Origin of the sequence: Streptomyces sp. TRM68367, from assembly GCF_014495685.1 — a bacterium.
Taxonomy (GTDB): Bacteria; Actinomycetota; Actinomycetes; order Streptomycetales; family Streptomycetaceae; genus Streptomyces.
The window spans coordinates 1-47,134 of record NZ_JACTVI010000065.1 but is presented as its reverse complement, the minus strand read 5'-3'; the positions used below and the strand labels follow the sequence as shown (position 1 = coordinate 47,134).

Genomic DNA, 47,134 nt, shown 5'->3' with positions numbered 1-47,134 from the left:
CCTCGAACGCGGTATCCGCCGAGACGACGGCCTCGCCCACGCCTACCGCAACTGGCTCCAAGCCGCTTGACAGGCAATAGGAGCATCAACGGGCCTCCCCCGCACGGGGGAGACGACCGCCACCGGCGGGGGAGGCCCCGGCCCCGTCCGAGCGGCCAGGCTGCTGCCATGACCAGCATCGACGTCCAGGACCTCACCAAGGAGTACGGCACCCGCCGGGCCGTGGACCGGCTGACCTTCCGCGTCCTGCCCGGCCGCGTCACCGGCTTCCTCGGCCCCAACGGCGCCGGAAAGTCCACCACCATGCGGCTGGTGCTCGGCCTCGACCGGCCGGCCTCCGGCTCCGCCACGATCGGCGGCCGGCCGTACCCGGCGCTGCGCGAACCCCTGCGGCACGTCGGCGCCCTGCTGGACGCGCAGGCCGCGCACGGCTCCCGCACCGGCCGCGACCATCTGCGCGCCCTTGCCGCGAGCAACCGCATCCCGCCGCGCCGGATCGACGAGGTGCTGGAGGAGACGGGGCTCGCACCGGCCGCACGACGCCGGGTGAAGACGTACTCCCTGGGCATGCGGCAGCGGCTGGGCATCGCCGCCCTGCTCGGCGACCCCAGGGTGGTCCTGCTCGACGAACCCGCCAACGGCCTCGACCCCGAAGGCATCGTCTGGATCCGCGCGCTGCTGCGCCGCCTCGCGGAGGAAGGGCGCACCGTGCTGGTCTCCAGCCACCTCATGAACGAGACCGCCTCTTTCGCCGACCACCTCGTCGTCCTCGGCCGAGGCCGCCTGCTCGCCGACACCCCGATGCGGGAGTTCATCCACGCGCGCGTGCAGCCCCGCGTACGGATCCGCACCATGGACCCCACCGCCCTCAAGTCCGCTCTCGCCCGGCACGGGTACGACGCCGTGGAACACCCAGACGGACACTGGACGGTGCCCGACGCACGCGTGGACGACATCGGGCGCCTCACCTCCGCCGCAGGGGTGCCCGTCCTCGAACTTGACGCGGAGGAAGCCACGTTGGAGCAGGCCTACCTCGATCTGACGGCCGCCGAGACCGAGTTCACCGCCCAGCCCCAGGAGGCCTGACCCATGGAATTCGCACCCGTCCTCCGCGCCGAGTGGATCAAGATCCGTACGTTGCGGTCGCTCCTCGGCGCCCTGGGCGCGATCCTGCTCGCCACCCTCGCGTTCTCCGCGCTCGGCAGCCTCGACGCCGGCGGCCCGGACGCCGACCCGCTGTTCTCGGCCTTCTTCGGCGTCGCCTTCGGGCAGATCGCCGCGATCGCGTTCGGCACGACGGCGGTCGCGTCCGAGTTCCAGGGCGGCGCCCTGCGCGCCACGCTCGCCGCGGTACCGCGGCGCGGTCGGTGGTTCGCGGCCAAGATGCTGGCGATCGCCGGGCCCGTCCTGGCCGTGGGGCTCGTCACGGGAGGCGCGAGCCTCGCCGTCGGCCGGGCCGTCCTCGGGGCCGGGGCGGACGGGCTGTCCTGGGCCGAGGGAGTGCGTGGAGTCATCGGTTGTGCCATCTACCTGACCTTGATGGCCCTGCTCGCGGCCGGTCTGGCCGCAGTGCTGCGCAGCGGCGTCGCCACGCTGAGCGTGCTGATCCCGTTCCTGCTCATCGTCTCCTTCGTGATCGGCGACATGTCGGGCACGGTTGCCGATCTCCTGCCCGACAAGGCGGGACAGGTGGTGTTCCGCGAGACGTGGGACGGCGTCCTCGGCCCGTGGACCGGCCTCGCAGTGACCGCGCTGTGGACGGCGGCCGCGCTGCTGGCCGGAACGTGGCGGGTGCGCAGCCGGGATGCCTGACGCGCCGCCAGTTGTCAGTGGCGGCGGGTTTACTGGATCTCATGAGCATCGCGCACTACGTCGCCCGCATCGAGGAGCTGTGCTTCCGCCCCTTTCCGGCGGAGCACGGCCCCTCAGACGTGGGCCACTCGGGACCGGGCCACCACGTCGCCGCGTTAGGGACCAGTCACGGCATGCCGGGAGGTGATCCGGCGGAGCGGGCCGTGACGGTGGAGCAGTACGAGAAGGACCGGGACGCTCTCTTCGAGATCCTCGCCCGGCGCTGGGGGCTCACGGCGCCCTACAACCTGCAGACCCTGCTGCTGCGTACCGAACGGGAGGAGATACCCGAGCCCTGGGCGTCCCTCAGCGCACGCGCACGCGTGGCCTGGGTATGGGAGGTGGAGGGCACCGGCCGCTGGGTCGCGGTGGCCGTCGCCGACCAGGACGAGACGGACGAGGTCCAACTCCTGGCCGTCGTCACGGAAACGGGCCCGCCGTGACCGACGGCTTCGTGGGCCATGGACGCAGCCTCGTGACCGCAGGACACGCACCCGCCCCGACCGGCTAGGCCTGCGCAGCAGCCTCCCGCAGCCGTGCGAACTCCTCCGCCATCGACGCCGCCGTCCAGTGCGCGTTCAGCCCGCTCGGGTTCGGCAGCACCCACACGCGCGCGTCCCCGATCACCCGCTCCTGCGGACCCACCTGAGCCTTGCGGTCGCCGAACGCCGCCCGGTACGCCGTCACCCCCACCACCGCCAGCCACCGCGGCCGCAACCGCGCCACCTTCAGCGCGAGCAGCCGCCCGCCCTCCCGGTACTCTTCGACGCTCAGCTCGTCCGCCCGCGTGGTCGGCCGGGCCACGACATTGGTGATGCCGAGCCGGTACGACAGCAACCGCTGCTGCTCCGACGGCTTCATCAGGCGCGGCGTGAACCCGGACAGATGCACAGTTATCTGCACTACGTCTTCTCGTTGGTCTCGGTGCTGGTACCTGAGATCAACGAGGAGACTGCAAGTGGATCTGCGTCATGAACTGATGGAAGGGCGGGCGGACGTTCCCCGCGTTGGGACGGTGGTTCCGGCGAGGAGGGTGCATCCTCCGTACATCGTCCTCAACGGGTACGACGACGAGATCGAGCCGGCCACCGCGTACCTGCGGGACCTGGCCCTGAATGACAGCAGCCCGCTGACAGTCCGCAGCTACGGGTACGGGCTGCTGCGTTGGTTCCGCCTGTTGTGGCTGCTCGGGGTCGGTTGGGAGAGGGCGACCGAGGCCGAGACTGCGGTGCTGGCCGGGTGGCTGCGGACGGCGCCGAACCCCCAACGACGGCGCAAGTCGGCCGATGGCCCGGCCCCGGGCTCGGTGAACTTGCGCACCGGGAAGCCGGTTTTGCGAGCTGGCTATGCGCCACGGACGATCAACCACGCGCTGTCGGTGGTCAGCGGGTTCTACGAGTTCCACGCCCACCAGGGCAACGGGCCGGTCACCAACCCGGTGCCAGTCTCTCCGCAGCGACGCCGGGCGTTGGCCCATCGCAGCCCTTTGGAGCCGAGGCCGGTGCTGGGCCGGGCCCGGCTGCGCCAGAAGGTGGCAGACCGGCCGCCGCGGTCGATCCCCGATCACCTGTGGGACGAATTGTTCGAGCGCATGGGATGCGAACGCGACCGCGCACTGCTGGAGTTCTACGTCTCCAGCGGCGCCCGTGCTGAGGAATTGCTCGGCGTCGGCATCGGTGACCTGGACTGGGCTGGTCAGCGCGTCTACGTGATCTCGAAGGGGTCGCGGGAGCGTCAGCCCGTTCCGGTCTCGCCGCAGGCGTTCGTGCGGTTGGCCCGCTACCTCGAGGAGATCGGCACTCCGCCAGCGGACGAGCCCATGTGGCGGACTCGCCGAGGGGCAGACCGGCCCCTGTCCTACTGGGCGATGCGGCGCATCATCCAGCACGCCAACGAGGCGTTGGGCACCAACTGGACGCTTCACGACCTGCGGCACACTGCTGCGAGCCGCATGGCCAACGGCGGCAAGCTAACGCTGCCCGAGGTGCAAGCCATCCTGAGGCACGCCAACATCCAGACCACCAGCCGCTACCTGACCATGCGCGTCGAGGAGCTCTTCGACAAGCTCACCGAGCACTACAACACTCCGCGCGTCGAACGGAGCTTCCCCACCGGCTACGACGCCGACGACATCGCGGCGGTGTTCGGTGCCTAGGTCCCAGCTCAGCCGCACAACGGGCGCCAGTCGGCGGCACGGGCCGGTTGCTGAAGGTCTCGACTTCGCCAGCCGATTCGTCGGCGGGGCTATTACGCCCGAACCGGCCGTCGCTGCGGTTCCGCCCCGTCCGCACGGGGACCTCGCCACGGCCTCCGTCGCTCACATCGGTCGGCTCGCCGCCACGGTCTGGATGGACGCGTGCCGGGTGACCCGAAACCAGCGAGCGCAGGCCGCCCAATGTGTCCTGGAGTACCTGCTCGACTTCCCCGGTCAGACATGGCAGGAACGATGGGATGCCAGCCCTGTCGGACAAGGGCTGGTCGCCGCGAACACGCTCGGAACCCGTCGTTCCACCGGCTTGGCCATCACCCCGGGGGTCCGGGCGCTCTACTGCCTGCGCGTCATTCAGCCGACTCTCCTCACTTTCCGGCGCAATGTGTTGCACAACTTCGCGCCGATGTTTGTCGCCGCCCAAGGCGATCCGCTCCTCAATAAGTACGCCGCGCAGGTTGAAGCGCAGCCGATGCGGCACATCCACCGTCGAGAGGCAATGTCGGAGCTGTGCACCCTCCTCGCGGTTCAGGGAGTCTCGCTGAGCGATGTGACGCCGTCGGCGGTGCTGCACTTCACCCAAGAGAACCGCCGGGCCCGCAGTGTCCTGCAGCCGGGGAACAAGGTGGCCAACCGGCTCGTGGGCCAGGGGATGTGGAATGTCCTACATGCCATGGGGCACTTCACACCCGCGACGCCGTCCACGCTGAGGGCTGCCCTGATGCGTGGCCAGCGCACCGTCGAGGAAATGGTCGACCAATACCCCATCCGCAACAGATCAGTGCGGGGACTGCTGATCGACTATTTCGCACGACGCCGGGTCGACACGGACTACTCGACCCTGAAAAACCTGGTGTTGCTGGTAGCTCACCATTTCTGGGAGAAGATCGAGCGCGTCAACCCCGACCAGACCGACTTGCGGATCTCGCACGAGCACTATGCGGCCTGGCGGCAGATGATCACTATGAAGGACAACGGCAAGCCTCGCGCCGGGCAGGACAGCATCATCATCGCGGTCCGCAGCTTCTACTACGACCTGCACACCTGGGCCGCTGAAGAACCGGAACGCTGGGCAGCGTGGGTCGCCCCCTGCCCAGTCCCGCCCAGCGAGCTCCACGGCCTTGGCACCCGTCGGCGACGGATCAACGAACGCTCAGCCGACCGCACCCGCCAGCGTCAGCCGCTGCTGCCTGTGCTGGTCGAGCATGTGGAAACGCGATACGACCGTGCCCGCTTGCTCCTGGAACGGGCCAACAAGGCAGCGGACGGTGAACTCTTCACTCACGAGGGGACCGAGTACCGGCGAGTCACCACGGAGGCCGACCGCAAGCTCCTCCGCCACGGCGACGCGGTTCCGACACGCGTCATCGAGGAGGCAACCGGCCAGATCATCCACATCGGGACCGAGGAGGAAGCAGCCTTCTGGGAGTGGGCCATGGTGGAGACCCTGCGGCACTCCGGAGTGCGGGTGGAGGAACTCGTCGAGCTCACCCATCTGAGCGTTCGGCAATACCAGCGGGCAAACGGCGAGGTCATCGCATTGCTGGTGATTGCCCCGTCGAAGACGGACCGTGAGCGTGTGATCCCGATGTCCGCCGAACTCTTCCATGTCATCGCGTCGATCATTCGCCGGCATGGCCGGACCGGCCGCCCGATCCCTCTCGTCAGCAGGTACGACTCACAGGACAAACAGTGGAGTGCGCCCATGCCGTTCCTGTTCCAACGGCAGAACGGCACAACGCCCGCCGTTTTCAGCATCCATGCCGTCCAGGAGATGATCAGTCGGCGCGGGCAAGCGCTAGCTGAGGTCCACCCCGGTTTCCGCGGACTGAAGTTCACCCCGCACGACTTCCGCCGAATCTTCGCCACTGAGCTCGTCAACAGTGGCCTGCCGATTCACATCGGAGCGGCCCTGTTGGGCCACCTCAATATCCAGACCACCCGTGGTTATGTCGCAGTATTCGACGAGGACGTCGTCCGCCACTACCAGGAGCATCTCCACCGACGACGCCAGGTCAGGCCCGAGGGCGAGTATCGCGACGCAACGGCTCAGGAATGGTCCGAGTTCCAGGAGCACTTCGACCGCCGCAAGGTCGAACTCGGCTCCTGCGGACGCCCTTACGGCACCCCTTGCCAGCACGAACACGCCTGCATCCGCTGCCCGATGCTTCACATCAACCCGAAGATGCTTCCCCGCCTCGCGGAACTGGAAGCCGACCTCCTCGCCCGCCGTGCACGTGCAGAAGCCGAGGGCTGGGTCGGTGAGATCGAGGGCCTCGATCTCACCCTCAGCTTCCTGCGCTCAAAGCAGCAGGAGACCCAGCGGCGAGCGCAGCGTCCAACTGTCGAACTGGGTATCCCTCGTCCCAGGCCGGGGATGCCTGATGATCAAACGTGAGCGATCAGAGTGCGCTCGTCGGGGCAGCGCCGTGCGTCGGCAGCGTGCCAGCGGTCAGGAAGAACGTGACGGCATACATGAATCGCCCTGTGCGGACGGCATCGTCGAACTGGACCACGAAGCGGTCTGCATCCTCAGGATCAAGATAGCCCCGGCTCGCGGCGGTATGCGCCCACGTGCGCAAGCCCATGACGTTGTCCACCGCCGACGGGTCGCGCACCACCAGAGTCCTGGCCTCGACTGTGATGTCGCCAAGACCGCGAGCCGAGAGCAGTCCGGCGTGCTGGTGGGCCAGCGATCCGTTGCGCAACGCCCTATCAGCCCGAAAGCGCAGGACCCGGCGGGCAAGGTCCTGGTCATCGATGTCGAGTACCTGGGTGTCGTAGTCCGGATCGGCCAACGCGACTCGGCCCCCAGGGCGGATCACCCGGAGCAACTCATCCAACGCCCGGAACGGGTCGGCGACGTGCTGCACGACACGGTCGGCCCAGGCACCGTCGAATCGACGCGCTCCGAACGGCAGCCGGTGCGCGTCTGCAACGGCGGCATGCGACAGCCCTCGTGCCCGCGCCTGTCCGATCATGGTCACGGAGCTGTCGATCGCGACGACCTCCGCCCCATAGCAAGAGCGGAGTGCCACAGCAGCGTCCCCGGCGCCGGCTCCGACTTCGAGGAACACTTCGCCGGGTTTGGCGCCCAGGAGCTCTTGCAACCTCTGTTTGTAGGCGGCATAGAACGGCTCAGCGCCCAATCGGTCCAGGACCCTGACCCACTCAGCGGGCTGGGACTGACTGTCCACCGACGTGAAGCCATGAGCAGCAGACTGATCATTCATGCGAGCACGCTACGCGCCCCGATCAAGCCCTTGAACCTCTCCGACCAGGCTCGTGTCACCCGTGGGGGTGAAGTGCAGAGAAGCAGCACCGGCCAGAAGCGGTTGCCGGGGCGGGCGAAGTGGTGGCCCGTCGCGGCCGTCATCAGACCAGGGTTGATGCCGCAGAACAGCACGCGCAGACCGTCCGCGACGACGTCCGGTACCAGACGGTCGCGGGCGGCCTCCAGCTCCTCGGGGGTGAAGCGCGTCAGAGGATCGCTCCGGGGGTGTAGCCCGCTGCCTCCGGGTGCTGCTTCACGATCTCCTCGATCCGGGCCACGACGGCGGCGGCCTGGTCGCCCGCGGCACCGGTGAAGGACAGCTTGTCCGCCATCAGCGCCTCCAGCTGCGGCCGGTCGAGCGGGAGGCGCTCGTCGGCGGTCAGCTTGTCGAGGAGGTCGTTGCGCTCGGCGCCCTGCTCGCGCATCGCCAGCGCCGTCGCCACCGCGTTCTCCTTGATCGCCTCGTGCGCGACCTCCCGGCCGACGCCCGCGCGCACCGCGCCCATCAGCACCTTGGTCGTGGCGAGGAACGGCAGATAGCGGTCCAGCTCCCGGGCCACGACCGCCGGGAACGCGCCGAACTCGTCGAGCACCGTCAGGAACGTCTCCAGCAGCCCGTCCAGCGCGAAGAACGCGTCCGGCAGCGCCACCCGGCGCACCACCGAGCAGGACACGTCGCCCTCGTTCCACTGGTCGCCCGCCAGCTCGCCGGTCATCGAAGCGTAGCCGCGCAGGATGACCATCAGGCCGCCCACGCGCTCGCAGGACCGCGTGTTCATCTTGTGCGGCATCGCGGAGGAGCCGACCTGGCCCGGCTTGAAGCCCTCGGTGACCAGCTCGTGCCCTGCCATCAGCCGGATCGTCTTCGCCAGCGAGGACGGCGCGGCGGCCAACTGCACCAGCGCGGTCACGACCTCGTAGTCCAGCGAGCGCGGATAGACCTGGCCGACCGAGGTGAACGCCTGCGCGAAGCCCAGGTGTGCGGCGATCCGCCGCTCCAGCTCCGCCAGTTTCGAGGCGTCGCCCCCGAGCAGGTCGAGCATGTCCTGCGCCGTACCGACCGGGCCCTTGATGCCGCGCAGCGGGTAGCGGCCGAGCAGCTCCTCGACCCGGCCGTACGCCACGAGCAGTTCGTCTGCGGCGGTCGCGAACCGCTTGCCCAGCGTGGTGGCCTGCGCGGCCACGTTGTGGGAGCGGCCGGCCATGACGAGCTCGCCGTACTCGCCGGCCAACTTGCCCAGGCGCGCCAGGACGGCCACCGTACGGTCGCGCATCAGCTCCAGCGACAGCCGGATCTGCAGTTGCTCGACGTTCTCGGTGAGGTCTCGGGACGTCATGCCCTTGTGCACGTGCTCGTGCCCGGCGAGGTCGTTGAACTCCTCGATCCGCGCCTTCACGTCGTGCCGCGTGACCTTCTCGCGCTCGGCGATGGAGGCCAGGTCGACGGTGTCGAGGACACGCTCGTAGTCGGCGAGCGCCGCGTCCGGCACATCGACGCCGAGGTCGCTCTGGGCCCGCAGCACGGCGAGCCAGAGCTGCCGCTCCAGCTTCACCTTCTGCTCGGGCGACCAGAGCGTGGCGAGCTCGGCGGAGGCGTAGCGTCCGGCGAGGACGTTCGGGATGCGGGGCTTGGCGGGCGCAGTCACGCGTCCGGAGTTTACCTGGCGATTCGCGCAGGCCAGCGCCACAGGGGTCTTCGTCGGAAGCTACAAGGGCGCTACGGGAGCGACTCTGCGAGCTCGGCCAGCACCTCCGCGTGGCACAGCTCCGGCGCGCACCAGCAGGCCAGTGCGTTGCCGCGCAGCGCGGGCACCAGGGCGAGCAGGCCGGGCCGCTCCAGCAGATACGCCCGGTACTTCGCCATGACCTCGGCCCGCGTCCCGTCCCGCTTCTTCGCCGGGGTGTCGTAGGCGAACGGGTTGTACAGGGGGTGCTTCGGCAGGTCCCAGCCGCCCATGGTCCAGCGGCGGCCGACGTAGACCAGGTCCTCGGGCGCGCGCTCCATCCGGGGGCCGAACTCGTGCAGGCGGCCCCTGACGTTGATCACGCGCGTGGTCACGAGGACCTACCCCTCGTACGGTGACAACTCGGGCCGTTTCGGCGGCAGCCCGTCCCCGGACGACCGCCCCGTCAGCCGCCGCCCGATCCACGGCAGCAGGTGCTGGCGGGCGAACCGGGCGTCCGCGGCCCACCGTGCCGCCCACCCGGGCGGCACCGCCGGCGGCAGCGGTGTGCGCCACCCGGTGTCCTCGGAGTCGTAGCCGAGGGTCTGCCACACCGCCTCCGCGACCCGGCGGTGCCCCTCGGCGGTCAGGTGCAGCCGGTCCACGTCCCACATGCGCGGGTCGGCCAGCGAGGGCGCCCCGTACAGGTCGACGACCAGGGCGCCGTGCCGCTCGGCCAGCTCGTCGACGCAAGCGAACAGCGCCTCCATCCGCGGCCGGAACCGCTCCAGCACCGGGCCCTGGCGGCCGGGGCTGCGCATCATCACGAGCTGCTTGCAGGAGGGTGCCAGTTTCCCGACCGCCTCCTCCAGCAGCGCGCGCACCCGGCCCACGTCGCACTTGGGCCGCAGCGCGTCGTTGAGCCCGCCGACCAGCGTGATCACGTCGGCCTGCATGGCCGCCGCCGTGTCGACCTGCTCGTCGACGATCTGCCGGATCAGCTTGCCGCGCACCGCGAGGTTGGCGTACCGGAAGCCGGGCGCGCGGGCCGCCATGCGCGCGGCGAGGAGATCGGCCCAGCCGCGGTACGTGCCGTCGGGGAACAGGTCCGACATGCCCTCGGTGAAGGAGTCGCCGACCGCGACCAGGCTGGTGTGGGTGGGGTTCGTCTGCATGGCGACAGAGATGGTAACCCGCACCCATACCTAGCGGTCGGTCAGCCGGGAGCGCACCTCGAAGGCCCGAGCCACGGGCGCTTTCACCCGCCCAGCCTTCACCCGCCCCGCCCTCACCCGGCCGTCCCCGGGCCCGGCCCGGCCCGGGAGCCTCACGCTCGCTGCCCGAACAGCTCCCGCAGCACGTCCTCCATGGTCACCAGTCCGGCCAGCCGGCCGTCGGCGCCCAGCGCCGCCGCGAGATGGGTACGGCTGCCGCGCATCGCGGTGAGCACGTCGTCCAGCGGCGTGCTCTCCCGGACACGCGCGATGGGCCGCATGTCCCGCAGCCGGAACGGCACGTCACGCGGCGAGGCGTCCAGGGCGTCCTTCACATGCAGATAGCCCACGATCCGGCGCCCCTCGTCCACCACGGGGAAGCGGGAGAACCCGGACTGGGCCGACAACTGCTCCAGCTCCTCCGGCGTGACCCCCACGCGCGCGTAGACGACGTGCTCCAGCGGGAGCACGACGTCCCGCACGGGCCGGCGGCCCAGCTCCAGGGCGTCGTGCAGCCGCTCCCGTGCCCGCTCGTCGATCAGGCCCGCCTCGCGGGAGTCCTTGACCAGCCGCGCCAGCTCGGCGTCCGAGAAGGTCGCGGCGACCTCGTCCCTGGTCTGCACCCGCAGCAGTTTCAGCAGCAGGTTCGCGAAGGCGTTGATCGTGAAGATCACCGGGCGCAGTGCCCGGGACAGCCCCACCAGGGGCGGGCCGAGCAGCAGCGCGCTGCGCACCGGTTCGGCGAGCGCGATGTTCTTCGGCACCATCTCCCCGAGCAGCATGTGCAGATACGTCGCCAGGGTCAGCGCGATCACGAACGACACCGCGTGCCCGGCACCGGACGGCACGCCCAGGGCGTGGAACACCGGCTCCAGCAGGTGCGCGATCGCGGGTTCCGCGACCACACCGAGGACCAGGGTGCACAGCGTGATCCCGAGCTGCGCGGCCGCCATCAGCGCGGACACGTGCTCCAGCCCCCACAGCACGCTCTTCGCCCGCCGGTCCCCCTCTTCGGCGTACGGTTCGATCTGGCTGCGCCTGACCGAGATCAGCGCGAACTCGGCACCCACGAAGAAGGCGTTGACGACGAGCGTCGCCAGACCGATCAGCAGTTGTACGGCCGTCATCGCTGCGCCTCCTCCTCGCCCACGAGGGGCGCGTGCAGCAGGACGCGCGCCGCCCGGCGCCCCGCCGTGTCCACCACGTCCAGCCGCCACTCGGCCACCTCGACGGAGTCACCGACGGCGGGTATGCGGCCCAGCTCGGTCGCGACCAGCCCGGCGAGCGTCTCGTACGGCCCCTCGGGTGCCCGGAGTCCGACCCGCGTGAGCTGGTCCAAGCGCGCGGACCCGTCCGCCGAGTACAGCGCGTGCCCCTCCTCGTCGGTGCCGGCCGGGGCCAGGTCGGGCGTCTCGTGCGGGTCGTGCTCGTCGCGCACCTCGCCGACGACCTCCTCGACGATGTCCTCCAGGGTGGCCACACCCGCGGTGCCGCCGTACTCGTCGATCACGACGGCCATCGTGCGCTTGCCGGACAGCCGGTCCAGGAGCCGGTCCACGGTGAGCGTCTCCGGGACCAGGAGCGGTTCGCGCATCAGCTCGGCGACGGACACGCGCAGCCGGTCCTCGGCGGGCACCGCCAGCACGTCCTTGATGTGGGCGGTGCCGACCACCGAGTCGAGGCTGTCGCGGTAGACCGGAAACCGGGACAGGCCCGTCGCGCGGGTCGCGTTCGCCACGTCCTCGCAGGTCGCCTGGGCGTCGAGGGCGACGACCTGGACGCGCGGGGTCATCACGTTCTCCGCGGTCAGGTCGGCGAGGTTGAGGGTCCGCACGAACAACTCGGCGGTGTCCGCCTCCAGGGCGCCCTGCTTGGCGGAGTGCCGGGCGAGGGCCGCCAGTTCCTGCGGACCGCGCGCGGCGGCCAGCTCCTCGGTGGGCTCCAGGCCGAAGCGGCGGACCACGCGGTTGGCCGTGTTGTTGAGGTGGCTGATGAAGGGCCGGAAGGCGGCGCTGAACCAGCGCTGGGCGTTGCCGACCCGCTTGGCGACCGGCAGCGGCGAGGAGATCGCCCAGTTCTTGGGCACCAGCTCGCCCACGACCATCAGGAACACGGTCGACAGACCCGTGCCGATCACCAGCGCGATCGAGCCGGACGCCGAGCGCGAGACGCCGACGTCCTCCAGCGGTCCCGCGATCAGCCGGGCGATGGACGGCTCGGCCAGCATGCCGACGACCAGGTTCGTGACCGTGATGCCGAGTTGCGCCCCGGAGAGCTGGAACGTCAGGTTCCGTACGGCCTTCAGGGCGCCCTGCGCGCCCCGCTCGCCGCGCTCCACGGCACGCTCCAGTTCCGCGCGCTCGACCGTGGTGAGGGAGAACTCGGCCGCCACGAAGGCACCGCAGGCGAGCGACAGCAGGATCGCCACCAGCAGCAGGAGCACTTCGGTCATCGGGTCACCTCCGTCCCAGGGTCGGCCAGGGCAGGGAGGGGCGCGCGATGTCGTGCACGGGGACTGGGAGGCTCGCCCATGGGCGGACGCTCACACCTTTCATAGAGGAACGAGTAGTCCTCCAAGAGTAAAGGATGCGCAAAAAGAGGCCGATCGGCCTGTGGAAGACTATTCGGTGAGCGGTTTCACCCAGCGCCGCCACTTCTCCTCAGGCGCGTATCCGGCGGCCCCCCACGCGTGGTGCGCGGTCTCGTTACGGGTCAGCACCATCGCATCCGCGCGGCGCCCCCCGAGCCGTACGAACCGCTCTTCGGCGGCGGCGAGCAGAGCCGACGCGATTCCCTGGCGGCGGTGATCGGGGTGCACCGCCAGCCGGTACAGATGGCAGCGCCAGCCGTCGAAGCCCGCAATCACCGTGCCGACCAGCTCGCCCTCCTGTTCGGCTAGGATCAGCGCCTCGGGGTCGCGGGCGACCAGGCGCTCCACGCCGCCGCGGTCGTCGCTGATGCTCGTGCCCTCGGCAGCCACCTTCCAGAAGGCCAGCACGTTGTCGAGGTCCTGCGGCCCGGCGGCCCGTATGTGCAACTCACTCATGCGGTGATCACATCACGCGGGGTCACCGGTGCCCAGGCAATTCCGGGATACGGACGGTCAGGCCTCCCGCAGCGCCTTCATGACCGGGGCGAAGGCCTCCATGTATGCCTCCAGGACGGTCAGATACGTGAAGCCGTAGCGCTCGCGGAGGGCCAGGACCCGGGCGGTGATCTCCTCCGTGCTGCCGACCAGCATGATGGGCAGGTCCAGCACCTGATCGACGGTCATGTGCGGGGCGGCGTACTCCATGAAGGGCCGGACCGCGGCCTCGCGGTCCTCCGTGGTGATCACCATCTGGATCAGCAGGTTCAGCTCCGCCGGCTCCGCGCGGCCCTGCGCCAGTTCGCGGTAGCGCGCCACGCGCTCGTCGAGTTCGTCGGCGCTGATGGCGGCCAGTTGCCCCGAGGTCCCCGGCACCGACCGCGCTCCGGTGAACGCCGCGACGTCGGCGTGCTCGGCGGTGAGCCGCAGCATCCGGTCGCCGTTGCCGCCGATCAGCAGCGGGACCCCGGCCTTCTGCACCGGCTGCGGCTGGTGCTCGGCGTCGGACAGCAGCCGGTTCAGCTCCTCGACGGTGCGCCGCAGCTGGCCCACCCGCTCGCCCGGGGTGCCGAAGGGCAGTCCGGCCGTCTCGTGCTCGTCCCGTACGTAGCCGGTGCCGAGGCCGAGTTCGAGGCGGCCGCCGGTGAGCGCGTCCGTCGTGGCGACCTCGCGGGCGAGCAGCGCCGGGTTCCAGAAGCCCGCGTTGAGCACGAACGTGCCCAGCCGGGGGCGTTCGGTGGCCTCGGCCGCCGCCACCAGGGCCGGGAAGGGCGCGGGCATGCCCAGGTGGTCGGGGACCAGGATCACGTCGTAGCCGAACTCCTCGGCGCGGCGGCACTTGGCGCGCCACTCGTCGGCCGGGGCGGCGGTCAGCAGGTTGACTCCGAAGCGGAACGGACGCGGCATGAACTCTCCTCGACCACAAGGGACTTGAGTGCCTTCCGCGATTCCATCACTCGTGCGCGATGGCCGCCAGCACATTCATGCGGGAGGCACGCAACGCGGGCAGCAGCGCCGCCACGACACCCACCACCGCCGAGCCGATCACCACCGCGACGAGCGTCCCCCACGGAATCGCGAACGCCGTCATGCCCTGCAAGGCCAGCACCTGCTGAGTGCACACGCCCCACACCAGTCCCAGCGCGAGCCCCAGGACCGCGCCGAACACCGCGATCACCACCGACTCCAGCCGGATCATCCGGCGCAGCTGACGACGGGCCAGGCCGATCGCCCGCAGCAGCCCGATCTCCCGGGTGCGCTCCACCACCGACAGCGCGAGGGTGTTCACCACGCCGAGCACCGCGATCACGATCGCCAGGCCCAGCAGCGCGTAGACGAGGTACAGCAGCACGGCGATCTGGTCGTGCACCAGCTGCTTGTAGTCGGCCAGGTCACGGACCTGCACCTGGGGATAGCCGTCGAGCGTCCGCTCCAGGTTGGCGCGCAGGTCGTCGGCGCCGGTGCCGGAGGCGGCGTTGACGTACAGCACGGAGTCCTGCCCGCCCGGCGCGTACCGCTCCAGCGTGGCCAGACCGAAGTAGATCCCGCCCTGCGTGCCGAAGCCCTCGGCGGACTCCTGGTCGGTCAGCGCGCCCACGGTCAGCTCGGTGGTGCGCCCGCCCTGGAACTCGACCGGCACCGTGCTGCCGACCCGCACCCCGTGGTCACGCGCGAAGTCCCGGTCCATGGCCATGCGCCCGGCGGCGAGCGCGGCGGCGCTGTCTCCTTGCGCGTACGTGATGTTGGCGACCTCGTCGAGTTGCGGGTCGTAGCCCGCGGCGGTCGTCTCCACCCGGTCACCGTCCGGCAGGCGCACCGCGACCGGCGCGAACCGCGACCGCACGACGAGACCCGAGCCCTCCGTCTCCTGCACCGCCTTGGTGACCTCCCGCGGGAACGGCACGAACTGACTGTTCTGTACGACGAAGTCGGCGCCCAGCGTCTTGTCGATCTGCTGGTCGAACGACCTGGTCATCGAGGCGCTCGCCACCGACATCCCACCGACCAGGGCCAGGCCGACCATCAGGGCCGCGGCCGTCGCCCCGGTACGGCGGGGGTTGCGCAGGGCGTTGCGCTGGCTCATCCGGCCGACCGAACCGAACAGCGCGGGGAAGGCCCCGCCCAGCACCCGGATCACCGGCCGCACCAGCAGCGGACCCGCGATCACTGTCGCGATGAGGGTCAGCACCACCCCGAGGCCCAGCAGCGACGCCGCCGACGCCGTCTTCGTGGCGACCGCGCAGCCCACGAGCGCGGCGGCCCCGGCCGCGCCGACGACCGCGCCCACCACGGCACGCAGCCGCAGCGGCCGTCCGACGCCGCTGACCTCGGCGTCCGCGAGCGCCGCCATCGGCGACACGGCGGCCGCGCGCCGGGCCGGGAGGTAGGCCGCGACGAAGGTGACGCCGAGACCGACGACGTACGCCGACACGGGCGTCACCCAGCCGATGACCATCTCGGCGGACCTGATGTTCATGCCGAGCAGGCTCATCAGCTCGATCAGCCCGACGGCGAGCCCGATGCCCGTGGCCAGGCCCAGCGTGGAGCCGACCAGGCCGAGCAGCAGCGCCTCGGTGAGCACCGAGCGGCGGACCTGGCGGCGGTCGGCGCCGAGCGCGCGCAGCAGGCCCAGCTCGCGGGTGCGCTGGGCGATCAGCATCGAGAAGGTGTTGACGATCAGGAACACGCCGACCAGCACGGCGATCCCGGCGAAGCCGACCATCACGTACTTGATGACGTCGAGGAATCCGCCCAGCTGCTCGACGTCGGACTCGGCCTGCTCGGCTGCGGTGCGCAGGTCGTAGCTGTCCGTGCCGACCGCCGCGGCCACGCGCCGCTTGAGCTCGTCGTCGCCGACGCCCTCCGCGGCGTCGACGGAGATGCTGGTGGCGGCCCGCGGATCGCCCAGCAGCTTCGTCCGCGCGGTCGCCGGGTCGAAGAAGACCAGCGCCGCACCGGGGTTGGTGGTGGTGAACGTGACGATCCCGACGACCTCGGCCCTGAACGAGCCCGGCGGCGCGATCACGGTCAGCGTGTCGCCGATCCGCACGTCCTTGCGGTCGGCGGTCTCCGAGTCGAGCATCGCCTCACGGTCCCCGCGCGGGGCGTGCCCGGAGGTGAGTTCGACGGGGCTGCGTTCGTTCGGGGTCCAGGCGGTGCCGATCGTGGGTGCGCCGGTGGTCGGGCCCACCGACTCGTTGTCCTCGTCTGCGACGGTGATGCCCGGCACCTCCGCGTCCGCGCGGGCGGCGGCGACCCCGTCGACCTGAGCCACCCGCTTCGCGAGCGCGGCCGGCAGGGTCGGCGTCCGCCCGGACGACACCCGCTGCTCGTCCAGGGTCTCCTTCGGGCTGACCGTGACGTCCGCCGCGGTCGAGGCGAACAGCCGGTCGAAGGTGCGGCTGACGGTGTCGGAGAAGATCAGGCTGCCCGCGACGAACGCGACGGACAGGACGACGGCCAGCGCGGACAGCAGCAGCCGGCCCTTGTGCGCGAGGAAGCTCCTGAGCGTCGCCTTCAGCACGGCTCAGTCCTTGCCGGGATTCCCGCCGAAGGGGCGGGTGCCGCCGAAGGAACCGGTGCCGCCGGGGCCGCCCAGGGACGCGTCCGGGGGGATCGCGCCGGGTGCGGGGCCGCCGTCGTCGTGCACGCGGAGTACGTCGAAACGCTTCATCCGCTCCAGCACCGCTTCCGCCGTCGGCCGCGCCATCTCGTCCACGATCCGCCCGTCGCCGAGGAAGAGCACCAGGTCGGAATGGGCGGCGGCGCCCGGGTCGTGGGTGACCATGACGACCGTCTGCCCGAGCTGGTCGACGGCCTCGCGCAGGAAGCCGAGGACTTCCAGGCCGGCCCGCGAGTCGAGGTTGCCGGTCGGCTCGTCCGCGAAGATCAGCTCGGGCCGGGAGGCCAGCGCCCGCGCGCACGCCACGCGCTGCTGCTGGCCGCCGGACAGCTGCGACGGCCGGTGCCCCAGCCGGTCGCGCAGCCCGAGCGTGTCGACGACCTGGTCGAGCCACGTCTCGTCGGGTTTCTGGCCCGCGATGTCCATGGGCAGGGTGATGTTCTCCAGTGCGTTCAGCGTCGGAATGAGGTTGAACGACTGGAACATGAACCCGATCCGGTCCCGCCGCAGCCGGGTCAGCCCACGATCCTTCAACCCCGTGATCTCGGTGTCGCCGAGCCACACCTGCCCGGCCGAGACGGTGTCGAGCCCCGCCAGGCAGTGCATCAGCGTGGACTTCCCGGAGCCCGACGGCCCCATGACCGCGGTGAACCGGCCGCGCACGATGTCCACGTCAACGGAGTCGAGAGCCAGCACCGTCGTCTCTCCCTGGCCGTACGCCTTGGTCAGGCCGCGGGCGCGGGCCGCGATCCCGTCGGCCGAGGCGAGGCCGGGGGCGTGCTGCGCAGCTGGTGTGGACAAGGCCGCCTCCTCCGTGTGAACGTCCTGACTTTCTTGTCCCGCACGAGCCTAATGTGATCCACCCCACACTCGGTATCCGCCGTGGGTCCAGGTGCCAGCAGGTGTAAGGGGCACGCACCTCCCTCGGTGGAGCCGGCGGGGCCTCTTTTTGGTGCTAGCGTCTGGGTGCTAGCTTTGACGTATGGCGAAGACCCAGCTGAACGTGAGAGTGGACGAGGGCACCGCCCGCGCCGCCCGCGAACGCGCCCTGTCCCGCGGTATCAGTGTCAACCGGTACATCGAGGAGCTGGTCCGGCAGGACACCGGCGAGGTGGGCCATACCTTCGTGGAGGCCGCCGCCGACTTCATGAAACAGTACGAGGCCGTCTTCGCCGAGGAGTTCGGCGCGGAGAAGACGGCCGTGAGTACGCCGAAGGTGGAGCAGGTCGCCCCGCCGAAGGTCACCGCGCCCACGGTCACCCCACCGAAGGCCGGCCCGGCGGACGGCAGGCGCGGCGGCCACTGATCCCTTGAGCAACCTGAGAATCGACCTCGCCTGGCTGCTGATGCTCGCCGAGCAGAAGACACCGGGGGACCCCCAGGTCACCGACTGGGGCGCCCTCGTCGCCGCCGTCGCCCGCCACGAGGCCGAGATATTCGACGTCCCCGTCTACGACAGCCCGCAGCAGCGCTCCGCCGCGCTGCTCCAGCTGCTGATCCACGTGCCCGCGCTGGAGCGCGGCAACGCCCTGTTCGCTTGCGCCGTGGCGTACGCCTACCTCGTCGCCAGCGGCCTGAAGGTCGTCACCTCGCCCGAGCAGGTCCGGGACCTGGCCCGGTTGGTCAAGAGCGGTGAGGCGTCGGTGCAGGAGATCGCGGAGGAGCTGCGCCGGTGGAGCCTGTGACGTACGGCCGGGGCGGACGGATGGAGTCTGTGACGTGCGGGCCGGGCTACGTGGGCCGCCAGGCCGTGCCCAGCACGCAGTAGGAGGTCGGCAGCGTCGGTCCGTTCTCGGGCATCAGCATCCGCCGGTAGGGGCCGATTTCGAACCCGGCCTGCCGCAGTGCGCCGATCGGGTCCCGGGCCAGATGGCAGCCGCCGTTCAGTCTCGGCCACAGCGTGCGGTCCAGTGCGCGCTGCGTGAAGGTCATGGCGGGGCCGCCGCCCCGGCCGTGTTCGAAGAACCGCACGACACCGCCCGGCCGCAGCACACGCCGCACCTCCCCGAGGGCCCGCTGCACGTCCCGCACGCTGCACAGCACCAGCGAGATCACCACCGCGTCGAACGCCTCGCTCTTGACCGGCAGCGCCTCCGCCGCGCCCGGTACGACGTCGACGGGCACCCCGGCGCGCAGCGCGGACTCCACGGCCAACTGCCGCAGCAGGCGCTCCGGTTCGATGGCGACGACCTCGGAGACGGTGCGCGGGTAGTGCGCGAAGTTCAGGCCATTGCCCGCACCGATCTCGATCACCCGCCCGGACAGCCCGGTCAGCAGCCGTTCGCGCACCCCGGCCATGCCCATCCTGGTCTCGGCGGTCACGCTGATCCGGGCGTAGAAACGGGCGAACAGCGGATGGTGCACGGCATCCCGCGACACCTTGGCGGAACCGGCGGATCGCAGTGGCATGAGACCTCCTTCGCGAGGCGGGCCTTTGTGCGATTGTCCCCCCTGCGGGCCTGTCACACCCCCTGCCGTGCCAGGGAACTGAGGGCCGGAAGCGCGGCATTCGGCCGTCAAGGTAAACGGTTCCACGAGCTGGGAGGGCGGGCCCGAGGCGCTGCGGCTGGACAATGTGGAGGTGGGGGATCCCGGTGCCGGGATTGCAGACCGGCCAGGCGGTGAGCGTGGTGCCCGCCGCCCTTCTCGATGAACGACTACGGCGTCTACGCCGAACGCGCGATCGTCCCCGCGGCGGCGGTGCTGCCCCGGACCCGCCGGGCTCGACGCGGTGCGCGGTGCCGCAGGGTGGATGCCGTACCTGACCGCGTACGGGGCCCTGGTGGAGACCGGCGGGATGTGGGCCGGCGACACGGTCGTGCTCACGGCCGCGTCCGGCGGCGTGGGCCTGGCCGCGATCCAGGTCGCCCGGCGGGTCGGGGCGGTGCCGGTCGCCGCCACCCGCAGTCGCGCGAAGGAGGACGCGCTGTCGGCCGCCGGTGCGGCCGAGGCGACCGTCACCGGCGAGGAGGACGTGGCCGGGCGGATCCTCGACATCACCGCCGGCCGCGGCGCCGAGTGCGTCTTCGGCGCCTTCGCCGGCCCGGTGTACTCGAACTGGCCAGGATCGCGGAGCCACCCCCTGCCGGGGCGCCCACCGCCCCAACCGTCAGGGCGCCTCCCGCGCCCGGAACGCCTCCGCGTCCCACGTCCCGTCCAGGCGCGGTGCCAGCCAGCGTGGTGCCGACGCGCGGAAGTCGGCCGGGGTGAGGGCAGCCACGCCGGCGGGGACCGCGCCCAGCAGGGGTGCCCCGGACACGTCCGGCAGGTCGGCGAGGTTGCAGCGGGAGGCGAGGTCAGGGGCTGTGGGCCAGCTGCCGATCACGATGCCCAGCGGTTCCAGTCGCCGGGCGCGCAGTTCACGCGCCGTCAGTTCCGTGGTGTTCAGCGTGCCCAGGCCCGCCGACGCCACGACGAGGACTGGCGCCGCGAGCAGCCGTGCCGCGTCCGCCAGTGTCCCGCCCGCCGCGTCGAACCGTACGAGCAGTCCGCCCGCCCCCTCCACCAGCACCAGGTCGTGCTCGGTGGCCAGCTTGGCTGCTGCCTCCGCGACCGCGTGCGGATGCACCGGCGCCCGACCGGCCCGGAGTGCGGCGGTCGCCGGTGCCAACGGTTCGGGGTAGCGGGCGAGTTCGGCTGCCGTGACGGTCCCCGCGAGCCGCGCGACCTCGTCGGCGTCCCCCGGCTCGTCCTGCCGTACGCCTGTCTGCGCGGCCTTGAGCACGGCCACCGACCGGCCCGCCGCCAGCGCCGTCGCAGCCACCGCGGCCGTCACGACCGTCTTGCCGACCTCCGTGCCCGTGCCCGTGATCACCAGGACCGGCATGTCATCACCCCGCTCATCCTTCTCGCGCGGCCGCGCACACCGCTCGCGCGATCCGCGCCACGTCCGCGTCGGCGCTGACGTACGGCGGCATCGTGTAGATCAGGTCGCGGAACGGCCGAAGCCACACGCCTTCGCGTACGGCGGCGTCTGTGGCCGCCTTCATGGCCGCGTCGTCGAGGGCACGGTCGAGCTGCACGACCCCGATGGCGCCGAGGACTCGTACGTCCGTCACGCCCGGCAGGTCCGCGGCGGTGGCCAGACCCTCCCTCAGCCCCGCCTCGATCCGGTTGACCTCCGCGAGCCAGTCCTGGCCGAGCAGCAGCTCGATCGAGGCGCAGGCCACGGCCGCCGCCAGCGGATTGCCCATGAAGGTGGGGCCGTGGGCGAGCACCGGCACCTCGCCCCGCGAGATCCCGTCGGCCACCCGGGACGTGCACAGCGTCGCCGCCATGGTCAGGTATCCGCCGGTCAGCGCCTTGCCCACGCACATCACGTCCGGCGTCACCGCCGCGTGCTCCGCCGCGAACAGCGCACCGGTGCGCCCGAATCCGGTCGCGATCTCGTCGAAGACCAGCAGCACACCGTGCGCGTCGCACGCCTCGCGCAGCACCCGCAGATACGCCGAGGAGTGGAACCGCATCCCGCCCGCGCCCTGCACCACCGGCTCGACGATCACCGCGGCCAGCTCGTCGGCGTGCCGCCCGATCAGCTCCCGCAGGTGCTCGGCGTACGACTCCTCGTACTCCGTCGGCGGCGGGTCCGCGAACACCTGGCGCGGCAGTACGCCGGTCCACAGGTCGTGCATCCCGCCTTCGGGGTCGCACACCGACATCGGCTGCCAGGTGTCGCCGTGGTAGCCGCCGCGCCAGGTCAACAGGCGCTGTTTCGCGGGACGGCCCAGTGAGCGCCAGTACTGCAGGCACATCTTGGCCGCGACCTCGACCGACACCGACCCGGAGTCCGCGAGGAAGACGTGCTCCAGACCGTCGGGCGACATGTCGACAAGGAGCTTCGCCAGCCGTACGGCGGGCTCGTGTGTGAGCCCGCCGAACATCACGTGGCTCATCCGCGTGAGCTGCTCGCGCGCCGCCTCGTTGAGCACCGGGTGGTTGTAGCCGTGGATCGCCGACCACCACGACGACATGCCGTCGACCAGCTCGCCCGACCCGTCCGCCATCCTGAGCCGTACCCCGCTCGCCGACTCCACGACGAGCGGTTCCTGACGGCCGGGCATCGGACCGTACGGATGCCACACGTGCCGCCGGTCCAGCTCCAGCAGTTCGGGCACGGTCGGCTCAGGCATTGGGCGCGAGGTCCGTTCCGGCACCCCGGCGGCGCACGGCGACCAGGTCGGTACGGGGCTCGTTGACCTGCGCGGCGGACCCGCAGACTCCGCCGCCCTCGTGACATCCGCCCGGGGCGCGGTGCTCCGGCAGCGTCACCTCGTCCGTGCCCTCCACCTCGAACCCGGCGTCCGCGACCATCTCCAGGTCCGCCTTGCCGGCCTGCCCCTCACTGGTGAGGTAGTCACCGAGGAAGATCGAGTTGGCCAGGTGCAGCGCGAGCGGCTGCAGGGAGCGCAGATGCACCTCCCGGCCACCCGCGATGCGCACCTCGACGTCCGGGCACACGAACCGGACCATGGCCAGGATGCGCAGACACCTCTGCGGTGTCAGGTTCCACTCCTTCGCCAGGGGCGTGCCCTCGAAGGGGATCAGGAAGTTGACCGGAACCGAGTCCGGGTCCAGCTCGCGCAGCGAGAAGACCACGTCCACGAGGTCCTCGTCCGTCTCGCCCATGCCCGCGATGAGCCCGGAGCAGGCGGACAGACCGGCCGCGTGCGCCTTGTGGACCGTGTCCACCCGGTCGGCGTACGTGTGCGTGGTCGTGATCTCCCCGTACGTCGCCTCGGACGTGTTCAGGTTGTGGTTGTAGGCGTCGGCGCCCGCCTCGCGCAGCCGCTCCGCCTGGCCCTCGGAGAGCAGCCCGAGGCAGGCGCACACCTCGACGCCCTCGTTCTGCTCCTTGATCGTCTTGATCGTGTCGGAGACCCGGTCCACGTCACGGTCGGTCGGCCCGCGCCCGCTGGCCACGAGGCACACCCGCTTGGCACCCCCGGCCACACCCGCGGCGGCGGCCTCGGAGGCCTGGCCGGGTTTCAGCCAGGTGTACTTGAGGATGCCGGCCTTGGAGCCGAGCCGCTGGGAACAGTAGGAGCAGTCCTCCGGGCACAGGCCCGACTTGAGGTTGACGAGATAGTTGAGTTTCACCCGTCGGCCGAACCAGTGCCGGCGCACCCTGCCGGCCGCGGCCACCACATCGAGCAGGTCGTCGTCGGAGGTGGCCAGCACGGCCAGCGCCTCGTCGCGGGTCGGCAGCTCGCGCCGAAGCCCCTTGTCCACCAGCGTGTTCAGCAGGTCCATGGGAGCCGATCCTGACGTACGCAGCGGCTCCGGGCCAAGGAGAGTTCACACAACGCTGATGCTTCGAGGTGTGTGTATTGCCACATCCTGGGCGGCTGGTCGTGCCGCTAATGTCTGTGCACTGCCTACAAAAGCACCGGAGGACCCATGGCGTTCGGCTGGATCGACGAGCAGGCGCGGCTGCGCCGCCGTGCCGGACTCGTACGGACCCTGCGTCCGCGTCCCGCCGACTCGCCGCTGCTCGATCTCGCGAGCAACGACTACCTGGGCCTGGCCCGCCACCCCGGGGTCACCGAGGGTGCGGCGCGGGCCGCGCGGACCTGGGGCGGCGGCGCGACCGGATCCCGGCTCGTCACCGGAAGCACGCGGTTGCACGCCGAACTGGAGCGCGAGCTGGCCGAATTCTGCGGTTTCGAGGCGGCGCTCGTCCTCTCCTCCGGGTACGCCGCCAACCTCGCCGCGGTCACCGCACTGGCCCCGCACGGCTCGCTCATCGTCTCCGACGCGGGCAACCACGCCTCGCTCATCGACGGCTGCCGGCTGGCGCGCGGCACCACCCAGGTCGTCGCGCACGCCGATCCGGACGCCGTGCGCAAGGCCCTGCGGACGTGCGACGGGCCCGTTCTCGCGGTCTCCGACACGGTCTTCTCGGTGGACGGCGACGCCGCCCCGCTCACCGCGCTCGCCGGGGCGTGCCGGGAGCGCGGCGCGGGACTGCTGGTGGACGACGCCCACGGACTCGGCGTGCTCGGCGAGGGCGGCCGCGGCGCCCCGCACGCGGCGGGGCTCGCGGGCGCCGACGATGTCGTCGTGACGGTCACGCTGTCCAAGTCGCTCGGCAGCCAGGGCGGAGCCGTCCTCGGCCCCGCGCGGGTGATCGACCACCTGGTCAACGCGGCCCGGACCTTCATCTTCGACACGGGCCTCGCCCCCGCGGCGGCGGGCGCGGCCCTGGCCGCCCTTCGGATCCTGCGCCGCGAGCCGGAGCGCGCGGCGCGAGCGCGCGCGGTGGCGGGCGAGATGCACACCCGACTGACGGCCGCGGGTCTGGAAGCGGTGCGTCCGGACGCCGCGGTCGTCTCCGTGCGAGCGCCGTCCCCGGAGGAGGCCGTGCGCTGGGCAGCCGCCTGCCGTGCGGCGGGACTCGCGGTGGGCTGCTTCCGCCCGCCGTCCGTGCCCGACGGCATCTCACGGCTCAGGCTGACCGCGCGCGCGGACCTCTCCGGGGAACAGCTCGAACACGCTGTGCGTGTGATCGGAGAAACGCGACCATGAGTCGGCGTGCCACGGCCGTGCCTCACCCGATGCGGGACTGATCGGTCGGGTCGTACGGGGGTCAGCGGACCCCGGTCAGGAAGCCCGCCCAGCTCTCGGGGGAGAAGAGCAGCGCGGGCCCGGCCGGGTCCTTGGAGTCGCGCACGGCGAGCAGCCCCGACCACGGACCGGAGTCCGGACGGGCGGTCTCGACGCAGTTGTTGGCCCCCGTGCTGTAGCTGCTGCGCAGCCACCGCACCGCGGGCTGTGCGGTGCTGGAGGGACTGGAAGGAGGGGTCGGTGGAGGAGAAGATACGTTCCGAGGCAATGCAGACACGGGGGTGCCTCCTTACGCGCCGTCAGCTATTCCGGCGATGTAATCCAACGATTCCTGTGGCGAAAGGGCGTGGATCCGAAGGGCGTTGAAGGCCTCGGTGTAGGCCTCTAGGTCTTCTTTCCGTTCGAGATAGAGGCTACTCGTCAAGTGGTCGAGAACAACCACGTCCAGATCAGAAGTATGCGAAAATGAAAAGATTACGAAAGGCCCGGTGACGCCGATGTGCGCCCCGGCAGCGAAGGGCAGTACCTGGAGCCGCACTTGGGGCAGCCGCGCCGCCTCGACCAGCCGGAACAGCTGCCGGGTCATCACGCCGGGCCCGCCGACCTCGCGGCGCAGCACTGCCTCGTCCAGCACGGCGTTCAGCTCCAGCGGCGGCTCCGCGCGCAGCACGTCCTGCCGGGCCAGCCGCACCTCGACCAGCGTGTCGAGCCGGTCCTCCGCCAGCCCGTCCACCGCGGCCCGGGTCACCGCGCGCGCGTACTCCGGCGTCTGCAGCAGCCCCGGTACGACGGTCGTCTCCAGCGTGCGCATCGCGCTGGCCTGGGACTCCAGGCTGATGAAGTCCCGGTAGGTCGGCGGCAGTACGCCGCGGTAGGCGTGCCACCAGTGGTGTCGGCCGTCGCCGTCGTCCGAGCCCGCCAGGACCAGCAGCAGGTCGCGCAGCTGGGTGTCGGCCACGCCGTAGGCGTCCAGCAACAACCGCACATCGGCCGGTTTCACCCCGCTCGTGCCGGTCTCGATCCGGCTGACCTTCGACTGGTGCCAGCCCACAAGTCGGGCCGCATCGCCGCTGGTGAGCTCCGCCAAGGTGCGTAATGCGCGTAGTTCGGCGCCCAGCTTGCGGCGGCGCACCGCGGGACCGTGCTGCATGGGCTACTCCTTACTCCGTCCGAGCCGCCCAAATACGGTCTGCCGTCGCAGAGTTCACCGCTTCGAGCGACAGATATATGCATATCCTGGTGGATCGGCACCCTGATCGGCCCGGTGATGGCAGTCTGGCGACGAAGCACCAGTCCGGGACCGTACTCGAACCGCCGCTTTCGTGTCGGACCGCGGTCCCGTGGGAAGGGACGACGTCGCCATGGCAGACCATCTGGAAGCATCCGTCACTCTGCCGAGCGATCCCGCCTCGGTCTCCGCGGCTCGCACCTACGTGACCGGCACCCTCGCTGAGTGGGGCATGCCGGCGGGTACGGAAGTGGCAGACACCATCCGGCTCATCGTCTCCGAACTCGCCACCAACGCCGTACAGCACACCTTCGGGCAGTCACCGACCTTCACGGTGGACCTGGCGCTCCACCGCGACGAGCAACTGCGCATCGGCGTCACCGACAGCCATCCGAGATTCCCCAAACGGCTCCCCGCCGCCGTCCAGCAGGACAACGGCCGCGGCATGGTCATCATCCGCTGGCTGACCGCCGAGTGCGGCGGCAAGCTCAGAATCCGGCCCACCCGGGAGGGCGGCAAGACCGTCTCCATCGAGCTCCCGTGGACCGTACCGGCCGAACCGGTGACGGCCGCGGGCCAGCAGGAGCCATGAAACTCATACGCGACGCCGGCTCACCGGCGTCGTACCGGTACCCGCACCTCCGTCGGCGACGGCGGACCGGCCGGCTCGTGCGGCTCGTCCTCCTCGTCGGCCCGGCCCGCGCGCCGCACCAGTCGGGGGAGCAGCCCCCACAGGCCGAGACAGACGAGGAAGGTCACCGCGCCCGCGGCGGCTCCGCCCGCGCGGCCGGTGGTCACGTCCACGACGAGGAGGACCGAGCCGGTGAAGGCGAGCACCAGCACTCCGAGGCCGACCGTGGCGAGCCGTGAGGAGACCTGCACGATGCGCGGCTTGGCGCGCTGCCGGAAGAGCGAGCGGTGCAGGGCGGCGGGCGCGGTGAACAGCGCGGCCGCGAGGACCGACAGCAGCAGCGTGGTGACGTACACGGTGCGCTGGACCGTGTCGAGGTCGGGGAAGCGCGAGGTGAAGGCCAGGCTCAGCAGGAAGGCGAAGAGGATCTGCACGCCCGTCTGGGTGACGCGCAGTTCCTGGAGCAGCTCGCCAAAGTTGCGGTCGGCGCGCTCCAGCGGTGTCTCGTTGCGCGCGGTGCAGGGACGGTGGAGGTCGGCCATACGACCACGGGTAACCACCCGGGGACATGTCACGCCCCGGGCAGGGGTGACGGGCCGGGCCCGAGGGGCGGCGGTGCGTCAGGGCGCCGCCGCCTCTCGGCCGGGTCAGCGGACCCGCCCGTACCAGACGCTCCTGGTCCAGATCTTCTGCAGCCGCACCACGTCCCCGGTCTTCGGGGCGTGCCAGATCCGGCCCTTACCCGCGTAGATACCGACGTGGTACACGTTGCGGCCCGAGTGGAAGAACACCAGGTCGCCCGCCTTGCGGCTCTTGGCGGAGATGTGCCGGGTCTTGTTGTACTGCTGGGCCGCCGTCCGCGGCAGCTTCTTGCCCGCCTTCTTGAACGAGTACAGCGTCAGCCCGGAGCAGTCGAACCGGTGCGGCCCGGTGGCGCCGTACCTGTACGGCGAACCCTTCTTGGCGGCCGCCACCTTCAGCGCCTTGGTCGCGGGTGTGGCCGCGGCGGCCTCCGAGGAGAGGCCGGGGACCGCGATGGTGCCGCCGACGGCGGCGATGGTGAGGGCCGAGGCCGTACCGGCCCGGGCCATGAGCGACGGGACACGATTGAGCGCAGTCATGCGCAACCCTTCGTCAGCCGCCTGTGAAGGATGACCTGTCGGATTCGGGCTGGCGAAGTAGCCCGGCCGCTGACGCGGCTTCACCCCAAGGGCTGCTCGGCCCGGTCATGGCGTGACCGTTCCGGCGACCCGTCGTGCTGGGTCCTCCACTCCTGCCGATCCACTCCGTCGACCGGTCATCCGGGCGGCGGCAGGACTCGGCGTCCGCCCGGACCGCCCCGCCGCGGCGGCGGGGGCTTGTCGTCAGACAGGGATCTTCACGCATGGGTGTCCGAAAACCCAACGGAACCGGGGATTTGTGGTGTTCCTCACCACTGACCCATTCGGGTGGACACCGTCGTTTTCGCGTAACCGTCCAGGGGGTCGCCGACACTCGGACCAGCGGTGGAATGCCTCGTTCCGCCCTCGGTCCAGGCGCGTTGCGCAACTGCGGCGGGCCCGAAACGCGACACACAGATCCATCGGACGGGGCACGCCGACTGGGCCGTTTGAACGCCGGTCCAAACGGCCCGTCGGCCTGACGGACGGTCCGGACCGGCGGAGGGTGCGTCAACTGCCGGAGTACGGCGGAAGGGTGACGCGGGCCGTGCGCCGCTCGCCGTCCAGCACGCGCAGGGCGCGGGCCAGCGTGGCGGCGTGCAGTTCGTGCTCGCCCCGCTGGTGCATCAGGGTCAGCGCGTCGCGCAGGGCGGTCGCCTTGCCCACCAGCGCCTGCGCGGCGCGCAGCCCGCGGTAGGTGTCCCCGTCCAGCGCAGGGTTGATCCGGCCGAGCAGGTCGACGACGTCGAGGTAACGGTCGATCAGCTCGGCCTCGGCGCGCGTCAGCGCGGGCAGCGGCGGCAGTTCGGGTGGGAGCACCGGGTGGCTCACCTCCCGTCGGGTGCGAGGAACGTGGCCTTGCGGCTGGAGATGATCTGGTCGGCCAGGCCGTATTCCAGCGCCTCCCGGGCGTTGAGGATCTTGTCCCGGTCGATGTCCGCGCTCACCTGCTCCCTGCTGCGGCCCGTGTGCCGGGCGAGCATCTCCTCCAGGCGCCCCCGGATGCGCTCCAACTCGTCGGCCTGGATCGCCAGGTCGCTCGCCTGCCCCTCGACCGGCTGGGGCAGCTCGGGCTGACGGATCACCAGGCGGGCGTCCGGCAGCAGGGATCGCTTGCCCGGGGTTCCGGCGCCCAGCAGCACGGCGGCGGCCGGGCCGGCCTGGCCCAGGCAGATCGTCTCCACCTCGCAGGTGATGTACCGCATCGTGTCGTAGATCGCGGTCATCGCGTAGAACGAGCCGCCGGGGGAGTTGATGTAGAGCGAGATGTCCCGGTCGGGGTCCTGGTACTCCAGGTGCATGAACTGCGCCATCACGTCGTTCGCCGAGGTGTCGTCGATCGGCGTCCCGAGGAAGACGATCCGCTCCTCCAGCAGCTTCGAGTACGGGTCCATCGTCTTGGTCCCGGAGCTCGTGCGCTCGGTGAACTCGGGCAGGACATAGCGGGCGGATGGTCGGGTCATATCGAACCCCTCCTCGTAGAGCGCTGCGTCTGGCGGCGTCTGGCTGTCTGTAAAAAATGTACAGGATGTACGTCGCGTTATGATGTGAGGCATGGCCTACGAGATTCCGGTGACGCAAGCCAGGGCTGAGCTCGCCGACCTGATCAACCGCGTGGTGTACGGCGGCGAGCGCGTCGTCGTGACCCGGCACGGCAAGCCCCTCGTCGCCCTCGTGTCCGCCGCCGACCTGGAGCGACTCGAACAGTTCTCCGAGCCCACGCTTCCGGAGCCCGCGGAGGAGCAGGTGATCAGCGCGGTCTCCACGGTCCGCGAGGTCGCGTCCGCCCCGCGCGAACCGCGGCGCTTCGGCATCGCGGCGGAGCACCGGGGGCCCGGGGTTTCCTGAGGCACCCGCTCCCGAAGGTGTCCTCCCGCGGTACCAGGGCACGGCCTGCCCGAACAAAGCGGCGCGCCCGGACGAACGGCAACCGTGCACCCCCGTCCGCTACAGCGGGGATGCACGGTCGTACGGGTACGGCGGGCGGGTCAGCCGACGGGAGCCGGCTGCTGCCGGACTGCGGGCTCGCCGCTCTTCCGCCGGGCCGTCAGCGCGCTGCCGAGCAGGACGGCGCCCAGACCGAGGGCGGCCCACCAGGTCAGGATGAGGGCGGGGCCGCTCGCCGCCGCGCCGTCGAAGTGGGCCACCGAGCGCAGCAGCGACACGCCGGCACCCGGCGGCAGCCACTGGCCGATCGCGCCGGCCGGTTCGGGCAGCATCTCGGGGGCCGAGGTGGCACCCGAGAACGGGTTGCCCAGCAGCATGACCAGCAGCGCGCCGACGCCGATGCCGGCCCGGCCCAGCAGTGCCGCGAGCCCGGCGACCGCGCCGCCGACGGCCAGTGTGGTCAGTCCGAACGCGGCGGCCTCCGCCCACCAATCACCGGTGAACGCGCCGAGCCAGCTGTGCGCGATCCCGGCCGCGACCGCCCCGACCAGGGCGGCGGCTCCGACCAGCGCGGTCGCGGCGCGGATCCCGCGCAGCCCGAGCAGGCTCACCACCGAGCCCGCCGCGATCCCGGCCAGCGCGAGCGGCAGGACGCTCGCGCTCAGGGTGGCGCCGCGCGGATCCTCCTCCGGGGTGGCCACGACGTCGACCGTCCTGACCTGCTCGCCCTCGGCGGACGCCGGCTGTGTCACCGCCTGCTGGAGCAGCTGCGCGACGACCGGGCTCGCGGCGGACGCGGTCAGCAACTCGGGGCCCCGGCCGGTGACGACCACCGCGCCGTACACCTCCCGGTCCTCGATCGCGTCCCGGGCGGCGGCCCCGTCGGCGTAGTGGTGGATCTCGAAGGCGCCCTCCCGCTGCTCCAGCCGCTGCTCCACCTGGGCTGTCGCGGCGGTGGGACCGGCCACGCCGAGCGGCAGGTCGCGGGGTGCGGTGCGGGCGGCGGGCCAGGCGAACGCGCACAGCGCCAGCACCGCGAGCAGCGGGACCAGGAGGACGACCGCGACCAGATGGCGGGCGGGAGGCCTGGCGGGGGTGGCTGAGGCTGTCGTAGCGGGCTCGGTGGACATTGCTGCTCCCCAGCTTCCGGGTCAGAGAAGGATCGTTCGTTTTGTTTGTGCCTCCACCGTCCTCCGGGCCGCCGTGCTTGTCAAGAAGGAATATTCGTTTTACATTGGCGACCATGGCCCGCGTGTCCCAGGAACACCTCGACGCCCGCCGCCGGCAGATCCTCGACGGCGCCGCGCTCTGCTTCGCCCGCAACGGCTTCCACGCCACGTCCATGCAGGACGTGCTGAAGGAGGTCGACCTCTCGGCGGGTGCCGTCTACCGCTACTTCGCCGGTAAGGAGGAGCTGATCGCCGCGATCGTCGCCGAGACGATCGACATCGTGGGCGAGATCTACGACCAGGCCGCCCGGCAGAGCCCGCCCCCGCTCCCGCACGTCGTGATCCCGGCGATCATGGCCCGGATGAGGGAGGTGCGGCCCGGGACGCTGGACGGCGGCGAGTGGATGTTCCCCCGGCTGATGTTGCAGGTGTGGACCGAGACCCTGCGCAACCCCGAACTGGCGGCCGTGCTGCGCCCGGGGTTCGACCGGATCCGTACGGCCTGGGTGAAGCTCGTCCAGCGCTACAAGGACGCCGGTCTGATCGCCGCGGACGCCGATGCCGACGCCATGGCGCGGGCGCTGATCGCGATGGTGCAGGGCTTCGGGACGCAGATGGCCATGTTCGGGGACGTGACCGAGCAGACGCTCGGCGAGGGCCTGCGGGCGGTGATCAGCATGCGCGACCCCGGCTCGGAGTCCGAGTGACACACATCTCGGTTAACGTGTCTGAAACCCGGTCCAACTAGCCTGCCGATCCACGCCACCAGGGACTTTGCCCCGTGGCTGCGGCAACCGGACCCCGCACGGTCCGGAGCGAGGACTGTGAGGTGGGACGTGCAACTGACCCCGCACGAGCAGGAGAGACTGCTCATTCACGTGGCGGCCGACGTGGCCGGGAAGCGCCGGGCCCGCGGGCTGAAGCTCAACCACCCGGAGGCGGTCGCCCTCATCACGTCGCACATCCTCGAAGGCGCACGTGACGGCCGTACCGTCGCCGAACTGATGTCCTCCGGACGCAAGCTCCTCACCAGGGGCGACGTCATGGAAGGCGTCCCCGAGATGATCCACGACGTCCAGGTCGAGGCGACCTTCCCGGACGGCACCAAGCTCGTCACCGTCCACGACCCGATCGTCTGAGGGGCCTCGATGATTCCCGGAGAGATCCTGTTCGCCGACGGCCCGATTGCCTACAACCAGGGCCGCGAGGTCACCCGGCTGACCGTCCTCAACGCCGCCGACCGGCCCGTCCAGGTCGGCTCCCACTACCACTTCGCCGAGGCCAACCCCGGCCTGGAGTTCGACCGCGCCGCCGCGCGCGGCAAGCGGCTGAACGTCGCCGCCGGCACCGCCGTGCGCTTTGAACCCGGGATCCCCGTCGACGTCGAACTCGTCCCGCTCACCGGCGCCCGCGTCGTGCCCGGGCTGCGTGGGGAGACCGGAGGTGCCCTCGATGCCTGAGATATCGCGTGCCGCGTACGCCGACCTGTTCGGGCCGACGACCGGTGACCGCATCCGGCTCGCCGACACCGATCTGCTGGTCGAGATCGAGGAGGATCGTTCCGGCGGTCCCGGGCTCGCCGGTGACGAGGCCGTCTTCGGCGGCGGCAAGGTCATCCGCGAGTCCATGGGCCAGTCACGCGCCACGCGCGCGGAGGGCACCCCGGACACGGTCGTCACGGGCGCGTTGATCATCGACCACTGGGGGATCGTCAAGGCAGACGTCGGCATCCGCGACGGCCGGATCACCGGCATCGGCAAGGCGGGCAACCCCGACACCATGGACGGGGTCCACCCCGACCTGGTGATCGGTCCTGAGACCGAGGTCATCGCGGGCAACGGGCGGATCCTGACGGCCGGGGCGATCGACGCGCACGTCCACTTCATCTGCCCGCAGATCGCCGACGAGGCGCTGTCGGCGGGCATCACGACGCTCGTCGGCGGCGGCACCGGTCCGGCCGAGGGGTCGAAGGCCACGACCGTCACACCGGGGCCCTGGCACCTGGCGCGGATGCTGGAGGCGATGGAACAGTACCCGCTCAACATCGGCTTCCTCGGCAAGGGCAACACCGTCTCCCACGAGGCGATGCTGTCGCAGATCCGGGGCGGTGCGCTGGGCCTGAAGCTGCACGAGGACTGGGGCTCGACCCCGGCCGTCATCGACGCCTCGCTGAGCGTCGCCGAGCAGACCGGGATCCAGGTCGCGATTCACACGGACACCCTGAACGAGGCCGGGTTCGTGGGCGACACGCTCGCCGCGATCGCCGGGCGCGGGATCCACGCGTACCACACCGAGGGCGCGGGCGGCGGGCACGCCCCGGACATCATGACCGTGGTCTCCGAGCCGCACGTGCTGCCGAGCTCGACGAACCCGACGCGGCCGTTCACGGTGAACACCGCCGAGGAACACCTCGACATGCTGATGGTGTGCCACCACCTCAACCCGGCGGTCCCGGAGGACCTCGCCTTCGCCGAGTCGCGGATCCGGCCGTCCACGATCGGGGCCGAGGACATCCTGCACGACCTGGGCGCGATCTCGATCATCTCCTCCGACTCCCAGGCCATGGGGCGGGTCGGAGAGGTCGTCATGCGGACCTGGCAGACGGCGCATGTGATGAAGCGGCGGCGGGGCGCGCTGCCGGGTGACGGGCAGGCCGACAATCACCGGGTACGTCGCTATGTCGCCAAGTACACGATCAACCCCGCCCTCGCGCAGGGGCTGGCTCGGGAGATCGGTTCCGTCGAGAGCGGCAAGCTCGCCGACCTGGTGCTGTGGGAGCCCGCGTTCTTCGGCGTCAAGCCGCACCTCGTCCTCAAGGGCGGGCAGATCGCGTACGCGCAGATGGGCGACGCCAACGCGTCCATCCCGACGCCGCAGCCGATCCTGCCCAGGCCGATGTACGGGGCGATCGGGCGGGCGCCCGCGTCGAACTCCGTCAACTTCGTGGCGCCGCTCGCCGTCGAGGACGGGCTGCCGGAGCGGCTCGGGCTCGGGAAGCGGTTCGTGGCGATCGAGTCGACGCGGGGGGTGACCAAGGCCGGCATGCGGGAGAACGACGCGCGGCCCGAGGTGCGGGTCGATCCGGACAGCTTCGCCGTGCACATCGACGGTGAGCTGGTCGAGGCGACACCGGCCGCCGAACTGCCCATGGCCCAGCGATACTTCCTCTTCTGATGTCCCGGGCTGCGCTTCTCGTGCTGGCCGACGGCCGGTTTCCCGCCGGAGGGCATGCGCACTCCGGCGGGGCCGAGGCCGCGGTCAAGGCCGGGCGGGTGTCCGGGGCGGCGAGCCTGGAGGACTTCTGCCGGGGGCGGTTGCATACGGCGGGGCTGGTGTCGGCGGCGCTCGCGGCCGCGGCGGCGCTGGGGGGCGATCCCGTGGCGCTGGACGGGGCCGCCGACGCGCGGACGCCGTCGCCCGCCCTGCGTGTCGCTGCGCGGAAGCTGGGGCGGCAGTTGATGCGGGCGGCGCGGGCTACCTGGCCGTCGGAGGAACTCGACGCCGTGGCACGGGAGTTTCCGAAGGGGACGCATCAGCCGGTTGTGCTCGGGCTGGCGGCGCGGGCCGCGGGTCTGGGGGCGGTGGATGCGGCTTACTGTGCGGCGTACGAGAGTGTGAGCGGGGCGGCCACTGCGACGGTGCGGTTGCTGAGTCTGGATCCGTTCGACGCGACGGGGGTGCTGGCGCGGCTGGCGCCGGAGATGGACCGGGTCGCGGACCAGGCCGTGCCGGCGGGGCGGAGGGCGGTCGACGAAGGCGTCGATGTGCTGCCCGCGGCTTCCGGGCCGTTGCTGGAAGTCAGTGCCGAGGCGCATGCGTCGTGGCCCGTGCGTCTCTTCGCGTCGTGAGGAGTCTTAGCCCCCGCCGCCCTTGCCCGTTCCCATCTCCAGGGGCTCCGCCCCCTGGCCCAGCCCTTTGCCCACCCACCACCCGTTCACGGTCGGCCAAGGGTGGGCGACGCCCGACTCGGTCGGCCAAGAGGTGGACCACCGACAGAAAGCCAGGAGCCGTTCCATGCACCTCGACCACAACCACGAAGGCCCCGCCGCCGTCAGCGCCGACGCGTACCGGCCCGACGGCTCTCGCCGTGCCCTGCGGATAGGGCTCGGCGGGCCCGTCGGGTCGGGCAAGACCGCCACCGTCGCCGCGCTCTGCCGGGCCCTGCGCGACGAGTTGTCGCTCGCTGTGGTCACCAACGACATCTACACGCGGGAGGACGCGGAGTTCCTGCTGCGCGAGGCCGTGCTGCCGCCCGAGCGGATCACCGCCGTGGAGACGGGGGCGTGCCCGCACACCGCGATCCGGGACGACATCTCCGCCAACCTCGAAGCGGTGGAGGACCTGGAGGACGAGGTGGGGCCGCTGGACCTGATCCTCGTCGAGTCCGGTGGGGACAACCTCACCGCCACCTTCTCCAAGGGGCTCGTCGACGCGCAGATCTTCGTCATCGACGTGGCCGGCGGGGACGACATTCCGCGCAAGGGCGGTCCCGGTGTGACCACGGCCGACCTGCTCGTCGTCAACAAGACCGACCTCGCGCCGTACGTCGGCTCAGACCTGGGGCGGATGGCGGCCGACGCCAAGGCGCAGCGCGCCGAACTGCCGGTGGTCTTCCAGTCGCTGAGGACCGAGGCCGGAGTGAAGGACGTCGCCGCGTGGGTGCGGGCGCGGCTCGCCGCGTGGACGGCATGACCGTGAGCGGTGGAGTGCGGGCCCTCGCGCGGATCGTCGCCCGGGAGGACGGGCGGGGCGGGACCTCGCTGCCCGTCCTGGAGAGCGACGGACCGCTGGCGCTGCGGCGGACCCGGGGGAGCGGCGCCGAGGCGCGGGTGTTGCTGGTCGGTGCGATGAGCGGACCGCTCGGTGGGGACCACTTCACCGTCGAGGCGCAGGCGCGGGAGGGCACCCGGCTGCGCGTGGGGTCGGCCGCCGCCACCATCGCGCTGCCGGGACAGGCCAAGGGCGAGGCCCGCTACGACGTACGGCTCACCGTCGCCGACGACGCCGAACTGCACTGGCTGCCCGAGCAGTTGATCTCCGCCGGGGGCAGCGACCTGTACGTCACGACGCGCGTCGACGTTGGTGCGCGGGGGCGGCTCGTGCTGCGCGAGGAACAGGTGCTGGGGCGCAGCGGGGAGGAACCGGGGCGGCTCGGCAGTCGGCTCACCGTGCGGGTCGCGGGGCGTGTCGTACTGGACCAGGAGCTGGCCTGCGGGCCCGGGGCACCGGGCGGCTGGGACGGTCCCGCCGTGCTCGCCGGGCACCGGGCCGTCGGCCAACTCATCGTCGTACGCCCCGAGTTCGCCGCCGAGCCGGTCACGGCGCAGGTCCTGGGCGACGGTGGCGCCCTCGTCCCGCTCGCCGGTCCCGCCGCCCTCGTGACCGCCGTCGCACCGGACGCCCTGCAACTGCGCCGCCTCCTGGACGAGGTGCTCGGCAGGATCGGCTGACCCGCGGTCGCCGGCACAGGATCGGTCAGCGCCACCGCCGCCACGAACTCGGCTGGCGAACACCCTTCTCCGGTTATCGGATTGGCAAAGAAGTCCGGCCACCCTCTGTTCACAGGAACCGCACCGCCGTCAAGATCCCCCGATACCCATCACAACAATGCAGGGGGAGGCCTCACTTGAGGGACTTCGGAGCGAAGAGGCATACGGCGGCGCTCGGTTCGGCCGGTGTGCTCGTCACGGCGACGCTGATAGCCGGGGCGGTGACCGCGCCCTCGGCGAGTGCGAGCGCCGGTGACCGCCACGGCGGGGACCGTGAGGCCCGCGGGGTCGCGGTCGCCGCCGCCCGCGCCGCGAAGACCGGCATCGACTGGCGGGACTGCCCCGCCGACTGGGGCCTGGAGAAGCCGATCCAGTGCGGCTGGGTCGCGGTGCCGCTCGACTACGCGAAGCCGTACGGCAAACAGATCAGGCTGGCCGTCGACCGCATCGGCAACACCGGCAGCAAGGAGGAGCGCCAGGGCGCCCTCGTCTACAACCCGGGCGGTCCGGGCGGATCCGGGCTGCGCTTCCCGCGGCGGGTCACCACCGAGAGCCCGGTGTGGGCCAGGACCGCCAAGGCGTACGACTTCGTGGGCTTCGACCCGCGCGGCGTCGGCAAGTCCGCGCCCATCTCCTGCATGGACCCGCAGGAGTTCGTCAAGGCGCCCAAGCCGGACCCGGTGCCCGGCTCCGAGGCCGACAAGCTCGCCCAGCGCAAACTGGCCCGCGAGTACGCCGAGGGCTGCTACGAGCGCAGTGGCGCGATGCTGCCCCACATGACCACGCCGAACACCGCGCGCGACCTCGACGTGATCCGCGCCGCGCTCGGCGAGAAGAAGCTCAACTTCCTCGGCGTCTCCTACGGCACCTACCTGGGCGCCGTCTACGGCACCCTGTTCCCGGGCCATGTGCGCCGCATGGTCGTCGACAGCGTCGTCAACCCGTCCCGGGAGAAGATCTGGTACCAGGCGAACCTGGACCAGAACATCGCCTTCGAGGGCCGCTGGAAGGACTGGCAGGACTGGGTCGCGAAGAACGACGCGACCTTCCACCTCGGCACCACCCGCGACGCCGTCCAGGCCAAGTGGCTCCGCCTGCGCGCCACGGCCGAGAAGAACCCGATCGGCGGGGTCGTCGGCCCGGCCGAGCTGATCTCCTTCTTCCAGGGCGCCCCGTACTACGACTCCTCGTGGGTGCCGGTCGCCACGGTGATGAGCAAGTACTTCGCCGGTGACACCCAGGCGCTCGTCGACGCCGCCGCCCCCGACCTGTCCGACACCGCGGGCAACGCCGCGTCGGAGAACGGCAACGCCGTCTACACGGCCGTCGAGTGCACGGATGCCAAGTGGCCCACCAGCTGGCAGAAGTGGGACCGGGACAACACCCGGCTCCACAAGGACTACCCGTTCCTCACCTGGGCCAACGCCTGGCTGAACCTGCCCTGCGCCACCTGGCCGGTCAAGCAGCAGACCCCGCTGGACGTCCGCACCGGCAAGGGCCTGCCGCCCGTGCTGATCGTTCAGGCGGAACGTGACGCCGCTACCCCGTACGGGGGTGCCGTCGCACTGCACCAGCGGTTCAAGGGCTCCCGCCTGATCACCGAGAAGGACGCCGGCTCCCACGGCGTCACCGGCCTGGTCAACCCGTGCGTCAACGACCGGGTCGACTCCTACCTGCTCACCGGCAAGCTGGACACCGCGGACGTGACCTGCGCCCCGCACGCCACGCCCAAGCCGTAAACATCCGCCGTACGACGGTCAGGGGCGGCCGGTGCATCCGGCCGCCCCTGACACCTCTCACCGGGACGCGAACCAGGCGTCCTCGGCCGCGTAGTCGAACAGTTCGGGGTAGATCTTCGCGAGGAGCGGGAACGCCTCCTGCCAGTCCGCGTCGGACACCCGGCGGGTGAGCCAGTCGACCGTCTCCGGCAGGCTCTCGGCGTACGACAGCACCGGGCGGTAGCCCAACTCCCGTTCCGCCGCCGACATGTCGCACACCACCGGCAGCGGCACCGACCAGGGGGAGCGGCCCACGCACGGCGAGGGTTCCGGCCCGTCCAGCAGAACTGTCTCGGTCTCGACCCCCATGACCGCGTCGATCGCCGCGCCGATCTCCGCCACCGTCGGCGACTCATGATCGCAGGCGTTGAGGACGCGGGAGCCCGGCCGTTCCGCCGCCAGCCGCACCAGCTCCGCGATGTTGCGGGCAGCCGCCGGGTGGAAGAGGCTCTCGCCGCCGTGGGCGAGCACCCGCCGGCGGCGGCCCTCGAGGTTCCGCTTCACGAAGTACAGCTCGCGCGGAAGCGGGCTGTACGGCCCGTGGATCGCGCCCGGGCGCAGCAGCGTCGCCGGCAACCGGTCGTTCGCCGACAGCAGTTCACGCTCCAGGGCGGCCTTGCCCGTGCTGTAGGTGGCGTCGCCCGGCGGGACCGTCGGCTGGGTCTCCGGGATCGGCACCGGGAACTCCGGGCAGCCGCCCGGCTTGCCCATCGTGTCGAAGCCGCGGCCCGTGCCGTCGTCGTACACCGACACGGTGGAGATGACCACGGCCGAGCCCACCCGGCCGGCGAGTGCCGTCAACTGCCGTGCGTGCGCGGCCCCGTAGGCCACGACGTCGACCACGAGGTCACAGCCGTCGCCGACGGCCGCCGCCAGCGCCGCGTCGTCCTCCCGGTCAAGCCGGACCGCCCGCACCTCCTGCGGCCAGGTCTCGTCCCGGCCGCCGGCGCGGGAGGCGGCCGTCACCTCCCAGCCGTCCCGCACCAGGGCGTGCACCACAGGACGCCCGATCTGTCCCGTCGCTCCGATCACCACAGCGCGTCTCATGCCGTGACCCTACGGTGACCGGATCTGCCGCTCCATGGCTGTCTGCCGACAGCGAAGGTCTCAACTCAGCGGCATACGGGGGAACTTGCGCTCCTTCTCCGCCTTCTCGGCGGCCTCCTCCGCCTTGACGACGGCCGCGTACTGGTCGACATACTCCTGCTCGGACAGCGACAGGATCGCGTACATGATCTCGTCGGTCACGGCCCGCAGGATCGCCTTCTCGTTCTCCATGCCGGCGTAACGGGAGAAGTCCAGCGGCTTGCCGAAGCGGATGACCACGGGGTGGATGTTCGGGATGACCTTGCCGGGCGGCTGCGCCTCGAACGTGCCGATCATCGCGCACGGAACGACGGGCACCCCGGCCTTCAGCGCCATCACCGCCACGCCCACCTTGCCCTTGTACAGCCGGCCGTCGTGCGAGCGCGTGCCCTCCGGGTAGATACCGAGCAACTCGTCCTTCGCCAGCACACCGAGCCCCTCGCGGATCGCGGCCTGGCCGGCGTCCTTGCCGGAGCGGTCCACCGGGATCTGGCCCGCGCTGCGGAAGAACGCCGCCGTCAGCCGGCCCTTGAGGCCGGGGCCGGTGAAGTACTCGGCCTTCGCCAGGAAGGTGATGCGCCGTCTGAGGACCGCCGGCATCAGGAAGTGGTCCGAGAACGACAGGTGGTTGCCCGCGACGATGGCCGCGCCGGACGCCGGAATGTGCTCCAGGCCCTCTATTCGTGGCCGGAACACCAGTCTCAGCAGGGGGCCCAGCAGCACGTATTTCAGGAGGTAGTAGAACAAGGGGGATGCTCCTCACTCTGCCGGATGGGCCCTACGGCCACGTTCTGGCTGGTCAACCGGCATGCCGTGGGCTGCCAGTGTAGGCGCGTACGCGGGCGGCCGGTACCGGGCGTGACCGCGCGGGACTCACGGCCGCCCGGAGTAGGCTCGGTGACATGCGGATCTCCGTTTCCTCGGACATGGATGAACCCGTGGCCCGCCTCCTCGTCGCCGAGTTGCGCGAGCGGGGCCACGAGGTGCTGACGCACGGGGCGCTCAGCCCCGGCGCAGACGAGCGGTGGGCGATGTGCTCGGAGGCGGCCGCCCGGGACGTGGCCGCCGGGACCGCCGACCAGGCGGTGGTGTGCTGCTGGACCGGCACGGGCGCGTCGATCGCCGCGAACAAGGTGCCGGGCGTACGGGCCGCCCTGTGCGCGGACGCGTACACGGCGGACGGGGCGCGCCGCTGGAACGACGCCAACGTGCTCGCGCTCAGTCTGCGCCTGACGTCGGCGCCGGTGCTCAAGGAGATCCTCGACGCCTGGTTCGCGGGCGCGGCCGGCGAGGACGCCGAGGACCGGGAGAACGTGACGCACATCGGGCGGCTGGACCTGCGCGAGGTGTCTTCCTGACGGCGGCGGTCCGGGGCCGCAGCGCGGATACACCGCGGCTCACAGCCGCACGATGATCAGCGCCGTGTCGTCGGTCGCGCCGCCGGGTGGCAGGAGTTCCAGCAGGACGGCGTCGGCGAGGGGCTCCGGGTCGTCCGTGCGGTGCCGGGCGAGGGCGTCCGCCAGGCGGGCCAGGCCGGTGTCGATGTCCTCGCCGCGCCGTTCGATCAGACCGTCGGTGTACAGCACGAGCGTGGCGTCCGCGCCGTAGCCGGTCTCGGCCTGGGGTCTGGGCACCGGCTCGGGACGCGCGTCGAGCGGCGTGTCGGTCGCCCGGTCGAGGAACTCCACGCGGCCGTCGTGATGCACCAGCACGGGCGGCGGATGGCCGGCGCTGCTGTAGGTGATCGTGTGCCGGTCGAGGTCGACGAACGTCGCCACCGCGGTCGCCGACTCGGCGCCGTCCACCACATGGGCGTAGCGCCCCAGCACGTCCAGGGCCTGGGCGGGCCCCTCCGCGACCCGCGAGGCGGCGCTGAGCGCGCTGCGCAGTTGGCCCATCACCCCGGCGGCCTCCAGACCGTGCCCGACCACGTCGCCCACGGACACGCCGATGCGGTGCCCGCCCACCAGGTCGACCAGGTCGTACCAGTCCCCGCACACGTTGAGCGCGCCGACCGCGGGCCGGTAGCGCACGGCGGCCCGGCGGTGCCGTACCTGCCGGCGGGCCGGGAGCATCGCCTCCTGCAGGGCGAGGGCCACCTCGCGCTCGCGGGCGTGGGCCCGGCGCAGCCGCTCGTTGAGCTCCTGCAACTCACGGGCGCGCGTGTACAGCTCGGCCTCCAGCACCCGCGTGTGGCTCCCGCTGGGGCGGCCGCGGGCCCGGATCAGTTCGGTGACCTCCTCGACCCGCAGCACCAGCAGCTCCACCTTGCCGTCCGGTGCGGTCAGCGGCGCGTTGACCAGGCTCCAGTAGCGCTCCTCCCAGTGGCCCGGCCGGTCGGGCAGCTCCACGTCGTAGCGCTGGAGGGCCATGGTTTCGCGCTCGCCGCTGGCCACCACCCTGTTCAGTGAGGCCTTCAGATTGCGCATGCCGGTCGCCCGTGGATCGTTCGGGTTGTCCGGGAAGAGGTCGTCGAGGTGGCGGCCGACGATCTCCTCGCGCTCACGCCCGACCACGCGCAGGAACTCCTCGTTGACGTCGGCATAGACCAGGTCCGGCGTGAGCAGGGCCACCACGCCGGGGAAGGCCTGGAACACGGCCGCGTAGTCGATCGCCGTATGCGTCATGGCTGCCGCCTCATCGCCTGGATTACACCAGTTTCACATGTTTATGAGGACCTGACGGGCTGCCGAGGTCACTCCCCGGGATCCGTCAGCGACTGCTCCGCCCAGATGATCTTCCCGTCGGGGACGAACCGCGTGCCCCACCGCTGGGCGAGCTGGGAGACCAGCAGCAGCCCGCGGCCGCCCTCGTCCGTGGTGCGCGGATGACGCAGGTGGGGCGCCGTCGCGCCGCCGTCGAAGACCTCGCAGACCAGGGCACGTTCCCGGATCAGGCGCAGCCGGATGGGCCCGGTGGAGTGCCGGATGGCGTTGGTGACCAGCTCGCTGACGATCAGTTCCGTGGTGAACGCCGGCTCGTTCAGGTCCCACTCCGCCAGCTGCCGGGTGGCCGCCTTGCGGGCCTCGGCGACGACGGCCGGGTCGGCGGGCAGGTCCCAGACCGCGACCTGGCCGGCGGTCAGCCGCCGGGTGCGCGCCATCAGCAGGGCCACGTCGTCGTACGGCCGGGCGGGCACCAGCGCGTCGACCACGGCCCGGCAGCGCAGGTCGAGCGAGGGCGCGCGCCGCGCCAGCACCCCGCGCAGCCGGTCCCGGTCCGCGTCCACCGCCCAGGCCTCCTCGCCGTCGGCGGCCAGCAGCCCGTCGGTGTGCAGGGCGAGCGTGCTGCCCTCGGCCAGCGACAGCTCCACCGCCTCGAACGGCGGCCCGCCCACACCGAGCGGCGGCCCCTGGGGCAGTTCGACGAACGTGACCGTGCCGTCCGGCAGCACCACCGCCGGCGCGGGATGGCCCGCGGCGGCCATCGCGCACCGCCCGTCGACCGGGTCGTACACGACGTACACGCACCCGGAGCCCACGTCGGTGCCCCTGGCGTACGGCTCCACGCCCTCCTCCGGCGCCGACCGCGCCACCAGGTCGTCGAGGTGCGCGAGCACCTCCTCCGGCCGCAGATCCAGCGCGGCCAGCGTCCGTACGGCGGTCCGCAGCCGGCCCATGGCCGCGGCGGCGCCGATGCCGTGTCCGGGCACCTCGCCGACGACGAGCGCCACACGCGCCCCGGACAGCGGGATGAGGTCGTACCAGTCACCGCCGAGGCCGGTCAGCTCGTCGGCCGGCCGGTAGCAGGCCGCCACCTCGACCGCGCCCTGCTCGGGCAGCCGGTGCGGGAGCAGGCTGCGCTGGAGGACGAGCGCGGCGTCCCGCTCGCGGGTATAGCGGCGGGCGTTGTCCACGCAGACGGCGGCGCGCGAGACCAGGTCCTCGGCCAGATGCAGGTCGTCCTCGTCGAAGTGCTCCTGGCGGCGGCGCCGGAAGAACGTGGTCACACCCAGCGTGGTGCCGCGGGCGCGCAGCGGCACGATCATCACGCTGTGCAGGCCCAGCTCCAGGAACGTGGCGTGTCTGCCGCCCGGAATGTCCGCCGCCCACTCCCGGGACAGCGGATCGAGGCGCTCCTCGCGCCAGGAGCGGCCCGTGGTCAGGCAGCGGATCGGTGGCGACCCGGCCAGATAGGTCGCCACCGCGCCGATGTCCACCACGGCCTCCGGAACGTCCGCGTTCACCGACTGGTGGCCGGCCCGGCGCAGCGGCACCGGATCGTTGTCCGCGAGGGGCCCCGCCGTCGGCTCCGCGCCCCGCAGGACCGTCTCCAGCAGGTCCACGGCCACGAAGTCGGCGAGCTCCGGCACCGCCACGTCGGCCAGCTCCTGCGCGGTCTGCATGATGTCCAGGCTGCGGCCGATGTGCTCGCCGGCCCGGTCGAGCAGGGCAAGACGCTGCCGGGCGCGGTGCTTCTCGGTGATGTCGAAGACCGTGTAGTACACGCCCATGGGGCGGCCCTGGTCGTCGTCGAGCCGGGTGAACGACAGCATGTGCGCGGTCTCGCGGTGCGGCGCCGACCGGACGTTTCCCACGTGCTCGTAGCCGACGACCGGCTCGCCGGTGTCCAGCACGTGCCGCATCTGCGCCTCGATCGCCTCCGAGTCCAGGCCCGGCTGGATGTCCGCCAGCCGCATCCCCAGCCGCGCGGAGGGCGGGCCGCCGCCGAACCGGGACAGGGTGTCGTTCGACCACACGTAGCGCAGGTCGGTGTCGACGATCGCTATGCCGATAGGGGAGTGGGCGACCATCTGCTCCAGCACGGGGCGGCTCATGTCCCAGCCGGGCGCCCCCGCCAGCTCCGACAGCAGCACCAGCCAGCGCGTACTGCCCCGGGTCTCCAGGGCGGAGGTGATGCGCGCCATGACCCTGACCGGCCGCCCGTCCTTGGAGCGGGCCGTCAGCAGGCCCGCCCAGGCGCCGTCCCTGCGGCACCGCTCGACCACCTGCGGCACCCGCCGCGCGTCCTCGGGCTCCAGCAGGTCGGCCAGCGGCATGCCCACCGCCTCCGGGGCCTCGTACGCCAGCAGCCGTTCGGCGTCCCGGCTCCAGCTGGACACCTCGCCATGGGCGTCCAGCATCAGGGGCGCGGCATCGGCCACGTCGAACCGCTGCCGGGCCACGCCGTAGTCCTCGTGTGCGCCCACGGTCGACCTCTCTGTTGCTGAGTGTGGTCTACCACCTCCTGCCCCCATCTTCACCCCGTTGTGCGATCCGGGCGGCCTCGGGGGGGCCTCGCCCGGCCGACGTGCGGGGCACCGCCGGGGGTGGGTTCGCGTTGGTCCGCCGGCTGGCCTTCGGGGTCGCTACCCGGGGCCGGCCGCGGGTTCGGGCAGGTCGGGCGCCCCGCCGACGCGCGGGCCACTGGGAGCCGGGCGGCAGCGACCGCGCGGTCCCGGACGCCGGGTTTTCGCCGTGACCGCCCGCCGGCCGGGCCCCGGCGCGGGTCAGGAGCCCTGCGTGAGGACCTTCTCCAGCGTCCCCAGAGCCTCCTGGAGTTCCTCGGCGGTGATCGTCAGCGGCGGCGCCAGGCGGATCGTGGAGCCGTGGGTGTCCTTGACCAGGATCCCCTCGCGCATCAGCCGTTCGCTGACCTCGCGGCCCGTGCCCAGGGCCGGGTCGACGTCGACACCCGCCCACAGCCCGCGCGAGCGGTAACCGGCGACGCCCTTGCCGATCAGCCCCTCCAGACCGTCGCGCAGGATCCCGCCCAGCTCGGTGGCCCGGCGCTGGAACTCACCGGTCTCCAGCAGCTCCACCACCGCGGTGCCGACCGCGGCGGCCAGCGGATTGCCGCCGAACGTGGACCCGTGCTCGCCCGGATGCAGCACCCGGAGCACGTCCCGGCTGGCCGCCACCGCGGACACCGGCACGATCCCGCCGCCCAGCGCCTTGCCGAGCAGCACCACGTCCGGGACGACGGACTCGTGCTCCACGGCGAGCGTACGGCCGGTGCGCCCCAGGCCCGACTGGATCTCGTCCGCGACGAACAGGCAGCCCGCCCGGCGGGTCAGCTCCCGTACGCCGGTCAGATAGCCGTCGTCCGGGATGACGACGCCCGCCTCGCCCTGGATGGGCTCGATCAGAACGGCCGCCGTCGTCTCGTCGACCGCCGCCTCCAGGGCCGCCAGGTCGTTGTACGGCACGATCCGGAAGCCCGGCGTGAAGGGGCCGAAACCGGCGCGTGCCGTCTCGTCCGTGGAGAAGCTCACGATCGTCGTCGTACGGCCGTGGAAGTTGTCCGCCGCGACGACGATCGTGGCCCGGTCGGCGGGGACGCCCTTGACGTCGTACCCCCACTTGCGGGCCACCTTGATGCCGCTCTCCACGGCCTCGGCGCCGGTGTTCATCGGCAGCACCATGTCCGTGCCGGTCAGGGCGGCGAGGCGCTCGGCGAACCCGGCGAGCCGGTCGTTGTGGAAGGCGCGCGAGGTGAGCGTCAGCCGGTCGAGCTGGCGGTGCGCCGCCTCGATCAGCGCCGGGTGGCGGTGGCCGAAGTTGAGGGCCGAGTAGCCGGCCAGCATGTCGAGGTAGCGGCCGCCCTCCACGTCCTCCACCCAGGCGCCCTCGGCGCGGGCCACGACGACGGGCAGCGGGTGGTAGTTGTGGGCCAGGACCGGCTCCTCCGCGAGGATCAGCTCGGCCGAGGTGCGGTGGGAGGAGGGTGCGGTCATGAGCGGATCTCCTGAGTACAGCACTTGATACCCCCGCCGGCCTTGCGGAACTCCGACAGGTCGACGGGGACGGGGACATAGCCGCGCTCGGCGAGCCGGCCGGCGAGGGCGGTGGCCCCCGGCGAGATGAAGACGTGGCGGCCGTCGGAGACGGAGTTCAGGCCGAACGCCAGCGCGTCCTGTCGGGTCGCGAGCACCGCGTCCGGGTACAGCCGCGCCAGCACCTCCCGGCTGCCGGGTGAGAACGCGTCCGGGTAGTACACGATGTTCCCGTCGTTCCCGTCGTTCCCGTCGCCCTCATCCTCGAGAACGAACAGCGCGGTGTCCAGGTGGTAGAAGTACGGGTCCACCAGCGTCAGGCCGATCACCGGGACGCCGAAGAACTCCTGCACCTCGCGATGCGCCTGCCTGGTGGTGCGGAAACCGGTCCCGGCCAGGATGTACCGGCCCGCGGGGACGAGGTCACCCTCGCCCTCGCACACCGACTCCGGCCGGTAGACGTCGTAGCCCGCCGCCTTGAACCACGTCTCGTAGGGCACGGACTCGGGGCGCCGCTCGGGCGCGTGGAAGAGGGAGCCGAAGACGCGGCCCTCGACGACGACGGCCGCGTTGGCGGCGAACACCATGTCGGGCAGGCCGGGTACCGGCTCGACGGATTCGACGGTGTGACCGTGGGCGCGGTAGGCGCGGATCAGCGCCTGCCACTGCTCCCCGGCCAGGTCCACGTCGACGGGCCGGTCGGGATGCATCCACGGGTTGATCGCGTACTGCACGGCGAAGTGTCTGGGTTCGCAGACCAGGAAGCGCCGCCGGCGCGGCACACGGGAGTCGGACACAGAGGGGTTCCTCCGCTTCCTCACGGTGTGTGACTGGGTGTTGACACCACCGTAAGAACTGACCGCGACAAGCGACAAGCGAGAAGAGTTGCGTAACGGCGCAGGAATCCTGCGTATTTTCCCAGATCGACGCATGTCTGCTGCGCCCTCAGGGGGCGGGGTGACTCGCGCCCGCCTCCGGGCTCTCCGGGATCAGATGGGACAGCACCATCACGCTGATCGTCTTCCGGATGAACGGCTCGGCGCGGATCCGCTCCAGCACCTCCTCGAAGTGCTCCACGTCCCGCGCCCGCACGTGCAGCAGCGCGTCCGCGCCGCCCGTCACCGTCATCGCCGCGGCGATCTCCGGATAGCCGCGCACCACCTGAGCGAGCCGCCGCGGCGGGGCCGCGCCCTCGCAGTACACCTCGACGTACGCCTCCGTGCGCCAGCCCAGCGCCGACGGCTTCACCGTGGCCGTGAACCCGGTGATCACGCCCGTCTCGCGCAGCCGGTCCACGCGGCGCTTGACCGCCGTCGAGGACAGCCCGACGTCCGCGCCGATCTCCGCGAACGACGTCCTGGCGTTCGCCATCAACGCGGTGACGATCTTCCGGTCGAGCTCGTCGAACGGGGCGGGCCTGCTGCTCATTAGAGGACCATCCCTTCTGCAGCCCTCACGAGTAGGGTTGTGACCTCTCGGTCCCGGTGGGTGCATGGCCAGTGATGC

The 47,134-nt window shown here is 71.6% G+C and carries 47 protein-coding genes, 3 pseudogenes and 1 riboswitch; of the genes and pseudogenes, 20 read left to right on the top strand and 30 right to left on the bottom strand.

What is annotated here, in order from left to right:
• The first annotated feature begins 168 nt into the window (after nucleotides 1-168).
• The 3 genes from H8R17_RS31240 to H8R17_RS31230 are packed head-to-tail and all read left to right on the top strand — an operon-like array spanning nucleotide 169 to nucleotide 2,294.
• Nucleotides 169-1,086, top strand: coding sequence for an ABC transporter ATP-binding protein (locus H8R17_RS31240; protein WP_187826574.1), 918 nt, complete (start codon nucleotides 169-171; stop codon nucleotides 1,084-1,086).
• A gap of 3 nt (nucleotides 1,087-1,089) precedes the next feature.
• A complete protein-coding gene (locus H8R17_RS31235; RefSeq protein WP_187826573.1) occupies nucleotides 1,090-1,812 on the top strand; it encodes an ABC transporter permease subunit in 723 nt (240 codons plus the stop codon).
• 41 nt (nucleotides 1,813-1,853) lie between these two features.
• Nucleotides 1,854-2,294 (top strand): hypothetical protein, encoded by a 441-nt coding sequence (locus H8R17_RS31230; protein WP_187826572.1) that lies wholly within the window; start codon nucleotides 1,854-1,856, stop codon nucleotides 2,292-2,294.
• Between the two features lie 64 nt (nucleotides 2,295-2,358).
• On the opposite strand, the gene H8R17_RS31225 is transcribed toward H8R17_RS31230, so the two are convergent.
• Nucleotides 2,359-2,712, bottom strand: coding sequence for a mismatch-specific DNA-glycosylase (locus H8R17_RS31225; protein WP_399477509.1), 354 nt, complete (start codon nucleotides 2,710-2,712; stop codon nucleotides 2,359-2,361).
• Nucleotides 2,713-2,809: 97 nt separating this feature from the next.
• Here H8R17_RS31225 and H8R17_RS31220 point away from each other — a divergent pair, with 97 nt between their 5' ends.
• Together H8R17_RS31220 and H8R17_RS31215 are read left to right on the top strand one after the other, a co-directional pair.
• The gene (locus H8R17_RS31220) at nucleotides 2,810-4,006 is read left to right on the top strand and encodes a tyrosine-type recombinase/integrase (protein ID WP_187826570.1); all 1,197 of its coding nucleotides are present in this window, start codon (nucleotides 2,810-2,812) and stop codon (nucleotides 4,004-4,006) included.
• Nucleotides 4,007-4,214: 208 nt separating this feature from the next.
• Nucleotides 4,215-6,458 (top strand): site-specific integrase, encoded by a 2,244-nt coding sequence (locus H8R17_RS31215; protein WP_316959576.1) that lies wholly within the window; start codon nucleotides 4,215-4,217, stop codon nucleotides 6,456-6,458.
• A gap of 4 nt (nucleotides 6,459-6,462) precedes the next feature.
• Here H8R17_RS31215 and H8R17_RS31210 read toward each other — a convergent pair whose 3' ends face one another.
• The 11 genes and pseudogenes from H8R17_RS31210 to H8R17_RS31165 form a co-directional block, all read right to left on the bottom strand.
• Nucleotides 6,463-7,293, bottom strand: a complete 831-nt coding sequence (locus tag H8R17_RS31210; protein ID WP_187826569.1) for a methyltransferase domain-containing protein — start codon at nucleotides 7,291-7,293, stop codon at nucleotides 6,463-6,465.
• Between the two features lie 50 nt (nucleotides 7,294-7,343).
• Nucleotides 7,344-7,544, bottom strand: a pseudogene (locus tag H8R17_RS47565) (uracil-DNA glycosylase family protein); the annotation flags it as partial.
• Nucleotides 7,541-8,980, bottom strand: a complete 1,440-nt coding sequence (gene purB, locus H8R17_RS31205; protein WP_187826568.1) for an adenylosuccinate lyase — start codon at nucleotides 8,978-8,980, stop codon at nucleotides 7,541-7,543. The gene purB and the pseudogene H8R17_RS47565, both read right to left, overlap by 4 nt.
• A 71-nt stretch (nucleotides 8,981-9,051) precedes the next feature.
• Complete coding sequence (locus H8R17_RS31200) at nucleotides 9,052-9,393, bottom strand: DUF4326 domain-containing protein (protein ID WP_187826567.1); 342 nt, start codon at nucleotides 9,391-9,393, stop codon at nucleotides 9,052-9,054.
• A 6-nt stretch (nucleotides 9,394-9,399) separates the two neighbouring features.
• Complete coding sequence (locus tag H8R17_RS31195) at nucleotides 9,400-10,173, bottom strand: SGNH/GDSL hydrolase family protein (protein WP_187826566.1); 774 nt, start codon at nucleotides 10,171-10,173, stop codon at nucleotides 9,400-9,402.
• Nucleotides 10,174-10,325: 152 nt separating this feature from the next.
• Entirely contained in the window at nucleotides 10,326-11,339 is a 1,014-nt protein-coding gene (locus H8R17_RS31190; RefSeq protein ID WP_187826565.1) for a hemolysin family protein, read from the bottom strand.
• A complete protein-coding gene (locus H8R17_RS31185; RefSeq protein WP_187826564.1) occupies nucleotides 11,336-12,664 on the bottom strand; it encodes a hemolysin family protein in 1,329 nt (442 codons plus the stop codon). The genes H8R17_RS31190 and H8R17_RS31185 overlap by 4 nt, the downstream gene beginning before the upstream one ends.
• Before the next feature lie 168 nt (nucleotides 12,665-12,832).
• Nucleotides 12,833-13,258 carry a GNAT family N-acetyltransferase gene (locus H8R17_RS31180; protein WP_187826563.1) on the bottom strand — a complete coding sequence of 142 codons (426 nt, stop codon included), beginning with the start codon at nucleotides 13,256-13,258 and terminating at the stop codon, nucleotides 12,833-12,835.
• Nucleotides 13,259-13,315: 57 nt separating this feature from the next.
• Nucleotides 13,316-14,206, bottom strand: a complete 891-nt coding sequence (locus H8R17_RS31175; RefSeq protein ID WP_187826562.1) for an LLM class F420-dependent oxidoreductase — start codon at nucleotides 14,204-14,206, stop codon at nucleotides 13,316-13,318.
• Nucleotides 14,207-14,252: 46 nt separating this feature from the next.
• Complete coding sequence (locus H8R17_RS31170; RefSeq protein ID WP_187826561.1) at nucleotides 14,253-16,823, bottom strand: FtsX-like permease family protein; 2,571 nt, start codon at nucleotides 16,821-16,823, stop codon at nucleotides 14,253-14,255.
• A 3-nt stretch (nucleotides 16,824-16,826) separates the two neighbouring features.
• Nucleotides 16,827-17,723: an ABC transporter ATP-binding protein gene (locus H8R17_RS31165; RefSeq protein WP_187826560.1), complete on the bottom strand. Its 897-nt coding sequence runs from the start codon at nucleotides 17,721-17,723 to the stop codon at nucleotides 16,827-16,829.
• A 181-nt stretch (nucleotides 17,724-17,904) separates the two neighbouring features.
• Between H8R17_RS31165 and H8R17_RS31160 the strand changes: the two genes are divergently transcribed.
• Nucleotides 17,905-18,228: a toxin-antitoxin system HicB family antitoxin gene (locus H8R17_RS31160; protein ID WP_262505634.1), complete on the top strand. Its 324-nt coding sequence runs from the start codon at nucleotides 17,905-17,907 to the stop codon at nucleotides 18,226-18,228.
• Between the two features lie 4 nt (nucleotides 18,229-18,232).
• Nucleotides 18,233-18,607: a fic family toxin-antitoxin system, toxin component gene (locus H8R17_RS31155; protein ID WP_187826559.1), complete on the top strand. Its 375-nt coding sequence runs from the start codon at nucleotides 18,233-18,235 to the stop codon at nucleotides 18,605-18,607.
• 46 nt (nucleotides 18,608-18,653) lie between these two features.
• On the opposite strand, the gene H8R17_RS31150 is transcribed toward H8R17_RS31155, so the two are convergent.
• Nucleotides 18,654-19,331, bottom strand: coding sequence for a class I SAM-dependent methyltransferase (locus tag H8R17_RS31150; protein WP_187826558.1), 678 nt, complete (start codon nucleotides 19,329-19,331; stop codon nucleotides 18,654-18,656).
• Between the two features lie 343 nt (nucleotides 19,332-19,674).
• On the opposite strand from H8R17_RS31150, the pseudogene H8R17_RS47560 reads away from it, so the two are divergent.
• Nucleotides 19,675-19,902 (top strand): annotated as a pseudogene (locus tag H8R17_RS47560) (NADPH:quinone reductase); the annotation flags it as partial.
• A 129-nt stretch (nucleotides 19,903-20,031) separates the two neighbouring features.
• Here H8R17_RS47560 and bioD read toward each other — a convergent pair.
• The 3 genes from bioD to bioB are packed head-to-tail and all read right to left on the bottom strand — an operon-like array spanning nucleotide 20,032 to nucleotide 23,171.
• Nucleotides 20,032-20,748, bottom strand: coding sequence for a dethiobiotin synthase (gene bioD, locus H8R17_RS31140; protein WP_187826557.1), 717 nt, complete (start codon nucleotides 20,746-20,748; stop codon nucleotides 20,032-20,034).
• Nucleotides 20,749-20,761: 13 nt separating this feature from the next.
• Nucleotides 20,762-22,051, bottom strand: a complete 1,290-nt coding sequence (locus tag H8R17_RS31135) for an adenosylmethionine--8-amino-7-oxononanoate transaminase (RefSeq protein ID WP_187826556.1) — start codon at nucleotides 22,049-22,051, stop codon at nucleotides 20,762-20,764.
• Complete coding sequence (gene bioB, locus H8R17_RS31130) at nucleotides 22,044-23,171, bottom strand: biotin synthase BioB (RefSeq protein ID WP_187826555.1); 1,128 nt, start codon at nucleotides 23,169-23,171, stop codon at nucleotides 22,044-22,046. The genes H8R17_RS31135 and bioB overlap by 8 nt, the downstream gene beginning before the upstream one ends.
• Before the next feature lie 147 nt (nucleotides 23,172-23,318).
• Here bioB and H8R17_RS31125 point away from each other — a divergent pair, with 147 nt between their 5' ends.
• Nucleotides 23,319-24,446 carry an 8-amino-7-oxononanoate synthase gene (locus H8R17_RS31125; protein ID WP_187826554.1) on the top strand — a complete coding sequence of 376 codons (1,128 nt, stop codon included), beginning with the start codon at nucleotides 23,319-23,321 and terminating at the stop codon, nucleotides 24,444-24,446.
• Nucleotides 24,447-24,507: 61 nt separating this feature from the next.
• On the opposite strand, the gene H8R17_RS31120 is transcribed toward H8R17_RS31125, so the two are convergent.
• Together H8R17_RS31120 and H8R17_RS31115 are read right to left on the bottom strand one after the other, a co-directional pair.
• Nucleotides 24,508-24,762 (bottom strand): DUF397 domain-containing protein, encoded by a 255-nt coding sequence (locus H8R17_RS31120; RefSeq protein WP_399477504.1) that lies wholly within the window; start codon nucleotides 24,760-24,762, stop codon nucleotides 24,508-24,510.
• Between the two features lie 12 nt (nucleotides 24,763-24,774).
• The gene (locus H8R17_RS31115) at nucleotides 24,775-25,635 is read right to left on the bottom strand and encodes a helix-turn-helix transcriptional regulator (RefSeq protein WP_187826553.1); all 861 of its coding nucleotides are present in this window, start codon (nucleotides 25,633-25,635) and stop codon (nucleotides 24,775-24,777) included.
• A gap of 211 nt (nucleotides 25,636-25,846) precedes the next feature.
• Between H8R17_RS31115 and H8R17_RS31110 the strand changes: the two genes are divergently transcribed.
• Nucleotides 25,847-26,305, top strand: a complete 459-nt coding sequence (locus tag H8R17_RS31110; RefSeq protein ID WP_187826552.1) for an ATP-binding protein — start codon at nucleotides 25,847-25,849, stop codon at nucleotides 26,303-26,305.
• Between the two features lie 20 nt (nucleotides 26,306-26,325).
• On the opposite strand, the gene H8R17_RS31105 is transcribed toward H8R17_RS31110, so the two are convergent.
• The 4 genes from H8R17_RS31105 to H8R17_RS31090 all read right to left on the bottom strand — a co-directional run bounded on the left by H8R17_RS31105 (nucleotide 26,326) and on the right by H8R17_RS31090 (nucleotide 28,967).
• Nucleotides 26,326-26,886: a DUF6328 family protein gene (locus tag H8R17_RS31105; protein ID WP_187826551.1), complete on the bottom strand. Its 561-nt coding sequence runs from the start codon at nucleotides 26,884-26,886 to the stop codon at nucleotides 26,326-26,328.
• 105 nt (nucleotides 26,887-26,991) lie between these two features.
• Nucleotides 26,992-27,465 carry a C40 family peptidase gene (locus H8R17_RS31100; protein WP_187826550.1) on the bottom strand — a complete coding sequence of 158 codons (474 nt, stop codon included), beginning with the start codon at nucleotides 27,463-27,465 and terminating at the stop codon, nucleotides 26,992-26,994.
• A 3-nt stretch (nucleotides 27,466-27,468) separates the two neighbouring features.
• A riboswitch (cyclic di-AMP (ydaO/yuaA leader) is annotated at nucleotides 27,469-27,678 on the bottom strand.
• 336 nt (nucleotides 27,679-28,014) lie between these two features.
• Nucleotides 28,015-28,323, bottom strand: a complete 309-nt coding sequence (locus H8R17_RS31095) for a hypothetical protein (protein WP_187826549.1) — start codon at nucleotides 28,321-28,323, stop codon at nucleotides 28,015-28,017.
• A gap of 8 nt (nucleotides 28,324-28,331) precedes the next feature.
• Entirely contained in the window at nucleotides 28,332-28,967 is a 636-nt protein-coding gene (locus H8R17_RS31090) for an ATP-dependent Clp protease proteolytic subunit (protein WP_187826548.1), read from the bottom strand.
• A gap of 91 nt (nucleotides 28,968-29,058) precedes the next feature.
• Between H8R17_RS31090 and H8R17_RS31085 the strand changes: the two genes are divergently transcribed.
• Nucleotides 29,059-29,352: a type II toxin-antitoxin system Phd/YefM family antitoxin gene (locus tag H8R17_RS31085; protein ID WP_187826547.1), complete on the top strand. Its 294-nt coding sequence runs from the start codon at nucleotides 29,059-29,061 to the stop codon at nucleotides 29,350-29,352.
• Nucleotides 29,353-29,492: 140 nt separating this feature from the next.
• Here the strand turns inward: H8R17_RS31085 and H8R17_RS31080 are convergent, their stop codons facing one another.
• Nucleotides 29,493-30,521, bottom strand: a complete 1,029-nt coding sequence (locus H8R17_RS31080) for an ABC transporter permease (RefSeq protein ID WP_187826546.1) — start codon at nucleotides 30,519-30,521, stop codon at nucleotides 29,493-29,495.
• Nucleotides 30,522-30,634: 113 nt separating this feature from the next.
• Here H8R17_RS31080 and H8R17_RS31075 point away from each other — a divergent pair, with 113 nt between their 5' ends.
• The 8 genes from H8R17_RS31075 to H8R17_RS31040 all read left to right on the top strand — a co-directional run bounded on the left by H8R17_RS31075 (nucleotide 30,635) and on the right by H8R17_RS31040 (nucleotide 37,788).
• Nucleotides 30,635-31,267: a TetR/AcrR family transcriptional regulator gene (locus H8R17_RS31075; protein ID WP_187826545.1), complete on the top strand. Its 633-nt coding sequence runs from the start codon at nucleotides 30,635-30,637 to the stop codon at nucleotides 31,265-31,267.
• A gap of 129 nt (nucleotides 31,268-31,396) precedes the next feature.
• A complete protein-coding gene (locus H8R17_RS31070; RefSeq protein ID WP_187826544.1) occupies nucleotides 31,397-31,699 on the top strand; it encodes an urease subunit gamma in 303 nt (100 codons plus the stop codon).
• Between the two features lie 9 nt (nucleotides 31,700-31,708).
• Nucleotides 31,709-32,020, top strand: coding sequence for an urease subunit beta (locus tag H8R17_RS31065; RefSeq protein WP_187826543.1), 312 nt, complete (start codon nucleotides 31,709-31,711; stop codon nucleotides 32,018-32,020).
• Nucleotides 32,013-33,734 carry an urease subunit alpha gene (locus H8R17_RS31060; RefSeq protein ID WP_187826542.1) on the top strand — a complete coding sequence of 574 codons (1,722 nt, stop codon included), beginning with the start codon at nucleotides 32,013-32,015 and terminating at the stop codon, nucleotides 33,732-33,734. Before H8R17_RS31065 ends, H8R17_RS31060 begins: the two co-directional genes overlap by 8 nt.
• On the top strand, nucleotides 33,734-34,408 hold the full coding sequence (locus tag H8R17_RS31055; protein ID WP_187826541.1) for an urease accessory protein UreF: 675 nt from the start codon (nucleotides 33,734-33,736) through the stop codon (nucleotides 34,406-34,408). The genes H8R17_RS31060 and H8R17_RS31055 overlap by 1 nt, the downstream gene beginning before the upstream one ends.
• A gap of 166 nt (nucleotides 34,409-34,574) precedes the next feature.
• Nucleotides 34,575-35,252, top strand: coding sequence for an urease accessory protein UreG (ureG, locus tag H8R17_RS31050; protein WP_187826540.1), 678 nt, complete (start codon nucleotides 34,575-34,577; stop codon nucleotides 35,250-35,252).
• Entirely contained in the window at nucleotides 35,249-36,010 is a 762-nt protein-coding gene (locus H8R17_RS31045; protein ID WP_187826539.1) for an urease accessory protein UreD, read from the top strand. The genes ureG and H8R17_RS31045 overlap by 4 nt, the downstream gene beginning before the upstream one ends.
• A gap of 176 nt (nucleotides 36,011-36,186) precedes the next feature.
• Nucleotides 36,187-37,788 (top strand): alpha/beta hydrolase, encoded by a 1,602-nt coding sequence (locus H8R17_RS31040; protein ID WP_187826538.1) that lies wholly within the window; start codon nucleotides 36,187-36,189, stop codon nucleotides 37,786-37,788.
• Between the two features lie 57 nt (nucleotides 37,789-37,845).
• On the opposite strand, the gene H8R17_RS31035 is transcribed toward H8R17_RS31040, so the two are convergent.
• Nucleotides 37,846-38,874 carry an NAD(P)-dependent oxidoreductase gene (locus H8R17_RS31035; RefSeq protein WP_187826537.1) on the bottom strand — a complete coding sequence of 343 codons (1,029 nt, stop codon included), beginning with the start codon at nucleotides 38,872-38,874 and terminating at the stop codon, nucleotides 37,846-37,848.
• A 60-nt stretch (nucleotides 38,875-38,934) separates the two neighbouring features.
• The gene (locus H8R17_RS31030) at nucleotides 38,935-39,660 is read right to left on the bottom strand and encodes a 1-acyl-sn-glycerol-3-phosphate acyltransferase (protein ID WP_187826536.1); all 726 of its coding nucleotides are present in this window, start codon (nucleotides 39,658-39,660) and stop codon (nucleotides 38,935-38,937) included.
• Nucleotides 39,661-39,815: 155 nt separating this feature from the next.
• Between H8R17_RS31030 and H8R17_RS31025 the strand changes: the two genes are divergently transcribed.
• Nucleotides 39,816-40,271, top strand: coding sequence for an RpiB/LacA/LacB family sugar-phosphate isomerase (locus tag H8R17_RS31025; protein WP_187826535.1), 456 nt, complete (start codon nucleotides 39,816-39,818; stop codon nucleotides 40,269-40,271).
• Between the two features lie 39 nt (nucleotides 40,272-40,310).
• Here H8R17_RS31025 and H8R17_RS31020 read toward each other — a convergent pair whose 3' ends face one another.
• From H8R17_RS31020 to H8R17_RS31000, 5 genes and pseudogenes are all read right to left on the bottom strand, one after another.
• On the bottom strand, nucleotides 40,311-41,540 hold the full coding sequence (locus tag H8R17_RS31020) for a PP2C family protein-serine/threonine phosphatase (RefSeq protein WP_187826534.1): 1,230 nt from the start codon (nucleotides 41,538-41,540) through the stop codon (nucleotides 40,311-40,313).
• A 68-nt stretch (nucleotides 41,541-41,608) separates the two neighbouring features.
• Nucleotides 41,609-44,062: a SpoIIE family protein phosphatase gene (locus tag H8R17_RS31015; protein ID WP_187826533.1), complete on the bottom strand. Its 2,454-nt coding sequence runs from the start codon at nucleotides 44,060-44,062 to the stop codon at nucleotides 41,609-41,611.
• A 300-nt stretch (nucleotides 44,063-44,362) separates the two neighbouring features.
• A complete protein-coding gene (gene rocD, locus H8R17_RS31010) occupies nucleotides 44,363-45,589 on the bottom strand; it encodes an ornithine--oxo-acid transaminase (RefSeq protein ID WP_187826532.1) in 1,227 nt (408 codons plus the stop codon).
• Nucleotides 45,586-46,425, bottom strand: a complete 840-nt coding sequence (gene ddaH, locus H8R17_RS31005) for a dimethylargininase (RefSeq protein WP_187826531.1) — start codon at nucleotides 46,423-46,425, stop codon at nucleotides 45,586-45,588. The genes rocD and ddaH overlap by 4 nt, the downstream gene beginning before the upstream one ends.
• A 129-nt stretch (nucleotides 46,426-46,554) precedes the next feature.
• Nucleotides 46,555-47,056: pseudogene (locus H8R17_RS31000) on the bottom strand (Lrp/AsnC family transcriptional regulator); the annotation flags it as partial.
• Nucleotides 47,057-47,134: the final 78 nt, after the last annotated feature.

Coding starts and splice junctions, on each gene's coding strand:
- H8R17_RS31125 (WP_187826554.1), top strand. CDS start 23,319: ATGGCGTTCGGCTGGATCGACGAGCAGGCGCGGCTGCGCCGCCGTGCC.
- H8R17_RS31160 (WP_262505634.1), top strand. CDS start 17,905: ATGGCGAAGACCCAGCTGAACGTGAGAGTGGACGAGGGCACCGCCCGC.
- H8R17_RS31180 (WP_187826563.1), bottom strand. CDS start 13,258: ATGAGTGAGTTGCACATACGGGCCGCCGGGCCGCAGGACCTCGACAAC.
- H8R17_RS31100 (WP_187826550.1), bottom strand. CDS start 27,465: ATGACTGCGCTCAATCGTGTCCCGTCGCTCATGGCCCGGGCCGGTACG.
- H8R17_RS31230 (WP_187826572.1), top strand. CDS start 1,854: ATGAGCATCGCGCACTACGTCGCCCGCATCGAGGAGCTGTGCTTCCGC.
- H8R17_RS31210 (WP_187826569.1), bottom strand. CDS start 7,293: ATGAATGATCAGTCTGCTGCTCATGGCTTCACGTCGGTGGACAGTCAG.
- H8R17_RS31115 (WP_187826553.1), bottom strand. CDS start 25,635: ATGCAGCACGGTCCCGCGGTGCGCCGCCGCAAGCTGGGCGCCGAACTA.
- H8R17_RS31110 (WP_187826552.1), top strand. CDS start 25,847: ATGGCAGACCATCTGGAAGCATCCGTCACTCTGCCGAGCGATCCCGCC.
- H8R17_RS31065 (WP_187826543.1), top strand. CDS start 31,709: ATGATTCCCGGAGAGATCCTGTTCGCCGACGGCCCGATTGCCTACAAC.
- H8R17_RS31175 (WP_187826562.1), bottom strand. CDS start 14,206: ATGCCGCGTCCGTTCCGCTTCGGAGTCAACCTGCTGACCGCCGCCCCG.
- H8R17_RS31195 (WP_187826566.1), bottom strand. CDS start 10,173: ATGCAGACGAACCCCACCCACACCAGCCTGGTCGCGGTCGGCGACTCC.
- H8R17_RS31020 (WP_187826534.1), bottom strand. CDS start 41,540: ATGACGCATACGGCGATCGACTACGCGGCCGTGTTCCAGGCCTTCCCC.
- H8R17_RS31185 (WP_187826564.1), bottom strand. CDS start 12,664: ATGACCGAAGTGCTCCTGCTGCTGGTGGCGATCCTGCTGTCGCTCGCC.
- bioD (WP_187826557.1), bottom strand. CDS start 20,748: ATGCCGGTCCTGGTGATCACGGGCACGGGCACGGAGGTCGGCAAGACG.
- H8R17_RS31190 (WP_187826565.1), bottom strand. CDS start 11,339: ATGACGGCCGTACAACTGCTGATCGGTCTGGCGACGCTCGTCGTCAAC.
- H8R17_RS31080 (WP_187826546.1), bottom strand. CDS start 30,521: ATGTCCACCGAGCCCGCTACGACAGCCTCAGCCACCCCCGCCAGGCCT.
- H8R17_RS31035 (WP_187826537.1), bottom strand. CDS start 38,874: ATGAGACGCGCTGTGGTGATCGGAGCGACGGGACAGATCGGGCGTCCT.
- H8R17_RS31235 (WP_187826573.1), top strand. CDS start 1,090: ATGGAATTCGCACCCGTCCTCCGCGCCGAGTGGATCAAGATCCGTACG.
- H8R17_RS31045 (WP_187826539.1), top strand. CDS start 35,249: ATGACCGTGAGCGGTGGAGTGCGGGCCCTCGCGCGGATCGTCGCCCGG.
- H8R17_RS31055 (WP_187826541.1), top strand. CDS start 33,734: ATGTCCCGGGCTGCGCTTCTCGTGCTGGCCGACGGCCGGTTTCCCGCC.
- H8R17_RS31150 (WP_187826558.1), bottom strand. CDS start 19,331: ATGCCACTGCGATCCGCCGGTTCCGCCAAGGTGTCGCGGGATGCCGTG.
- bioB (WP_187826555.1), bottom strand. CDS start 23,171: ATGGACCTGCTGAACACGCTGGTGGACAAGGGGCTTCGGCGCGAGCTG.
- H8R17_RS31060 (WP_187826542.1), top strand. CDS start 32,013: ATGCCTGAGATATCGCGTGCCGCGTACGCCGACCTGTTCGGGCCGACG.
- ureG (WP_187826540.1), top strand. CDS start 34,575: ATGCACCTCGACCACAACCACGAAGGCCCCGCCGCCGTCAGCGCCGAC.
- H8R17_RS31225 (WP_399477509.1), bottom strand. CDS start 2,712: ATGAAGCCGTCGGAGCAGCAGCGGTTGCTGTCGTACCGGCTCGGCATC.
- H8R17_RS31090 (WP_187826548.1), bottom strand. CDS start 28,967: ATGACCCGACCATCCGCCCGCTATGTCCTGCCCGAGTTCACCGAGCGC.
- H8R17_RS31075 (WP_187826545.1), top strand. CDS start 30,635: ATGGCCCGCGTGTCCCAGGAACACCTCGACGCCCGCCGCCGGCAGATC.
- H8R17_RS31025 (WP_187826535.1), top strand. CDS start 39,816: ATGCGGATCTCCGTTTCCTCGGACATGGATGAACCCGTGGCCCGCCTC.
- H8R17_RS31085 (WP_187826547.1), top strand. CDS start 29,059: ATGGCCTACGAGATTCCGGTGACGCAAGCCAGGGCTGAGCTCGCCGAC.
- H8R17_RS31135 (WP_187826556.1), bottom strand. CDS start 22,051: ATGCCTGAGCCGACCGTGCCCGAACTGCTGGAGCTGGACCGGCGGCAC.
- rocD (WP_187826532.1), bottom strand. CDS start 45,589: ATGACCGCACCCTCCTCCCACCGCACCTCGGCCGAGCTGATCCTCGCG.
- H8R17_RS31240 (WP_187826574.1), top strand. CDS start 169: ATGACCAGCATCGACGTCCAGGACCTCACCAAGGAGTACGGCACCCGC.
- H8R17_RS31105 (WP_187826551.1), bottom strand. CDS start 26,886: ATGGCCGACCTCCACCGTCCCTGCACCGCGCGCAACGAGACACCGCTG.